This is a genomic window from Arhodomonas sp. AD133, from assembly GCF_051195215.1.
Classification (GTDB): domain Bacteria; phylum Pseudomonadota; class Gammaproteobacteria; order Nitrococcales; family Nitrococcaceae; genus Arhodomonas.
On the sequence record NZ_JBNAZM010000034.1, the window covers coordinates 1 to 54386 of the forward strand.

At 67.1% G+C, this 54386-nt stretch carries 58 protein-coding genes and 1 other RNA gene; 38 read left to right on the forward strand and 21 right to left on the reverse strand.

All coding sequences use genetic code 11. The features are described from left to right. Positions 1 to 89 precede the first annotated feature (89 nt). From ACPEES_RS16370 to ACPEES_RS16430, 13 genes are all read right to left on the reverse strand, one after another. On the reverse strand, positions 90 to 383 hold the full coding sequence (locus ACPEES_RS16370) for an HPr family phosphocarrier protein (protein ID WP_435104640.1): 294 nt from the start codon (positions 381 to 383) through the stop codon (positions 90 to 92). Then, entirely contained in the window at positions 367 to 795 is a 429-nt protein-coding gene (locus ACPEES_RS16375) for a PTS sugar transporter subunit IIA (protein ID WP_435104642.1), read from the reverse strand. Before ACPEES_RS16375 ends, ACPEES_RS16370 begins: the two co-directional genes overlap by 17 nt. Next, entirely contained in the window at positions 792 to 1649 is an 858-nt protein-coding gene (gene rapZ, locus ACPEES_RS16380; protein ID WP_435104644.1) for an RNase adapter RapZ, read from the reverse strand. Before rapZ ends, ACPEES_RS16375 begins: the two co-directional genes overlap by 4 nt. Continuing rightward, positions 1640 to 2428 (reverse strand): hypothetical protein, encoded by a 789-nt coding sequence (locus tag ACPEES_RS16385; RefSeq protein WP_435104646.1) that lies wholly within the window; start codon positions 2426 to 2428, stop codon positions 1640 to 1642. Before ACPEES_RS16385 ends, rapZ begins: the two co-directional genes overlap by 10 nt. Continuing rightward, positions 2425 to 2895 (reverse strand): PTS IIA-like nitrogen regulatory protein PtsN, encoded by a 471-nt coding sequence (gene ptsN / locus ACPEES_RS16390; protein WP_435104648.1) that lies wholly within the window; start codon positions 2893 to 2895, stop codon positions 2425 to 2427. Before ptsN ends, ACPEES_RS16385 begins: the two co-directional genes overlap by 4 nt. A gap of 169 nt (positions 2896 to 3064) precedes the next feature. Continuing rightward, positions 3065 to 3391 (reverse strand): ribosome hibernation-promoting factor, HPF/YfiA family, encoded by a 327-nt coding sequence (gene hpf / locus ACPEES_RS16395; RefSeq protein WP_435104649.1) that lies wholly within the window; start codon positions 3389 to 3391, stop codon positions 3065 to 3067. A 17-nt stretch (positions 3392 to 3408) separates the two neighbouring features. Continuing rightward, the gene (locus tag ACPEES_RS16400) at positions 3409 to 4884 is read right to left on the reverse strand and encodes an RNA polymerase factor sigma-54 (RefSeq protein WP_435104651.1); all 1476 of its coding nucleotides are present in this window, start codon (positions 4882 to 4884) and stop codon (positions 3409 to 3411) included. A gap of 350 nt (positions 4885 to 5234) precedes the next feature. Continuing rightward, on the reverse strand, positions 5235 to 5972 hold the full coding sequence (gene lptB / locus ACPEES_RS16405; RefSeq protein ID WP_435104652.1) for an LPS export ABC transporter ATP-binding protein: 738 nt from the start codon (positions 5970 to 5972) through the stop codon (positions 5235 to 5237). After that, complete coding sequence (gene lptA / locus ACPEES_RS16410) at positions 5969 to 6487, reverse strand: lipopolysaccharide transport periplasmic protein LptA (RefSeq protein ID WP_435104653.1); 519 nt, start codon at positions 6485 to 6487, stop codon at positions 5969 to 5971. The genes lptB and lptA overlap by 4 nt, the downstream gene beginning before the upstream one ends. Continuing rightward, the gene (gene lptC / locus ACPEES_RS16415; protein ID WP_435104654.1) at positions 6474 to 7040 is read right to left on the reverse strand and encodes an LPS export ABC transporter periplasmic protein LptC; all 567 of its coding nucleotides are present in this window, start codon (positions 7038 to 7040) and stop codon (positions 6474 to 6476) included. Before lptC ends, lptA begins: the two co-directional genes overlap by 14 nt. Beyond that, positions 7033 to 7590: a KdsC family phosphatase gene (locus tag ACPEES_RS16420; protein ID WP_435104655.1), complete on the reverse strand. Its 558-nt coding sequence runs from the start codon at positions 7588 to 7590 to the stop codon at positions 7033 to 7035. The genes lptC and ACPEES_RS16420 overlap by 8 nt, the downstream gene beginning before the upstream one ends. Then, a complete protein-coding gene (locus ACPEES_RS16425; RefSeq protein WP_435104656.1) occupies positions 7590 to 8564 on the reverse strand; it encodes a KpsF/GutQ family sugar-phosphate isomerase in 975 nt (324 codons plus the stop codon). The genes ACPEES_RS16420 and ACPEES_RS16425 overlap by 1 nt, the downstream gene beginning before the upstream one ends. Before the next feature lie 223 nt (positions 8565 to 8787). Beyond that, the gene (locus tag ACPEES_RS16430; protein WP_435104657.1) at positions 8788 to 9744 is read right to left on the reverse strand and encodes a calcium/sodium antiporter; all 957 of its coding nucleotides are present in this window, start codon (positions 9742 to 9744) and stop codon (positions 8788 to 8790) included. A gap of 228 nt (positions 9745 to 9972) precedes the next feature. Here ACPEES_RS16430 and ACPEES_RS16435 point away from each other — a divergent pair, with 228 nt between their 5' ends. The 9 genes from ACPEES_RS16435 (at position 9973) to hisD (ending at position 16611) form a co-directional block, all read left to right on the forward strand. Further along, positions 9973 to 10800: an ABC transporter ATP-binding protein gene (locus tag ACPEES_RS16435; RefSeq protein ID WP_435104658.1), complete on the forward strand. Its 828-nt coding sequence runs from the start codon at positions 9973 to 9975 to the stop codon at positions 10798 to 10800. Then, positions 10797 to 11573, forward strand: coding sequence for a lipid asymmetry maintenance ABC transporter permease subunit MlaE (gene mlaE / locus ACPEES_RS16440; RefSeq protein ID WP_435104659.1), 777 nt, complete (start codon positions 10797 to 10799; stop codon positions 11571 to 11573). The genes ACPEES_RS16435 and mlaE overlap by 4 nt, the downstream gene beginning before the upstream one ends. Before the next feature lie 24 nt (positions 11574 to 11597). Then, positions 11598 to 12062 carry an outer membrane lipid asymmetry maintenance protein MlaD gene (gene mlaD, locus ACPEES_RS16445; protein WP_435104660.1) on the forward strand — a complete coding sequence of 155 codons (465 nt, stop codon included), beginning with the start codon at positions 11598 to 11600 and terminating at the stop codon, positions 12060 to 12062. Between the two features lie 80 nt (positions 12063 to 12142). Next, entirely contained in the window at positions 12143 to 12772 is a 630-nt protein-coding gene (locus ACPEES_RS16450; protein ID WP_435104661.1) for an MlaC/ttg2D family ABC transporter substrate-binding protein, read from the forward strand. After that, positions 12762 to 13064, forward strand: coding sequence for an STAS domain-containing protein (locus tag ACPEES_RS16455; protein ID WP_435104662.1), 303 nt, complete (start codon positions 12762 to 12764; stop codon positions 13062 to 13064). The genes ACPEES_RS16450 and ACPEES_RS16455 overlap by 11 nt, the downstream gene beginning before the upstream one ends. Positions 13065 to 13121: 57 nt before the next feature. Next, positions 13122 to 13361 (forward strand): BolA family protein, encoded by a 240-nt coding sequence (locus ACPEES_RS16460; protein WP_435104663.1) that lies wholly within the window; start codon positions 13122 to 13124, stop codon positions 13359 to 13361. Further along, positions 13361 to 14620 carry a UDP-N-acetylglucosamine 1-carboxyvinyltransferase gene (gene murA, locus ACPEES_RS16465; RefSeq protein WP_435104664.1) on the forward strand — a complete coding sequence of 420 codons (1260 nt, stop codon included), beginning with the start codon at positions 13361 to 13363 and terminating at the stop codon, positions 14618 to 14620. Before ACPEES_RS16460 ends, murA begins: the two co-directional genes overlap by 1 nt. A 28-nt stretch (positions 14621 to 14648) precedes the next feature. Further along, the gene (gene hisG, locus ACPEES_RS16470; RefSeq protein ID WP_435104665.1) at positions 14649 to 15287 is read left to right on the forward strand and encodes an ATP phosphoribosyltransferase; all 639 of its coding nucleotides are present in this window, start codon (positions 14649 to 14651) and stop codon (positions 15285 to 15287) included. 19 nt (positions 15288 to 15306) lie between these two features. Further along, a complete protein-coding gene (gene hisD, locus ACPEES_RS16475; RefSeq protein ID WP_435104666.1) occupies positions 15307 to 16611 on the forward strand; it encodes a histidinol dehydrogenase in 1305 nt (434 codons plus the stop codon). A gap of 19 nt (positions 16612 to 16630) precedes the next feature. Here hisD and ACPEES_RS16480 read toward each other — a convergent pair whose 3' ends face one another. Then, positions 16631 to 17791 (reverse strand): trypsin-like peptidase domain-containing protein, encoded by a 1161-nt coding sequence (locus ACPEES_RS16480; RefSeq protein WP_435104667.1) that lies wholly within the window; start codon positions 17789 to 17791, stop codon positions 16631 to 16633. Between the two features lie 187 nt (positions 17792 to 17978). Here ACPEES_RS16480 and ACPEES_RS16485 point away from each other — a divergent pair, with 187 nt between their 5' ends. The 7 genes from ACPEES_RS16485 (at position 17979) to ACPEES_RS16515 (ending at position 23304) form a co-directional block, all read left to right on the forward strand. Further along, positions 17979 to 18737, forward strand: a complete 759-nt coding sequence (locus ACPEES_RS16485; RefSeq protein ID WP_435104668.1) for a Nif3-like dinuclear metal center hexameric protein — start codon at positions 17979 to 17981, stop codon at positions 18735 to 18737. Between the two features lie 262 nt (positions 18738 to 18999). Then, positions 19000 to 19596 carry a ubiquinol-cytochrome c reductase iron-sulfur subunit gene (gene petA, locus ACPEES_RS16490; RefSeq protein WP_435104669.1) on the forward strand — a complete coding sequence of 199 codons (597 nt, stop codon included), beginning with the start codon at positions 19000 to 19002 and terminating at the stop codon, positions 19594 to 19596. Then, the gene (locus ACPEES_RS16495) at positions 19596 to 20846 is read left to right on the forward strand and encodes a cytochrome b (RefSeq protein WP_435104670.1); all 1251 of its coding nucleotides are present in this window, start codon (positions 19596 to 19598) and stop codon (positions 20844 to 20846) included. The genes petA and ACPEES_RS16495 overlap by 1 nt, the downstream gene beginning before the upstream one ends. Then, the gene (locus ACPEES_RS16500; protein ID WP_435104671.1) at positions 20846 to 21577 is read left to right on the forward strand and encodes a cytochrome c1; all 732 of its coding nucleotides are present in this window, start codon (positions 20846 to 20848) and stop codon (positions 21575 to 21577) included. Before ACPEES_RS16495 ends, ACPEES_RS16500 begins: the two co-directional genes overlap by 1 nt. 62 nt (positions 21578 to 21639) lie before the next feature. Then, positions 21640 to 22245, forward strand: coding sequence for a glutathione S-transferase N-terminal domain-containing protein (locus ACPEES_RS16505; protein ID WP_435104672.1), 606 nt, complete (start codon positions 21640 to 21642; stop codon positions 22243 to 22245). Between the two features lie 58 nt (positions 22246 to 22303). Next, entirely contained in the window at positions 22304 to 22708 is a 405-nt protein-coding gene (locus ACPEES_RS16510; protein ID WP_435104673.1) for a ClpXP protease specificity-enhancing factor, read from the forward strand. A 98-nt stretch (positions 22709 to 22806) separates the two neighbouring features. Then, positions 22807 to 23304 (forward strand): O-acetyl-ADP-ribose deacetylase, encoded by a 498-nt coding sequence (locus ACPEES_RS16515; protein WP_435104674.1) that lies wholly within the window; start codon positions 22807 to 22809, stop codon positions 23302 to 23304. A gap of 33 nt (positions 23305 to 23337) precedes the next feature. Here ACPEES_RS16515 and ACPEES_RS16520 read toward each other — a convergent pair whose 3' ends face one another. Genes ACPEES_RS16520 through ACPEES_RS16530 form a run of 3 tightly spaced genes read right to left on the reverse strand, consistent with a single transcriptional unit; the run spans position 23338 to position 26257 of the window. Continuing rightward, positions 23338 to 23928 (reverse strand): phosphoheptose isomerase, encoded by a 591-nt coding sequence (locus tag ACPEES_RS16520; RefSeq protein WP_435104675.1) that lies wholly within the window; start codon positions 23926 to 23928, stop codon positions 23338 to 23340. 26 nt (positions 23929 to 23954) lie between these two features. Continuing rightward, a complete protein-coding gene (locus ACPEES_RS16525; protein WP_435104676.1) occupies positions 23955 to 24317 on the reverse strand; it encodes a YraN family protein in 363 nt (120 codons plus the stop codon). Beyond that, positions 24314 to 26257, reverse strand: a complete 1944-nt coding sequence (locus ACPEES_RS16530; protein WP_435104677.1) for a penicillin-binding protein activator — start codon at positions 26255 to 26257, stop codon at positions 24314 to 24316. Before ACPEES_RS16530 ends, ACPEES_RS16525 begins: the two co-directional genes overlap by 4 nt. Positions 26258 to 26418: 161 nt before the next feature. Here ACPEES_RS16530 and rsmI point away from each other — a divergent pair, with 161 nt between their 5' ends. The 21 genes from rsmI to pdxH all read left to right on the forward strand — a co-directional run bounded on the left by rsmI (position 26419) and on the right by pdxH (position 49073). After that, positions 26419 to 27255 carry a 16S rRNA (cytidine(1402)-2'-O)-methyltransferase gene (gene rsmI / locus ACPEES_RS16535; RefSeq protein WP_435104678.1) on the forward strand — a complete coding sequence of 279 codons (837 nt, stop codon included), beginning with the start codon at positions 26419 to 26421 and terminating at the stop codon, positions 27253 to 27255. A gap of 64 nt (positions 27256 to 27319) precedes the next feature. Further along, positions 27320 to 27677: RNase P RNA component class A (gene rnpB / locus ACPEES_RS16540), an RNA gene on the forward strand. 349 nt (positions 27678 to 28026) lie between these two features. Beyond that, positions 28027 to 28479 carry a division/cell wall cluster transcriptional repressor MraZ gene (gene mraZ, locus ACPEES_RS16545; protein WP_435104679.1) on the forward strand — a complete coding sequence of 151 codons (453 nt, stop codon included), beginning with the start codon at positions 28027 to 28029 and terminating at the stop codon, positions 28477 to 28479. Beyond that, positions 28476 to 29426, forward strand: coding sequence for a 16S rRNA (cytosine(1402)-N(4))-methyltransferase RsmH (rsmH, locus tag ACPEES_RS16550; RefSeq protein ID WP_435104680.1), 951 nt, complete (start codon positions 28476 to 28478; stop codon positions 29424 to 29426). Before mraZ ends, rsmH begins: the two co-directional genes overlap by 4 nt. Further along, positions 29423 to 29719: a cell division protein FtsL gene (gene ftsL, locus ACPEES_RS16555; protein WP_435104681.1), complete on the forward strand. Its 297-nt coding sequence runs from the start codon at positions 29423 to 29425 to the stop codon at positions 29717 to 29719. Before rsmH ends, ftsL begins: the two co-directional genes overlap by 4 nt. Beyond that, positions 29716 to 31443, forward strand: coding sequence for a peptidoglycan D,D-transpeptidase FtsI family protein (locus ACPEES_RS16560; protein WP_435104682.1), 1728 nt, complete (start codon positions 29716 to 29718; stop codon positions 31441 to 31443). Before ftsL ends, ACPEES_RS16560 begins: the two co-directional genes overlap by 4 nt. After that, the gene (locus tag ACPEES_RS16565) at positions 31440 to 32939 is read left to right on the forward strand and encodes a UDP-N-acetylmuramoyl-L-alanyl-D-glutamate--2,6-diaminopimelate ligase (RefSeq protein WP_435104683.1); all 1500 of its coding nucleotides are present in this window, start codon (positions 31440 to 31442) and stop codon (positions 32937 to 32939) included. The genes ACPEES_RS16560 and ACPEES_RS16565 overlap by 4 nt, the downstream gene beginning before the upstream one ends. Next, entirely contained in the window at positions 32939 to 34297 is a 1359-nt protein-coding gene (locus ACPEES_RS16570) for a UDP-N-acetylmuramoyl-tripeptide--D-alanyl-D-alanine ligase (RefSeq protein WP_435104684.1), read from the forward strand. The genes ACPEES_RS16565 and ACPEES_RS16570 overlap by 1 nt, the downstream gene beginning before the upstream one ends. 3 nt (positions 34298 to 34300) lie before the next feature. Beyond that, positions 34301 to 35383, forward strand: a complete 1083-nt coding sequence (gene mraY / locus ACPEES_RS16575) for a phospho-N-acetylmuramoyl-pentapeptide-transferase (RefSeq protein WP_435104685.1) — start codon at positions 34301 to 34303, stop codon at positions 35381 to 35383. Between the two features lie 17 nt (positions 35384 to 35400). After that, positions 35401 to 36732 carry a UDP-N-acetylmuramoyl-L-alanine--D-glutamate ligase gene (gene murD, locus ACPEES_RS16580; RefSeq protein ID WP_435104686.1) on the forward strand — a complete coding sequence of 444 codons (1332 nt, stop codon included), beginning with the start codon at positions 35401 to 35403 and terminating at the stop codon, positions 36730 to 36732. 67 nt (positions 36733 to 36799) lie between these two features. Then, complete coding sequence (gene ftsW, locus ACPEES_RS16585) at positions 36800 to 37924, forward strand: putative lipid II flippase FtsW (protein WP_435104701.1); 1125 nt, start codon at positions 36800 to 36802, stop codon at positions 37922 to 37924. Then, on the forward strand, positions 37921 to 39003 hold the full coding sequence (gene murG / locus ACPEES_RS16590; protein ID WP_435104687.1) for an undecaprenyldiphospho-muramoylpentapeptide beta-N-acetylglucosaminyltransferase: 1083 nt from the start codon (positions 37921 to 37923) through the stop codon (positions 39001 to 39003). Before ftsW ends, murG begins: the two co-directional genes overlap by 4 nt. After that, positions 39000 to 40445, forward strand: coding sequence for a UDP-N-acetylmuramate--L-alanine ligase (murC, locus tag ACPEES_RS16595; RefSeq protein ID WP_435104688.1), 1446 nt, complete (start codon positions 39000 to 39002; stop codon positions 40443 to 40445). The genes murG and murC overlap by 4 nt, the downstream gene beginning before the upstream one ends. Positions 40446 to 40480: 35 nt before the next feature. Next, positions 40481 to 41335 (forward strand): UDP-N-acetylmuramate dehydrogenase, encoded by an 855-nt coding sequence (gene murB / locus ACPEES_RS16600; protein WP_435104702.1) that lies wholly within the window; start codon positions 40481 to 40483, stop codon positions 41333 to 41335. After that, a complete protein-coding gene (locus ACPEES_RS16605; protein ID WP_435104689.1) occupies positions 41328 to 42269 on the forward strand; it encodes a D-alanine--D-alanine ligase in 942 nt (313 codons plus the stop codon). Before murB ends, ACPEES_RS16605 begins: the two co-directional genes overlap by 8 nt. Next, on the forward strand, positions 42266 to 43054 hold the full coding sequence (locus ACPEES_RS16610) for a cell division protein FtsQ/DivIB (protein WP_435104690.1): 789 nt from the start codon (positions 42266 to 42268) through the stop codon (positions 43052 to 43054). The genes ACPEES_RS16605 and ACPEES_RS16610 overlap by 4 nt, the downstream gene beginning before the upstream one ends. Beyond that, positions 43051 to 44298, forward strand: a complete 1248-nt coding sequence (gene ftsA, locus ACPEES_RS16615) for a cell division protein FtsA (protein ID WP_435104691.1) — start codon at positions 43051 to 43053, stop codon at positions 44296 to 44298. The genes ACPEES_RS16610 and ftsA overlap by 4 nt, the downstream gene beginning before the upstream one ends. A 94-nt stretch (positions 44299 to 44392) precedes the next feature. Further along, entirely contained in the window at positions 44393 to 45544 is a 1152-nt protein-coding gene (ftsZ, locus tag ACPEES_RS16620) for a cell division protein FtsZ (RefSeq protein WP_435104692.1), read from the forward strand. Between the two features lie 229 nt (positions 45545 to 45773). Further along, positions 45774 to 46685, forward strand: a complete 912-nt coding sequence (gene lpxC / locus ACPEES_RS16625; RefSeq protein WP_435104693.1) for a UDP-3-O-acyl-N-acetylglucosamine deacetylase — start codon at positions 45774 to 45776, stop codon at positions 46683 to 46685. A 397-nt stretch (positions 46686 to 47082) separates the two neighbouring features. Further along, positions 47083 to 48480 (forward strand): NfeD family protein, encoded by a 1398-nt coding sequence (locus ACPEES_RS16630; RefSeq protein WP_435104694.1) that lies wholly within the window; start codon positions 47083 to 47085, stop codon positions 48478 to 48480. Next, entirely contained in the window at positions 48480 to 49073 is a 594-nt protein-coding gene (gene pdxH, locus ACPEES_RS16635; RefSeq protein ID WP_435104695.1) for a pyridoxamine 5'-phosphate oxidase, read from the forward strand. The genes ACPEES_RS16630 and pdxH overlap by 1 nt, the downstream gene beginning before the upstream one ends. Positions 49074 to 49117: 44 nt before the next feature. On the opposite strand, the gene ACPEES_RS16640 is transcribed toward pdxH, so the two are convergent. After that, positions 49118 to 50344, reverse strand: coding sequence for a hypothetical protein (locus ACPEES_RS16640; protein ID WP_435104696.1), 1227 nt, complete (start codon positions 50342 to 50344; stop codon positions 49118 to 49120). Positions 50345 to 50644: 300 nt separating this feature from the next. Here ACPEES_RS16640 and ACPEES_RS16645 point away from each other — a divergent pair, with 300 nt between their 5' ends. Further along, on the forward strand, positions 50645 to 50965 hold the full coding sequence (locus ACPEES_RS16645) for an H-NS family nucleoid-associated regulatory protein (protein WP_435104697.1): 321 nt from the start codon (positions 50645 to 50647) through the stop codon (positions 50963 to 50965). 76 nt (positions 50966 to 51041) lie between these two features. Here ACPEES_RS16645 and ACPEES_RS16650 read toward each other — a convergent pair whose 3' ends face one another. The 3 genes from ACPEES_RS16650 to ACPEES_RS16660 form a co-directional block, all read right to left on the reverse strand. Next, a complete protein-coding gene (locus ACPEES_RS16650) occupies positions 51042 to 52370 on the reverse strand; it encodes a nicotinate phosphoribosyltransferase (protein WP_435104698.1) in 1329 nt (442 codons plus the stop codon). Positions 52371 to 52480: 110 nt separating this feature from the next. After that, positions 52481 to 53263 carry an ABC transporter permease gene (locus ACPEES_RS16655; RefSeq protein ID WP_435104699.1) on the reverse strand — a complete coding sequence of 261 codons (783 nt, stop codon included), beginning with the start codon at positions 53261 to 53263 and terminating at the stop codon, positions 52481 to 52483. A gap of 10 nt (positions 53264 to 53273) precedes the next feature. Beyond that, entirely contained in the window at positions 53274 to 54224 is a 951-nt protein-coding gene (locus tag ACPEES_RS16660) for an ABC transporter ATP-binding protein (RefSeq protein WP_435104700.1), read from the reverse strand. Between the last annotated feature and the right edge of the window lie 162 nt (positions 54225 to 54386).

A 54386-nucleotide genomic window follows, 5' to 3' on the forward strand; every position in this document is an offset into this window, starting at 1 on the left:
CTTGCCGCTTGCCGCTTGCCGCTTGCCGCTTGCCGCTTGCCGCTTGCCGCTTGCCGCTTGCCGCTTGCCGCTTGCCGCTTGCCGGCTTCTTATTCCGGCTCGCCGAATCGCTCGGCGATCAGCGTTTCGAGGGCCTCCAGTGCCGCATCCGCGTCCTCGCCCTCGGTCTCAATGATGATCGAGGAGCCTTTCCCCGCGGCGAGCATCATCACACCCATGATGCTCTTGCCGTTGACGGTCTGGCTGTCGCGGATCACCCGCACTTCGCACTGATACTCCGCTGCGGTGCTCACGAACCGCGCCGCGGCGCGCGCGTGCAGGCCCAGGCGGTTTACGATCTCCACTTCGCGGCGCGCGGTCTGCACGTTACTGGCGTCGCTCATGTCGTTGTGATTGCTCGTTGGGGGTGGGTTCGACCAGCAGCACGCCGTCCCGTCCGCCGCTGTAGGCCTTGTCGCGCAGCGCTTCCAGGGGCAGGTTCGGATAGTTCATCACGCGCAGCAGCATCGGCAGGTTCACGCCCGAGACCACCGCCGTGCCGGCGCGACTGCCAAGGCGTACGGCGACGTTGCTCGGCGTGGCACCGAAGGCGTCGGTGAGGATGAGCACGCCATCACCCTCGTCCAGCGTACTGAGCAGTTTGTGGGCCCGGTCGGTCATGTCCGGGGTGTCACTGTCCTGGGGTACGTCCAGGTGCGCCGTGGGCAGCGGGCAACCGCCCAGGATAGTGCGTGTCGTGGATAGGAGCTCTTCGCCGATGCGGTTGTGGGTGATGAGCAGTACGCCGACACTCATACCAGCTCCCGGTGGCGGATGCTGATCGGGCCACGCTCGGCGCGGAAATGCTCGCCAAGGCGCTCGGCGAGATAGACCGAGCGGTGCTGACCGCCGGTGCAACCGATCGCGACGGTGAGGTAGCTGCGGTTTTCGCGCTGGAAGCTGGGAATCCAGTTAGCGAGGAACGTGCGCACCTGCTCGAAGTATTCCGCTATGGCGGGCTGCTGATCGAGGTATGCCTGAACGGGTTCGTCGCGCCCGGTGAGCTGGCGCAGCTCGGGCTCCCAGTGGGGGTTGGGCAGACAGCGCGCGTCGAACACGAAATCCGCGTCCGGCGGCAGGCCGTGCTTGTAGCCGAACGACTCGAATGACAGCGACAGCTCGAACGGCGCACGCACCATGCGTTCGCGAACCAGGTCACGTAGCTGATGGACGGTGGTTCGGGTGGTATCGACGGTGAGATCGGCACGTTCGTGCAGTGGCTCGAGCAGCAGGCGCTCGCGCTGGATGGCCTCCGAGAGGGAGGTGTCACGGTCACTCAGCGGGTGCCGTCGCCGGGTCTCGCTGAAACGCGTCAGCAGTGTCTGGTCGTCGGCATCGAGAAATACGATCTCACAGTGGATGCCCAGCTCGCGCAGCCCGTCGAGGATACTGGGAAAGCGCGCCAGCGCCTCCGGCTGGTTGCGCGCATCAATGCCCACGGCATAGCGCTGGTTGGCGGCGTCCTCGCCCAGCTCCGTGATATGCCTGCCAAAGGCACCGAGCAGATCCACCGGCAGGTTGTCGATACAGTCGAACCCGGTGTCTTCGAGGGTATTGAGCGCCACGCTCTTACCCGACCCCGACAAACCACTGATAATGATCAGTCGCATCGAATAGCCTCCTGCTGCTCGCGGATCCATGCCGGGGCACCTCCCCGGCCACCGCGGCGCAGTATGCTCTCCTGGAGTGCCACTTCAATGACCGTGGCAATCATCGGTCCTGGTGACAAGCGCAACCGGGGCAGGGGGCGTCCGAGCAGGCCGCTTTCTTCCCAGCCCCCGTCGAGGCCGTCGGCATCGGCGTTCGCGTCGAGCTCGACGATTAACGCCGGCTCCGCGCTTCGCGACACCGCGCCATCGCCGAAATGGGCCGTGACGTCGATGATCCCGAGTTGTCGCACGGCGAGCCGGCCTCGTCCCTGTTCGGGTGCACGCCCCGTCAGGCGGTTCCCGGCCGTTTCCAGACGGATGAGATCGTCGCTGACCAGCGCGTGACCGCGGTGCAGCAGCTCCAGGGCGGCGTGACTCTTGCCGCTGCCGGCTGAGCCAGTGAGCACGACACCGTGATTGCCGATGCGAACCAGCGTGCCGGGCATGCCGGTTCCGTCGGCAAGCCGGTCCAGGGCCCGTTGCAATCGCCAGGTGAGGGCGGCTTCGTCGAGGGTCACCGCCAGCCAGGGGGCGGTGATGGGTGGCTCCGGCGGCCCTTGTGTGATCCAGGCGCACGGCATGTCGGGTGTCTGCTCAGAGGCGGCCGCGTATCGGCGCAGGGGCGCAGCGGCGCCGAACCAACGCGGGGCGTCGACGGGCAGTTCGATCGTCTCGGCGCCGCCGAAGTCACGCGCCCCGAGCGCCGCGGCGAGCGCGTCGAGGCGCACGGACACACTCATACCGTTGCGCCGTCGGCGAGACGTTGACAGACCTGTTCGTAGAGCGCCTGGTCGGAGCCGGCGGTGCGGAGGTGCTGGCAGAAGTCCGGGTCGCTGAACATCTCCGCGAGCGCGGCCAGGATGCGCAGGTGCTCGTCAGTGGAGTGCTCAGGGACCAGCAACGCGAACAGAAGGTCCACCGGCTGACGGTCGATGGCGTCGAAGTTCACGCCCTCGTGGAGATTCACCAGCGCAGCGACCGGCGATTCCAGGCCCGCGAGTCGGGCGTGGGGCAGGGCGACCCCGCGGCCGAGGCCGGTACTGCCGAGGCGTTCGCGGCCGATGAGGCTCTCGAAGACGCTGCGCGTGCCCCGCTCGCCATCGGTGTCTCCAAGCAGTTCGGCGAGCAGCTCCAGGCTGCGCTTCTTGCTGGTGGCATGCGCCTGATAGCGCACGCGTTCGGGCGTTAGCATTGCTGCGATGTTCATGATGCCCCGGGCCCCGGATTGCCGTTACCAGTCTTCGTATTCGTAAAAGACCAGGTAACCAAAGCATAGGCGACACGCTGGGGCAGCGGGAGCATCCGTGCGCCGGGGCGCTTGCCCGCGTGTCGTCGGTTATTCGCCGGCGCGGGCTTCCTGTCCGCGCCGCGTCAGCTCATTCCTCGAGCGCCTGACTCACCGGACCTTCGGTACGACGATGATCGCTGCGCTTTTCCTTGTGTTTGACCACCTGGCGGTCGAGCTTATCCGTCAGCGCGTCGATCGCCGCGTACATGTCTTCGTCGGTCGCGTCGGCGAACAGCCGCGCGCCGCTGACCACGATCGTCGCCTCAGCCTTCTGGGTCAGCTTCTCCACGGTCAGGATCACGTGCGCGTCAACGACGTTGTCGAAGTGGCGCTCGAGTTTGTCGAACTTGTCATTGACGTAGTCGCGCAGCGAATTGGTGACCTCGACATGATGTCCGGTGATGTCGATCTGCATGCTACCTCCTTAGGCTCTCAGGCGAGCCTCTTTCGCTCCGTGGACGAGGCGATGGACATGGCCTCGCGGTATTTCGCCACCGTTCGGCGGGCGACGTTGATGCCTTCTTCGCGGAGGATGCTGGCGATGCGGCTGTCACTGAGAGGCCGTGTGGCGTCCTCCGCGGCGATGAGGCGTCGGATGCGCGCGCGGATGGCAGTCGCCGAGCATTCACCGCCGTCGGCGGTCTGCACATGGGAAGAGAAGAAATACTTGAATTCGAACGTCCCGCGCGGCGTGTGCATGTATTTCTGGTTGGTGATGCGCGAGATGGTCGACTCGTGCATCTCCACGGCCTCCGCGACCTCGCGCAGGACAAGGGGCTGCATCGCCTCGTCGCCGCGTTCCAGAAAACCGTGCTGATGGTCGACGATGAATCGGGCGACCCGCAGGAGCGTGTCGTTGCGCGAATGCAGACTCTTGATCAGCCAGCGCGCTTCCTGGAGGTGCTCGCGCATCATGCTGTTCTCGCGGCTGCGGTCGGCACGGCGCACGAGCGCGGCGTACTCGGGATTGACGCGAATGCGTGGAAAGGCGTCCGGGTTGATCTCCACGTGCCAGCGTCCGTCGAGTCGGCGCACGAACACGTCCGGGATCACGTACTCCGTGTTCTGGGGACCGTAACGCAGGCCCGGATGCGGGTCGAGCGTCTGAATGAGGTTGATGATCGCCTGCAACGCCTCGCCGTTGATACGCATGCGGCGCTTGAGTTGCGCATACTGCCGGCCGACGAGCAGGTCGAGATAGCGGTCGATGAGGGTGCGTGCCTCTTCGAGCCACGGTGTGTCCGCCGGTAGCTGCGCGAGTTGCAGCAGCAGACATTCCCCCGGGTCCCGGGCGGCAACACCCACCGGGTCGAAATGCTGTACGCGGGTAAGCACTGTCGTCAGCTCCTCGGGGGCGACTTCCCAGTCCGCCGGCATGGCGGCGAGCAGGTCGTCCACGGTGCTGTCCAGGTACCCGTCGTCGCGCACGGCGTCGATAACGGTCTCGGCGATGGCCAGATCGCGGCTGCTCAGGCCGGCCAGTTGCGCCTGCCAGGTGAGATAGTTGCGCAGGGTCTCGGCGCCGTCCGCCTGTCGGGCAATCGGATCGTTGTCCTCGCGCTCGGGGTCGCCGCGGCTCCAGGTGGTGGTGCCGTCATAGATGTCGTCCCAGCCGCTGTCCACGGGGAGCTCGTCGTTGAGGCGCTCACTGCCGTCATCGCCGGTGGTCTCGGCGGGTTCGGAGGATTCGTGAGCGGCATCCTCGTCGGTGTAGCTGTCGTTCAGCGCCTCTTCCGTCGTGGACGTGTCATGCTCGTCGGCGGTCTCGAGCATGAGGTTGGAATCGAGCGCCTGCTGGATCTCGGCACGCAACTCCAGAGTGGGCAGCTGGAGCAGGCGAATCGCCTGCTGGAGCTGCGGTGTCATGGTCAGTTGCTGGCCGAGCCGGAGCTGGAGAGATTGTTTCATGTCAGTTCCGTCGGATTCCCCACGGGCGAGGGCCCGTCGACGTGTCGCGGACACGCCGCGCCGGCCCTTCGGGTTGGGTCGGACATCCGCCCAGGCCGCGTTGCCCGTTGTTCATTTGGGACCAACCAAACTTCACTCCCCGCGCCCCTGATCCCCGATACGAGCGATTCGGGGCTGCGTAAGCTTGTTGTATCCGCATTCACACTGCGGCCCATCCAAGCGCTGAACGAATGTCCGCCCCGGCGCGCCGCGCTCGGGACACATCGACAGGTCCTGGCGTGCGGCGCTCGTACAACGCCATCGTAATGCAATAGCCGCGCCGGGTGCATCCGTTTCGGAGCTACCGCAGTTCAGAGCCGGAAGTCTTCACCCAGATAGACTCGTTTCACCCGCGAGTCGGCGAGCACCTGCCCGGCATCACCCTCGGCGATCACCGTTCCCGCGTGGAGGATGTAGGCGCGATCCACCACGCTGAGGGTTTCGCGCACGTTGTGGTCGGTGATCAGCACGCCGATGCCGCGTGCGGCGAGATGGCGGATGACCTCGCGGATGTCGCCGACCGAGATAGGATCCACGCCGGCGAACGGCTCGTCGAGCAGGATCACCCGCGGTGCCGCGGCGAGCGCCCGGGCGATCTCCACCCGTCGGCGCTCGCCGCCCGACAGGCTGATGCCCGACTGATCGCGCAGATGCTCGACGTGGAACTCCTCCAGCAGTGCTTCCATCTCCCGATGCCGCGCTGCACGGTCGAGCTCCGGGCGCAGCTCCAGAATCGCGAGCAGATTGTCCGCCACGGAGAGCTTGCGGAAGACCGACGGCTCCTGGGGCAGATAGCCCAGGCCAAGGCGGGCGCGCCGATGCATGGGCAGGCTGCCGATCTCCCGCCCGTCCAGCCGGATGCTGCCGGCGTCCGGCGGCACCAGGCCCACGATCATGTAGAAGCTGGTGGTCTTGCCCGCGCCGTTTGGGCCGAGCAGGCCCACGATTTCACCCGGGTCGACGCTGAGGCTGGCCTCCTGGACCACATGGCGTCCGCGGTAGACCTTGGTCAGCCCTTCGGCCTCGAGACGGCCGCCGTCGGCGCTCACTGTCCGCCGCCTCCATCGCCGTTCTCCGGATAGAGCTTGATTTCCACCCGCTGGCCGTCGTCACCCCGGTCGGCTTCGATGCGGTCGCCCGCGATGTGATAGAGCAGGGTCTCGCCACGGAACTCGTCGCGGCCGCGTTGCAGCTGTGCGCCACCTTCCAGGTGCAGACGCTCCGGCGCGCTCGCGTGGTAGGTCATGCGCGGGGCCTGCGCGTCCACGGCGCCGCTGGCACTGGCCTCGTCGCGATAGGTGGCGGGGTCGCCCTCGACTTCGATCCGGGCGACGCCACCGTCGTCGCCGCGATAGACCCGCAGCTCGTCGCCGGTGATGCGCATGCTTCCGCGTGTGACCACGACGTTGCCGGTATACGTGCTCACGCCCTCGGCATTGTCGAGCTCGCCGTGATCGGCGCTCAACTGAAGCGGTTCCGTTGCGCCTGTCTCGGCGGCATGAAGTGCCGGCGCACTGACCATACCCAGTGCCAGCGCCACGACGCAGGTTCTAATCGCTCGCATAGCGGCCTCTCACATTGGCGAGGAGTTCCACGCGTTCGTCATCGAGCCACGCCCGAGCACCCTGGCCCCGCAGCTCACTGTGGGGGCCGCGCAGGGTCACGGCAGCATCGGTCTCGGCGTAGTGCCGTGCCGGTTCGAGCGTGAGTCTGGGGGTTTCCAGGGTGAGGGGATGGGGGCTGGTACGTTGCAGGCGTACATCGCCACGCAGCACCACGCTTTGCGTGCCGTCGGCCAGGTCGGCGACGACGGCGTTCTCCGCGTCGCCCTGCCAGTCGGCGCGGGCGCCCAGGCTGTGCCAGCGCGGCGCCTCGATGCGCCACCGGGCCTCGTTCGGGAAATAGGCGGCGCGCGGCGCCGTCAGCTCGTAGTAGGGGCGGCCGGTGTCATCGGTCGCGCTGAGGGTGACGTCGGTTGCATAGTAGCGCGCTTGCGGTTCCCGCACGGGCGGCCCGCTGTCGGCGCGCTCGCGCTCACCGCCGAAGGACAGCCATACCAGGGCGACCATCAGCGCCAGGGCGACCAGCGGGAAGGCTGCGCGGTTGCTTTCACGCATGGCGTTGGAGCTGTGCCGCCAGGCGGCCCTGGGAAGCGAGTATCAGCTCGCTGACCTCGCGTACGGCACCGTGCCCGCCGCTGCGCGCGGTCACCCAGTGCGCCCGGCGGCGCACCCGTGGGTGAGCGTTCGCCACAGCGACGGCCAGGCCGGCGCGCGAGAAGGCCCCGAGATCCACCACGTCGTCGCCGACGTAGGCGACGCTCTCCAACTCGAGGGCGAGCTCCTCGGTGAGACATCGCAAACGCTCCGCCTTGTCGCCGACGCCCTGGTAGACGTAGTGAATGCCGAGCTCCTGCGCGCGTCGGGTCACGGCCTCCGAGCGGCGCGCGGTGATGATTGCCACGGCGACATCCTCGGCGCGTAGCATCGCCAGGCCCTTGCCGTCGTGGATGTGGAATCGCTTGAAGCTCTCGCCGGTATCGCCCATGTAGACGCCACCGTCGGTGAGCACGCCGTCCACGTCCAGGGCGAGAAGGCGGATGTGCCCGGCGCGCTCGCGAATCGCGGCGTCGGGGCGTTCGCAGTAAGCGTCGGCGAACGCGTCCATCACACCACCCCCGCGCGCAACAGGTCGTGCATGTTGAGCGCGCCGACCAGGTGGCGATCCGATTCGACCACCAGCAGAGCGGAAATGCCGTGGGCCTCCATGAGCGCGAGGGCCTCGGCGGCGAGCTTGTCCCGGCCGATGGTCCGTCCGCCCTCGGTCATGACGGCGTGCATGCTCGTATGGTGCACGTCGACCTCGCGATCCAGGGCGCGGCGGAGGTCGCCGTCAGTGAACACACCGAGCACGCGGTCGGCGTCGTCGACGACCGCGGTCATGCCCAGTCCCTTGTTGGTCATCTCCACCAGCGCCTCGGCGAGCGGGGTCTGCATGCCCACCCGCGGGATGCGCTCGCCGGTGTGCATCAGGTCCTCGATGCGGAGCAGCAACCGACGGCCAAGCCTGCCGCCGGGGTGGGAACGGGCGAAGTCCTCCTTGGTGAAGCCGCGGGCATCGAGCATGGCGACGGCGAGGGCATCGCCCATGACCAGCGCCGCGGTGGTGCTCGCGGTGGGCGCGAGCCCCAGGGGGCAGGCCTCCTCGGCCACTCCCACGTCGATGTGAACGCTCGCCTGGCGGGCCAGCGTGGAGTCGGCGTTGCCGGTAAGCGCGATCAGCGGCACGGCCAGGCGCTTGATCAGCGGCAGGATCGTGTTGATCTCGTCGGTCTCGCCCGAGTTGGACAACGCGAGGACCACGTCCCGCGGGGTGATCATTCCCAGGTCGCCGTGGCTCGCCTCGCCGGGATGCACGAAGAACGCCGGTGTGCCGGTGCTCGCCAGTGTCGCCGCAATCTTGCCGCCGATGTGTCCGGATTTACCCATGCCCAGCACGATGACCCGCCCCTCGCAGGCGAGCATGTATCGGCAGGCGCGGGCGAAGTCGCCGTCTATGCGGTCGCGCAGTGCGTCCACGGCGGCGGACTCCACATCGATAACGGCGCGCCCCAGGCGGCAGAGGTTGGTGTCCTGATTCACGGGTGCGCACTCACTCTGAGGATCACAGCGGCGCCAGAGCGAGGCGCCGCGCCGCAGGCGTATCCAGTGCGTCGAGGGGCGGCAACGCGGCGCTGGCATCGCTCGACGTGGTCCCACCACGCCGTCGCGCCGCCGCCTTGCGAGCCCGGCGCCATGGCACGCAGAGTGGATACGTGCTCGTTGATCAGCACACTGGTGCTGGCTTCGCGATTGGGCATGTCGATCATGACGTCACATAGAGTAGCGCCTGAAAGGCGATGTAGCCGAGCAGCAACACGGCGCCCTCGACACGGTTGATAAGGCCGTGGCCACGGCGACTCAATGCCATCACCGCGAATGCCAGGGTGATCGCGGCCATGGCGGGAAAGTCGCGGTATACCACCGCCGGCTCGGTCTGCAGCGGGGCGATGGCGCCGGCTACGCCGATGACCCCGAGCAGGTTGAACATATTCGAGCCGATCACGTTGCCGATGGCAATGTCGTGTTCGCCCTTGCGGGCGCTCGCCAGGCTCGCGGCGAACTCCGGCAGGCTGGTGCCGAGGGCGACGACGGTCAGGCCGATGACGAGATCGCTCACGCCCAGGCTCTGCGCGATGTTCACTGCCGCCCAGACCAGCGCCCGCGAGGAGGCGAGCAACAGGAGCAGGCCGACGGCGAGCCACACCAGGCTGCGGCCGAGCGGCGCTTCGGCCGGGATTTTGTCCTCGAACTCCATGCCCAGGGCGTCGCTCGCGTCGCGGCCCTGCAGGCCCATCCACGCGAGCAGCGAGGCCATGCCGAGCACGAGCGCGATCCCTTCCCAGCGGGCCAGCTCGCCATCGACAATCAGCAGGTACGTAACGGCCATGATCGCGAACAGCAGCGGTATTTCACGCTTGAGCAGCCGCGAGCGCACCTGTAGCGGAATGATGAGCGCCGTGCAGCCGAGGATCAGCCCGGTGTTGGCGATGTTCGAGCCCACGCCGTTGCCGACGGCGAGACCGGCGCTGCCTTCCCAGGCGGCGATGGCCGAGACCAGCAGCTCCGGCGCGGACGTGCCGATACCGACGATGGTCAGGCCGATGATCAGCGTTGGAATGCCCAGATGGCGCGCTGTTCCTGCCGCGCCGACAACGAACCGGTCCGCGCTCCAGGTCAACACGATGAAACCGACCACGATGGTGGCGAGATGAATCAGCATGAAGGCCGTGCCCGTCGTGTTATTCGAGGGCGCACATGATACGGGCGCATACCATCTTCCGACCACAGCCGGCGGTTGCCGTACGCCACCGGCGTGCAATCGAGCCGATACCTGCGCAACTGGCGGATCGTGCAGTTGACTGAGCGGTCAGCAGTGGCGGATACTGCGCCTCGCTTACCGCTTCAGTGCGGCGCAATGGCGCGAGTCGCACCGTCCGGATGCTTCCCCATGAATGACAGTGAACAGTCGTCGGCCGAGCACCTGATCGACATTCGCGGCCTGTACTTCGAACGCGACGGGCGGCCGATTTTCCGCGGCGTGGACATCCCCGTGCGGCGTGGCGAGGTCACCGCCATCATGGGGCCCAGCGGCACGGGCAAGACCACGTTGCTGCGTCTGATCGGCGGCCAGCTGCGTCCCTCGCGCGGCAGCGTGCGTGTTGCCGGCGAGCAGGTGCCGCACCTGAGTCGCGGTGCGCTCTACCGGCTGCGCCGGCGAATCGGCATGCTTTTCCAGAGCGGCGCGTTGTTCACCGATCTCACCTGCTTCGATAACGTCGCGTTTCCGCTGCGCGAGCACACGCGTCTGTCCGAACGGCTGATCCGCCAGCTCGTGTTTCTGAAGCTGGAGGCCGTGGGGCTGCGTGGGGCGCGACATCTCTATCCCGCCGAGCTCTCCGGCGGCATGGCCCGGCGCGTGGCGCTCGCTCGCGCCATCGCCCTGGATCCGACGCTGGTGCTCTACGATGAGCCGTTCTCCGGCCAGGATCCGATATCCATGGGGGTCCTGGTGAAGCTCATCCGCGAGCTCAATGACGCGCTGGGGCTGACGAGCGTGGTGGTCTCCCACGACGTCGACGAGACCGCCGCCATAGCCGATCGCATCCACGTGCTCGCCGACGGCGAGGTGGTGGCCTCGGGGACGCCGGCCGAGCTGCGCGAGTCGTCCTCCCAGTGGGTGCGGCAGTTCATGGACGGCCGTCCGGACGGCCCCGTGCCGTTTCACTATCCGGGGCCGTCGCTGGAGAGCGACGCCCTCGGCGGGGGGCAGCGGTGACGGGCTTGCTTGAGAGTATCGGCGCCTGGACGCTGGGCCGGCTCGCCCGCCTGGGGCGGGGCAGCCTGTTCCTGGTGCGCGTGCTCGCCGGGCTGCCCGGCCTGGCGATGCGCTTTCGCCTGCTGGTCTACGAGACTTACTCCGTGGGCGTGCTATCGCTCATCATCATCGTGGTCTCGGGCGTATTCGTCGGCATGGTGCTGGGGCTTCAGGGGTACAACACGCTGGTGGACTTCGGTGCCGAGGACTCCCTGGGGACGCTCGTGGCGCTGTCGCTCACCCGTGAGCTCGGGCCGGTGGTTACCGCGCTGCTGTTCGCTGGCCGGGCCGGCTCGGCGCTCACCGCCGAGATAGGGCTGATGAAAGCGACCGAGCAGCTATCGAGCATGGAAATGATGGCGGTGGACCCGGAGCGGCGAGTGGTCGCCCCGCGCCTGGCAGCGGGCATCGTCGCGATGCCGTTGCTCGCCGCCATATTCACCCTGCTCGGCATCCTCGCCGCTTTCGTCGTCGGCACCGAGCTGCTGGGCGTGGACGCCGGGGCGTACTGGTCGCAGATGCAGGCGCAGGTATCGTTTCGCGAGGACATCGCCAGCGGCCTGATCAAGAGCGTCGTATTCGGTGTGGTGGCGAGCTGGATAGCGGTGTTCGAGGGTTACGACTGCGCGCCCACGTCCGAGGGCGTCAGCCGCGCCACCACTCGCACGGTGGTCAATACCTCCCTGGCAGTGCTGGGGCTCGATTTCATCCTCACCGCCCTCATGTTCGAGTGAGGGCGCGCGACTCGGGGCAGGGACATGGATAGAACACGCGCCATCGAAATCGCCGTGGGAGCGTTCGTCGTCGTTGGCCTGGTGGCCGTGGCGGTGCTCGCGCTACGGGTGAGTAACATCGCCGTATTCCAGTCCACCGAGGGTTACACCGTCGTGGGCGATTTCCAGAACATCGGCGGGCTGCGCGAGCGCGCGCCGGTCAAGCTCGGCGGCGTGCAGGTCGGGCGGGTCACCGGGATCAAGCTCAACCCCGACACGTTCGAGGCGCGCGTGGAGATGACGATCGAGGCGCGCTATGACAATCTGCCGGCCGATACCAGTGCCAGCGTGCTGACCTCGGGGCTGCTCGGAGAACAGTACATAGGGCTCGAGCCCGGTGGCATGCCCGCACCGCTCAAGGATGGTGACGAGCTCATGCTCACCCAGTCGGCGCTGGTGCTCGAGAAGATCATCGGCCAGTTCCTCTTCGACAAGGCGGCCGGCGAGTGACGGGCATCGCTCCACCGCATTGCACGGCAGGGTTCGCCTGGGGGTTCAGGGATAGACGTTCGGTTTGGAGGATTACGACTATGCGACGCTGGATTCTGACACTGCTGCTCGGCTGCGGCCTGGCGATGTCCGCGGGGGCCCAGGACGCCGACAGCGATCCCCAGGCAGTGGTGCGCGAGACCACCCGGGAAGTACTCGCAGCGCTGGAGACGCACCGTGAAGAAATTCAGGGCGACCCGCGTGCGGTCTACCGCTACGTCGCCGACCTGGTGCTGCCGCGTTTCGATTTCGAGCTGATGAGCCGGTTCGTGCTGGGGCGGCACTGGCAGGACGCGAGCGCCGACCAGCAACAGCGTTTCGTCGAGGAGTTCCGCCGGCTGCTGGTGCGCACGTACGGAACGTCGCTGTCCGAATACAGCGGCCAGGAGGTGGAGTTCCCCGCGGCGCGTACCGAGGGCCAGGGCAAGCGAGTGAGCGTGCCCACGGAGGTGGTTCAGGACAAAGGGCCCAATATTCCCGTGGATTACAAGCTCTACCGTAACGAATCCGGCGCCTGGAAGGTCTTCGATGTGGTCATCGATGGCGTCAGCCTGGTCCAGAACTATCGCAGCAGTTTCGGCACGGACGTCTCCCGTAACGGCCTGGATGCGCTGATCGAGCGTCTCGCCAAGCGTAACGCCGAACGCGGGGTGCCCGGCAGTGACGACTGAGGCCGCCGAGGTCCGTCTCGACGCTGCCAACGGTGACTGTTTCGTTACCGGCGCCCTCGACTTCGCCAATGTGCCGTCGCTGCCGCTGGCCGTTCCGGGTGACGGCGAGGTCACCGTGGATCTCTCCGGCGTCGGCCGCGTCGACAGCGCCGGTGTCGCACTCCTGCTGGAGTGGGTGCGCGAGGCCCGCGCCCACGGTCGCGCGCTGGTCTTTCGGGGAATGCCCGCCCAGCTCCTCGCCATCGCGCGCGTCAGCGGAGTTGATACCATATTGCCACTGGACGACCGCTGATCGACCGCACCTGCCGCGCTGCGGTGTCACACACAGAATTCGAGGAAGCGCCACACCATGATGCAACCGGAACGCATTCGCGAGCTCATCGAGACCGGGCTGACCGACGCGCGCGTCGAGGTCAATGGCGACGGCCGCCATTTCCAGGCGCTCATCGTGACCCCGGACTTCGAGGGCAAGCCGCTGATCAAGCGCCACCGCATGGTCTACGACCTGCTGCAGGAACACATCGACGGCGACGTGCTGCACGCCATTTCCATGCGCACGCTCACGCCCGAGCAGTGGGCGAATAGCTGATGGAGCGGCTTCTCATTCGCGGCGGTGAGCCCCTGGACGGCGAGATCCGCATCTCCGGGGCCAAGAACGCGGCCTTGCCGATCCTGGCCGCCACCATGCTCGCCGATGGCCCGACGACGGTGGGCAACATCCCCCATCTGCATGACATCACCACCACCATGGAGCTGCTCGGGCGTATGGGCGTGCGCCTGACCGTGGACGAGCGCATGCACATCGAGGTGGATCCCACCGAGATTCGCGAGTGCTACGCGCCGTACGAGCTGGTGAAGACGATGCGTGCCTCGATCCTGGTGCTCGGGCCGTTGCTCGCCCGATACGGCGAGGCGGACGTGTCCCTGCCCGGGGGGTGTGCCATCGGCTCGCGCCCGGTCAACCTTCACGTGGAAGGGCTGCGTCACATGGGCGCGGACATCGCCGTGGAGAATGGCTACATCCGCGCGCGCTGCAAGCGCCTGCGCGGTGCCCGCCTGGTGATGGACCTGGTCACCGTTACCGGAACGGAGAATCTCATGATGGCGGCGACCCTCGCGGAGGGTGTGACCGTCATCGAGAACGCGGCGCGTGAGCCCGAGGTAGTCGATCTCGCGAACTGCCTCAACGCCATGGGGGCGAAGGTCGAGGGCGCGGGCACGGACACTATCGTGATAGAGGGCGTGGAGCGCCTGGAGGGGACGCATTACGACGTTCTCCCCGACCGCATCGAGACCGGCACTTACCTGGTGGCTGCGGCGATGACCGGTGGGCGCGTGCGTGTGAAGGACACCGCGCCGGAGCTGCTCGAGGCAGTGCTGGTCAAGCTCGCCGAGGCTGGCGCCGATGTGCATACCGAGGGCCGGATCATCGACCTGTCGATGCCCGGTGGCCGGCCACGCGCGGTCAATGTGAGAACCGCCCCGTACCCTGCCTTTCCCACCGACATGCAGGCACAGTTCTGTGCTCTCAACGCGGTGGCAGAGGGGGTGGGGATGGTCACCGAGACCGTGTTCGAGAACCGGTTCATGCACGTGCTGGAGATGCAGCGCATGGGCGCGGATGTGCGCCTCGAGGGGCATACGGCCATCAGCACCGGCGTGCCGCACCTCACGGGCGCCCCGGTGATGGCCACCGACCTGCGCGCCTCGGCGAGCCTGGTGCTCGCCGGCCTGGTGGCCCACGGCGAAACCTGCGTGGATCGGATCTACCACATCGATCGCGGCTACGAGTGCATCGAAGAGAAGCTCGCCCAGCTGGGTGCCAACATTCGCCGCGTGCCCGCCTGACGGCCGCGGCCCGACGACCGCAACGGCTATGCAAGACAAGCTCACCATCGCCCTGTCGAAGGGGCGTATTCTCGACGAAACGCTGCCGCTGCTCGCCGCTGCCGGCATTGAGCCGGGAGAGGATCCCGAGGCGAGTCGCAAGCTGGTTCTGCCCACCAATGATGCCAGCGTGCGCCTGGTCATCGTGCGGGCCACCGACGTCCCCACCTACGTCGAGCACGGCGGAGCGGACATGGGCGTGGCGGGCAAGGACGTGCTCCTCGAGTATGGCGGGCAGGGTCTGTACGAGCCGCTCGATCTCGGTATCGCCCGCTGCCGGCTGATGGTGGCCGGCGAGCCGGGTTCGGAGACGTTGCGCCGCCCGCGTGTCGCCACCAAGTTCGTCAACATCGCCCGCCGGCATTTCGCCGGTCAGGGGAGGCAGGCGGATCTCATCAAGCTCTACGGCTCCATGGAGCTCGCGCCGCTGGTGGGGCTCGCCGATCTGATCGTGGACCTGGTGGATACCGGCAACACGTTACGTGCCAATGGTCTGGAGCCGCTGGAGTCGATCGCCGATATCAGCTCGCGGCTGGTGGTGAACAAGGCGTCGATGAAGGTCAAGCACCGCAGCATCAATCCCTTCATCGGCAAGCTTCGCGAGGCGGTTCGCGCGACTGCGGCCTGAGGCGGAAGGAGACACGGCCATGTTGGAAATCACCCGGCTCAGCACGACCCAGCCCGATTTCTGGGCGAGCCTCGAGCGACTCACCGACTGGGACGACGGTGCCACCTCGCGGGTCGAGGAGGCCGTCGCGGAGATCATCGCGCGCGTGCGCGGTGAGGGCGATGCGGCGCTGCTCGAGTACAGCGCGCGCTTCGATCGGCTGGATGCGGACAGCGTCGCTGACCTGGAAGTCCCTGCCGAGGCGCTGGACGCCGCGCTCGCCGGGCTCGACGACGCCGAGCGCAAAGCGCTGGAAGCGGCGGCGGAACGGGTTCGGGGCTATCACGAGCACCAGCTCGGCCAATCCTGGCGGTACACCGACGAGTACGGCAACGTGCTCGGCCAGCAGATCACGCCCCTGGCGCGGGTGGGTGTGTACGTCCCCGGCGGCAAGGCCGCCTACCCGTCTTCCGTTTTGATGAACGTGATTCCGGCCCGGGTCGCCGGCGTCGACGAGATCATCATGGTGGTGCCCGCGCCGGACGGGGAGGTCAGCCCGCTGGTGCTCGCCGCCGCCCGTATCGCCGGTGTGCATCGCGTCTTCCGCCTGGGGGGCGCTCATGCGGTCGCCGCCCTGGCCTACGGTACGGAGACGGTGCCGCCTGTGGACAAGATCGTCGGCCCCGGCAACGCCTATGTTGCCGAGGCGAAGCGACGGGTATTCGGGCGTGTGGGTATCGACATGGTGGCCGGGCCGTCGGAGATTCTCGTCGTCTGCGATGGCCAGACCGATCCCGACTGGATCGCCATGGACCTGTTTTCCCAGGCCGAGCACGACGAGGACGCGCGTGCCGTGCTGGTCTGCCCCGATCCGATCTTCCTCGACCAGGTGCAGGCCGCGATGGAGCGGCTGTTGCCGGAGATGGAGCGCTCGGAGATCATCCGCACATCGCTGCGCGAGCGGGGCGCGCTCATCTATGTCCGTGATCTCGCCGAGGCGGCGGAGGTGGCCAATGCGATCGCGCCGGAGCATCTCGAGCTCTCCGTGGTGGAGCCCGAGCGCATGGCCGCGAGCATCCGTCACGCTGGCGCGATCTTCCTCGGCCGGCACACGCCGGAGGCGTTGGGGGATTACTGCGCCGGTCCGAACCATGTGCTGCCGACTTCGCGCACCGCGCGGTTCGCATCGCCGCTGGGTGTGTATGACTTCCAGAAGCGTACCAGCCTTGTGCACTGCTCAGCGTCGGGGGCGGCCTCGCTGGGCCGTGTCGCGAGCGCGCTGGCGCGTGGTGAGGGCCTCACCGCCCACGCTCGCTCCGCCGAAATGCGTGGCGAGGAGTCGTAGGTGCTTCCGCGTGCGCTGTTCAGCCGTCGGTGGGACGCTCGCCGACGGTGACTCGCCGCTGGAACGATCCGGTGCTGCCGATCCCCGACAGCTGAACCTTGGAGCCGGGGGCTTTGCGGCTGATGCGTTGCAGCAGCTCGTTAGGCGTGTCCACGGCGGCGCCGTCCACGGCGAGAACGACGTCCCCGGGGCGCAGGCCGGCGCGGTCGGCGGGTGCGCCGCGAAGCACCCCGGCGACGAGCACGCCGCCGGGTTGTGGTAACGCGAGGGTGTCGGCAAGGGGCTCCGTCACCGCCTGAATGTGAACACCAATCCACCCGCGCACCACGTGCCCTTTTTCGATAATCTCGCGCATGACCCCGCGAGCCAGCGTGACCGGGATGGCGAAGCCAATCCCCAGCGACCCACCGGAGCGGCTGTAGATCGCCGTGTTGATGCCGATCAGGTCACCGCGCGCGTTGACCAGTGCACCGCCGGAATTGCCGGGGTTGATCGCCGCGTCGGTCTGGATGAAGTCCTCGAAGGTCGCCAGGCCGAGTTGCTGTCGCCCGGTGGCGCTGACGATGCCCTGGGTCACCGTCTGCCCGACCCCGAAGGGGTTACCGATCGCCAGCACCACGTCGCCTACGCGCAGCGCTTCGGCATCGCCGAAGGTCGCGTGAGGCAGGTTCCCGAGGTCGGTGCGGAGAACGGCGAGATCGGTCTCCGGATCGCTGCCGACCACCGTTGCGCTGGCGGTACGGCCATCGGCAAGCAGCAGTTCGATGGCTTGGGCGTCGCGAATGACGTGCTCGTTGGTGAGCACATAGCCATCGGGGCTGACGATCACTCCGGAACCCAGCGAGCGCTCCAGCCGGCGTTCCCGTGGCTGCGGTCCGCCGAAGAAGCGGCGAAGCTCCGGGTCGTCGAAGAAGGGGTGGCGGGGGCGTTCCGGCTCGCGGGTGGTGTAGACGTTGACCACCGCCGGAGCGGCGCGCTTGACCGCGTTCGCATATGAGCGGGGGCTGCCCGCTGCCGTCTGCGCCGGCGCGGGCGCGGGCGTCGAGGGTGCTTCGGAGACCGCCACCACGGGGCGTTGCTGCGTGAGCAGCTCCGGTCCGAGCCACAGTGCCGCACCGGCGGCGAGTACGCCCACCAGTACGTAACGCAGGATGAAACGGCTCAAGCGCCTCGCAGTCATCTCTCCGGCTCACGATCTGCATTCGCCACACATGCTGCGGCATGGCGATGGGAGTTGCCCCTGGCGTGTGTTCCGCCCGGCCGACGCGCTACCATGCCGCGATGTCGCGCCGCCGGCCTCGTGGCGCCGTGGTCTTCGGCCGGGACGGCGGTGCCTCTATACGGGAACACGGGCACGCGGAGTCAATATGGTACAGATTAACGACCTCGTCCGTTACTGCGATGAGCTCTTGTGCGCCGGCGATTATCGCGACTACGCGCCCAATGGGCTACAGGTGGCGGGGACCCGTGGGGTCCGGCGCGTGGCCACGGCCGTCACGGCATCCAGGGACGTGCTGGAGCAGGCCGAGCGGGCCGATGTCGATGCGATCCTCGTGCATCACGGCTACTTCTGGAAAGGCGAGGATCCGCGGGTCGTGGGGATGAAGGCCGAGCGGCTGCGGCGGCTGCTCACCAGCGGTATTTCTCTGGTCGCCTACCATCTGCCGCTCGATGCCCACCGGGAGCTCGGCAACAATGCCTGTCTGGGGCGCCGGCTCGAGTTGCGGGTGATGGCGACGCATGATGCCGGCGGTGTTCCGGGTCTATTGTGGTTCGGAGAGCTCGAGACGCCCGAATCCGCCGACGCGTTCGTCGACCGCGTGGGCGCCGCGCTCCAACGACGGCCCTTGAGGGTGGGGGATGGGCCGGCAGTGGTCCAGCGCGTGGCCTGGTGCACCGGTGCCGCTCAGGGTTTTCTGGGCGATGCGGTCGCGCTCGGTGCGGACGTCTACATCAGTGGCGAGGTCTCCGAGCGCACCACCCACGAGGCCCGCGAGCAGGGCGTTCACTATCTGGCCGCCGGCCACCATGCCACCGAGCGTTACGGCGTGCAGGCGCTGGGCAGTCATCTCGCGGAGGTGTTTGCGGTTGATCATTTACATCTCGAAGACGACAACCCGGTGTAGGGTGCTTGTCGCTGCCTCGCGACGAATACGGTAAGCTTCGGTTTGATAAGTCAAAAGCCGCTGTGCGCTTGACGCTTCACGGTCGATATTGGATCCTTATGCGCCTTCGATGGGGCGATTATGACCGGGGCCCGTTGACTGTTCCCGGCGCGCATGCCCGGGAGCAGTCAACGGGCCCTGACGGCCGGCCGTGTGCCCCGGTCCTATCCCCGGGCCGTTGCGCGGCGGCATCCCAGCCTAAACCCAAGCCAGGGGGACGTGGATGAATCAGGAAGGCGCGGACAGGAGCAGACGCCGCTTCCTCACCGGCGCCGTGACCGTCGTGGGCGGCGCGGGCGCAGTGGTGACGGCGATCCCCTTTCTGTCCTATTGGCAACCGAGTGCCCGAACCCAGGCCGCAGGTGCGCCCGTGGAGGCGGACATCAGCCAGCTGCGGCCGGGGCAGCGGATCAACGTGGAGTGGCGTGGCAAGCCCGTCTGGATCTTCCGCCGAAGTGAGGAAGACGTGGAGCAGCTGCCCGAGCTGAACGATCGGCTGAGTGATCCGGAGTCCAAGGTGGCGAGCCAACAGCCGCCGTACGCGCAGAACACCGCCCGCGCGATCAAGCCCGAAATCGGCGTGCTGGTGGGGATCTGCACACACCTGGGGTGCTCGCCGCTGTTCCGGCCGGAAGCGGGCTCGGTCGATGCCGGGTGGCCCGGGGGCTTCTTCTGCCCCTGTCACGGATCCAAGTTCGACCTCGCCGGACGTGTGTTCCAGGGAGTGCCGGCGCCCACTAACCTCGAGGTACCGCCGTACTGGTACCCGAGTGACGGGCGCGTGATCGTGGGCGAGCATCAGGACGGGGAGGCCGCGTAATGAGCGACGGTGTCAAGACCAACGGGCTCGCCGGCTGGATCGATGCCCGCTTCCCCATGACCAAGATGTGGGAAGAGCACGTCTCGAAGTACTACGCGCCGCGCAACTTCAACGTGTGGTACTACTTCGGGTCGCTCGCCATGCTGGTGCTGGTCAACCAGATCCTCACCGGCATCTGGCTGACCATGAACTACAACCCGAGTGCCGAGGGCGCGTTCTCGTCGGTGCTCTACATCATGCGCGATGTGGAGTGGGGGTGGTTGATCCGCTACATGCACTCCACCGGCGCATCGGCGTTCTTCATCGTCATCTATCTGCACATGTTCCGGGCCCTGCTCTACGGCTCCTACAAGAAACCCCGGGAGCTCATCTGGCTGTTCGGCATGCTGATCTATCTGGTGCTCATGGCCGAGGCGTTCATGGGCTATCTCCTGCCGTGGGGGCAGATGTCGTACTGGGGTGCCCAGGTGATCACCTCGCTGTTCGGCGCGATCCCGGGCTTCGGTGACGCGCTCGCCACCTGGATCCGGGGCGACTACAACATCTCCGGGGTGACCCTGAACCGCTTCTTCGCACTGCATGTGATCGCATTGCCGCTGGTGCTGGTCTTCCTGGTGATTGCGCACATCCTCGCGCTTCACGAGGTGGGTTCCAACAACCCGGATGGCATCGACATCAAGAAGAACAAGGACAGCAACGGCGTGCCCAAGGACGGTATTCCGTTCCACCCGTATTACACGGTCAAGGACACCTTCGGTGTGGGTGTCTTCCTGTTCTTCTTCGCGGCCGTGATCTTCTTCGCGCCGGAGTTCGGGGGGTTGTTCCTCGAGAAGCCGAACTTCGAGCCGGCTGACCCCCTGGCTACGCCGGATCACATCGCGCCGGTGTGGTACTTCACCGCGTTCTATTCCATTCTTCGCGCGGTGCCGGACAAGTTCCTCGGCGTCGTGGCGATGGGTGCCGCCATCTTTCTGCTCTTCCTCCTGCCGTGGATCGATCGCGGGCGGGTGCGTTCCATCCGCTATCGCGGTCTCGGCTACAAGATTGCGTTGGCACTGTTCGCCATCGCTTTCGTCTTCCTGAGCTATCTCGGACTGCAGGCACCGTCGATGGAAATCCTCGGGTGGACCGTGACCACCTGGGCGCGAATCTGCTCGGCGGTCTACTTCGCGTTCTTCGCGTTCCTGCTCATCTACACGTTGTTCGGGTTGGAGAAGACGAAGCCGGTGCCGGAAAGGGTGAAACACTAATGAGAAAGATGGCCGTCGCACTGCTGCTGGCGTTGTTGCCCGGGCTTGCCCTGGGCGCCGGTGGCGGGCAGAAGCTCATGGACGCGCACGTCGACGTGACCGATACCGCGTCGCTGCAGCGGGGAGCGAAATATTTCGCCAACTACTGCATGGGGTGTCATTCGCTGAAGTACCTCCGCTATAACCGCATGGCCGAGGACCTGGCGATTCCGGAGAATGTGCTCGAGCAGTATCTCCTCTGGGATGGCAGCAAACCCCACGAGCCCATGCACACCGCGATGCGAGGTGCCGATGCCACCGAATGGTTCGGCGCGGCGCCGCCGGATCTCTCGCTGACCGCCCGGCGGCGTGGCGCGGACTGGGTGTTCACGTATCTGAACACCTTCTACCGCGATGACGACACCGCCACCGGCGTGAACAACCTGGTGCTGCCGGGCGCATCCATGCCCCATGTGCTCTGGCGCCTGCAGGGCGTTCCGGAGCCCGTCTACGGCGAGGCGGCCAATGGTGAGCGCCACGTGACCGGCGTCAAGGTGGCGGATGGGGCTGGCGCTCTCAGCGAGGAGGAGTATCATCGCGTCACTCGCGACATCACCAACTTCCTCGCATACGCGGCGGAGCCGATTAGGGCCTATCGCGAACGTCTGGGCGTGTGGGTGTTGCTGTTCATCGCCTTGTTCACCGGTCTCGCCTATATGCTCAAGCGCGAGTTCTGGAAGGACGTGCACTGACATGTGCACGTCCTGTGCCTGGTTGGGAGTGATTAATGGCCTCGGTTAACAGACGCTCGGTTATGACCCTGTATTCCAGTCCTGCCTGCGTGCACAGCCACCGCGTGCGGCTCGTGCTTGCCGAAAAGGGCATTGCCGTCGAGATCGTGGACGTCGAGCCGGGCGGCCGGGTGCCGGAAGACCTCGCGGATCTCAACCCCTATGGCGAGGCGCCGACGCTCGTCGACCGGGATCTGGCGCTTTACGACACGCGTGTCATCAGCGAGTACCTCGACGAGCGTTTCCCTCATCCGCCGCTGATGCCGGTGGATCCGGTCTCCCGGGCCAAGGCGCGGCTGGTGATCTCGCGCATCGAGCGGGACTGGGTGAATATCCTGGATACCCTCGACCGCGTTTCCGGGGACGAGGCCGCGCAACGACGCAAGGCGCTGTCGGAAAGCCTGGCGGCAAGTGACGAGGTGTTCGGTTCCGGCACGCCGTTCTTCCTCAGCGAGGAGCTGTCCATGATGGACTGCGTGCTGGGGCCAATGCTCTGGCGGCTCCATCATTATGGCGTGGAGCTGCCGGACAGTGCCGCTAGCGTGCATGCCTATGCCGAGCGACTGTTCGAGCGCGAAGCTTTCCAGAAGAGCCTGAGCGACGTTGAGCGGGCGATGCGCGCTGTCTGAGCAGAGTGCTCAGGGTTCCAGCGGCGAAGCCATCCACCGGCCGAGACGACGAGATCGCATGACGCCGAGACGACCGTACCTTATCCGCGCGCTCTATGAGTGGATCACCGACAATGGCCTGACGCCGTACCTGCTGGTCGATACCGGTGTGGAGGGCATCGAGGCGCCGCTTGAATACGCTGACAAGGGCAAGCTCGTGCTCAACGTGGCGCCACGGGCGGTGCGGGCGCTGGAGCTCGGTAACGACTGGGTCAGCTTCAACGCGCGCTTCGGCGGGGCGCCGAGGGATGTGTTCCTGCCCGTCGCTGCGATCATCGCCATCTACGCGCGCGAGAACGGCCAGGGAATGCTCTTCGGCAGTGAGGACGGCGGGGACGAGCCGCCGCCCTCCGGCCCGGATGATGGCGGCGACGGCGATTCCGGCGGTGGCGACAAGAAGCCGCGGCTGCGCGTCGTCAAATAGCGCGCCCCCACGAACGCCGGCGTCCCAGCCGGCGTTCGTGCATCACGGCACTTGCTATTGTGATGGAAGGCCGCGAACGTCGAGGCATGGAGGAGGCCATGATCGAGGTCCATCACGGCGATATCACCCGCCTGGAAGTCGATGCCATCGTCAATGCTGCCAACCGCCGTCTTGCCGGCGGTGGCGGTGTGGACGGGGCGATTCATCGCGCCGCCGGCCCGGAGCTGCACGAGGCCTGCCGTGAGCTCGGCGGCTGCGAGACCGGCGACGCCAAGATTACCCCCGGATTTCGCCTGCCGGCGCATTACATCATCCACACGGTGGGGCCGGTGTGGTCCGGGGGGGATCACGGCGAGGATGAGCTGCTCCGTAGCTGCTATCGCCGCAGCCTGGAGGTGGCGCACGAGCATGGGGTCAAGAGCGTCGCCTTTCCCGCCATCAGTACCGGGGTCTATGGGTTTCCCCCGGAGCGGGCCGTCGACATTGCGGTTGACGAAATGCGGCGCAGGGAAGGCGACTTCGACCGGCTTGTCGCGTGCTGTTTTTCCGAGGCGGATGCGCAGCTCTACCGCCAGCGTCTCGGCAGCGACGGGTGAGTGCCGGGGCGCGTCGCCGCGCCCCGGACAAGGTCACTTCGGCGCGAACAGGTATTGGTCGATGAGGTCGCAGAGGCAGTGGATCGTCAGCAGGTGTACCTCCTGGATGCGGGCGGTGACCGTTGCCGGCACGCGGATCTCCAGGTCGTCGCTGCCCAGTGTGCGCGCGATTTCCCCGCCGTCGCGGCCTGTGAGGGCGACGCTGCGTACCCCGCGTTCCCGCGCTGCCTGGATCGCGGCGACCACGTTATCGCTGTTGCCGCTGGTACTGATCGCCAGAAGCACGTCGTCGGGTTGTCCGAGGGCGCGGACCTGGCGCGCGAAGATTTCCCGGTAGCTGTAATCGTTGGCCACCGACGTCAGCGTGGAGCTGTCCGTGGTCAGTGCAATCGCCGGCAGTCCCGGGCGCTCCATCTCGAAACGATTGAGCAGCTCGGAGGAGAAGTGCTGAGCGTCAGCGGCCGACCCGCCATTGCCACAGGAGAGCACCTTGTGCTCGGCCTGCAGGGCGCGGGCCATCAGCTCGGCAGCCTGCAGAATGACCGGGGTCAGACGGTCCATCGCCATCTGCTTGGTCTGGATGCTCTCGTGGAAGTGTCGGGTTATACGCTCGTGGGGATCCATCAGGGTTCGTACTCCAGGGGCGTTGGTCACTCGTCGGCCCGGAAGGCGTCGCGCAGCCACGCGATATCGCCACGGCCATCAATGGTAACGACATCGAAGCGGCAGGGGCGTTCGTGTGCCCCGTGCCGGTGCAGGTAGTAGCGGGCGGCGCGTACCAGCCGCCGGCGCTTGCTTGCGGTAACGCTTTCGGCAGCGGCGCCATAGTCGTCGCGGCTGCGCTTGCGGACTTCCACGAAGACCAGGCAATCCGCATCCGTCATGATCAGGTCCAGCTCACCGCCACGGCAGTGAATATTGCGGTCCAGGCACCGCAGGCCGGCAGCCTCGAGGTGGCGTTGTGCGAGATCCTCGGCGCGGGCGCCGAGCAGGCGGGCGCGGCGCTGCCTCATGGTTGCCGGGGTGGCGTCGTTTCCGGCGTCTGCGGGGAGGCCTCATCGTTCATGGCCGGTTGACGTTCGCTGACTTGTAGCGGCTTCAGGCCGTCACCCGTGACGGTCACGACCATGGGCGTTCGGTGCACCACACCGTCACTGCCGAGGGTCAGTCGGCCCGTTGCACCGCGAATCGCACGGCCTGGCGCCAGTGCCAGGGTGCCCACTCGCTGGATCAGACGTCCGGCGTCCACGCCCAATGCCACGAGCTCGGGCATGTTGCGCGCGCTCTCCGGCCACCGGGCCATGGCGGTCTGCTGAAGCTCGGCGAGAGCCGTGTCATCCACTGCCGAGTCCATGAGCCACGGCAGCTCCACGAGGCGAAGTGCCTCCAGGTCCTGCCGCGCGGCGTCGTCCGCCGGCTTCGGGTAAGCGTGGGAGGTCGCGTAGACGGGCAGGTCGAGTCCGTGGTGGAAGCGCACCTGCGGCACGATCAGGCGGGCCTCGCGCGGAAAGGCAGCGATGAATAGCGCCTGCATGTCCGCTCGTCGGCTTGGTTCGAATTGCAGATCGCGGTTGAGTACCCGCCGCAGCTCACGGTAGCGGCGTTCGCTGACGTCCAGGTTGAACAGCCGCCGCAGGGTGTCGCTGTAATCGGCGCCGTCGCCGTCGTAGCGCGCCGTCTCCAGGATGCCGCCACCGACCGCGGAGAATGCCTGCTGGTAGGCATTGGCGACACGGTCGCCCCATGCGCCTTGCGGGGCGAGAAGCACGGCACGCTCTATGCCGGCATTCCAGGCCGCTTCCGCCGCGGTGCGTGCGTCGTCTTCCGGCGAAAGGCCGAATTGATAGGCATTCGCCGTCGTGCCTTGCGTGGCCACCGTGTTGAGTGCCAACAGCAAGCGCTCGCCCGCGTGTTGTGCCAGCACGGCGCGCACGGCGTCCTTCGTCAGCGGCCCGACGACCGCGCTACCCGATGGTGCCCGTCGGTACGCGGCCGTCGCGCCGGCTGCCGTGCCCTGGGTGTCCAGGATTTCCAGCGCCGGTCGTTTATTGGCGGGCAATGCGTAAAGACTGGTGAGAAAGCCATCGCGTATGGCGCGGCCGACATCGCCGAGATCGCCCGAGAGAGGCAGTAGCAGGGTGACGTTCTCGGGGGCGCTGAGGCGTTCACCGAGTTTTGCCATCAGCTCGTCGATGAACGCGTGGGCCGGGTGATCTGGGTAGCGCCTGCGCCACGCCGCGACCGCGGATTCCACGGCGTTGCGGTCGGCGCTGTTTCCGCGTACTGCCCACGCGAGCTCGAGCCATGCGCCGAAGCGATCCGGGCGGACGGCGGGCACCTGTCCGCGCAATGTCTCCTGGGGAACGCGCTGCAATGCCGCCCACACGCCCTCCGATACCGCTGTGTCGCGGCCCCGCCTGCCAATGAGCGTGCTGCGCTGCACGCGATGGCGTGCCGCCTGCAAGGCTTGCCCCGCGTCCAGCTCCGCTGCGGCGAGTGTCTCGAGCCATGCTGCGGCGACCGGCGCCGGCAGCGCTTCGGGAACCGGGCTCAGCGTCTCGATGATCTTCGGCGGTGGCAGGCTCTCGTCGAGTCGCACCTCCAGCAGTGTCGCCATCGCCTGAGTGTCACGCGCCTGCGAGAGTCCCTCGCTGCGGCGGGCCGCTGCCAGCAGACCCCGGGATCGGCTCCCGCGGCCAGCGTCGAGGTAGAGCAGAGCGGCACGGAGGCGATAGCGATCCGCAGTGGCACTGTCGTCCGCCGTGCGTGCAGCGCGCTCGAAGCGCTGCGCCGCCGCTTCACTGCGGCCGGCGGCGGCGAGTTCCTCCGCTTCCTGCGCCGGTGTGGACTGAGCGGGCGACGGCGCTGGAGAAGGCGTAGTGGCGCATCCGCCTAGAGTGAGAACGAACAGGATCAATGGAAGGCAAAGCCTGCTCGGCTGGATCGGGGCCATCGGCGGTCGTCCTAGGGTTTTTCAAAGTCCCGGGCGTGCCGCGCCCGGGGCCATGGTCGTGAAAGCAAGGGCGGTGCTCGCACAGTCGAGCCCCCAATCGGTAGACTGCCCGGGCGGCGCAGCCGCAGTCGGTCAACGAGTATCCGTACGGTGGAAACAGCGTGTCAAATTCCCGTGGAACCCTTTATGTGGTGGCGACGCCCATCGGGCATCTGGACGATCTCAGCCGCCGTGCTGCCGAGACGCTGGCGCAGGTGGCGTGGGTCGCCGCGGAGGATACCCGTCACAGTGGCCGGCTGCTTGCCCATCTGGGCGTGCGTACGCCCATGATCAGCCTCCACGAGCACAACGAGGCCGAGCGCGTGGCGCGGGTGGCGGCGGTGCTCGACGCCGGTGAGGATGTGGCGCTGATCAGCGACGCCGGTACGCCGCTGATCAGCGATCCCGGCTACGTCCTGGTGCGCTCGTTGCGGGAGCGGGGCGTCACCGTTAGCCCGGTTCCCGGCCCCAGCAGTATTGTCGCGGCGTTGTCGGTCGCCGGGCTACCCACCGATCGGTTCGTCTACGAGGGATTCCTGCCGGCGAAGGCGGCGCAGCGGCGCCGACGGCTGGAGGCGCTGGCCGGCGAGCCGCGTACCCTCGTGGTGCTGGAGTCGTCACACCGTATCGAGGCCGCGCTGCGGGACATGGTCACGGTGTGGGGCGCGCAGCGCGAGGTCTGTCTGGCGCGCGAGCTCACCAAGCGCTTCGAGACGGTGCGCCTGGCGTCCGTGGGCGAGCTGGCGGAATGGCTCGCCGGTGATCCCGACCAGCGTCGCGGCGAGTTCGTGCTCATCGTCCACGGGGCACCGGCGAAACCGCCTGAGCCCGTGGTCGATGCCGACGCGCTGCTCGCGGCACTCGCCGCCGAAATGCCGCCGCGTCGGGCGGCGAAGCTCGTGGCGAGACTTACCGGAGTGGGTGCGAACGAGCTCTACGACCGGATTACCCGCGACTGAGCGGTTGTTGCGACCCGGACGCGGCGGGCGCTGTCGGCGTGGCTTTGTTATCATGTGCGTTCGGGAAGTCGGCCGGACGGTCGCGGCACCCACGCGGGTGCGGAGGAAAGTCCGGGCTCCACAGGGCAGGGTGCCAGGTAACGCCTGGGCGGCGTGAGCCGACGGAAAGTGCCACAGAGAACAGACCGCCGATGGCCTCTGCATGCAGGGGCACAGGTAAGGGTGAAAAGGTGCGGTAAGAGCGCACCGCGCGGGTGGCAACACTCCGCGGCACGGTAAACCCCACCCGGAGCAAGACCAAATAGGGGAGCGTTCGTGTTGCCCGCGCGGCTCCCGGGTAGGTCGCTAGAGGTGTGCGGTGACGCGCATCCCAGAGGAATGGCCGTCCTCGACAGAACCCGGCTTACAGGCCGGCTTCCCGTTCTTCCCTCCTTGATCCGCGATACCCGCCCTCCATTCGAGTCGGGCCTGCTGCCTGCTCCAGGTGCGAGGTGCCCGGTGCCCGGGAATAGGCAACGGGTTTCAGCATCTTCGCCACGGCAGTTCGCGTTCCGTTGCGGAAAACCGCCATAGCGCCATGTTTCCGGTGGAGTTTTTGCCGGCCGTCGGAAACTTAGTCCGCTACCTTCGTTCGGTCCACCTAAGTTCCTGAGTGAGAGGGAAAAACTGCGCTCGCTTCGCTTGACGCCATGTGGGGCCCCTCCTATAGTGTGTAGCGAAGTGGGGGAAAGTGGTGGGAAATGGAGTTCCAAAGCCGAAATGGGGTAGTGAGTGTTCCGCGGTGTCACGCACATCAATCTCGACTCGAAAGGCCGGATCGCCTTTCCCAGTCGCTATCGGGACCGACTGCAGTCCCTGTGCGAAGGGCACCTTGTGGTGACGGTGGACCGCGATCACTGCCTGCTGGTCTATCCGCTTCCGGAATGGGAAGCGATCGAACAGAAACTCGTTAAGCTGCCCAGCCTCAATCGCACGGCCCGGCGCCTGCAGCGGTTGCTGATCGGGCACGCTACCGAGTGTCAGCTCGACGGCAACGGCAGAATCCTCGTGCCGCCACCGTTACGCGAATTCGCCGGCTTGGAGAAAAAGACCGTGCTCATCGGTCAGGGCAACAAATTCGAGTTGTGGGATGAGGCGGCGTGGTTCGAACGTCGCGATGAATGGCTTGCCGAGGCCTCCGAAGAGGAGGAGCTGCCCGAAGAGCTCGAGGCACTGTCGCTATGACGGCGGCACAGCACAATTCCGGCGACCATCGGCCGGTACTGCTGGATGCCGCCGTGGAAGCGCTGGCGGTGCGTGCCGACGGCCGTTACGTGGATGCCACCTATGGCCGCGGCGGGCACAGTGCGGCGATCGTCGAGCGTCTGGGGGCCGATGGCGGTCTCTGGGCGATCGACCGCGATCCCGAGGCCATCGCCACGGCGCGCGCGCGTCTCGGCGAAGATCCGCGCTGCCGTATCCGTCACGCGTCGTTCGGCCATCTGGAAGCGCTCGCGCGCGCGGAAGGCCTGGTCGGTCGTGTGGACGGGCTGTTGATGGATCTCGGCGTGTCCTCGCCGCAACTCGATGATCCCGAGCGAGGCTTTAGCTTCATGCGCGATGGCCCGCTGGACATGCGCATGGATACGACCTCGGGGCCCACGGCACGCGAGTGGCTGGAGCGCACGACACCCGAGACGATTGCCCGGGTGCTGCGTGACTACGGCGAGGAGCGCTTTGCCCGCCGTATCGCCGGCGCCATCGCCGAAGCCCGGGCGGCCGGCCGTCTGCCGCGCCGTACCGGTGAGTTCGCTGAGCTCGTGGCCAATGCCGTGCCCCGCCGGGAGCGCCACAAGCACCCGGCCACACGCACGTTCCAGGCGCTGCGTATTGCCGTGAACGGCGAGCTCGAGGCATTGGAGGCCGCCCTCGCAGCGGTGCGGGCGCTCCTCGCGCCACACGGGCGACTGGTGGTGATCAGCTTCCACTCCCTGGAGGACAGGCTGGTCAAGCGTTTCATTCGTGATGCCAGTCGTGTCGGCACATTGCCACCAGGCGTACCGGAGCCGCCGCCGGAGCGTCGGCCCTGGTTGCGCCAGATAGGCAAGGCCGTGCGGGCCGAAGACACCGAAGTCAGCGACAACCGGCGTTCGCGCAGCGCCGTCATGCGGTGCGCGGAGCGGCTGGAGTGAGTGTGCAGCACTGGCTCGTGGCGGCGCTGACGGTGGCAGTGACCGCGAGTGCGGTGGCGGTGGTGACCACCAAGCATTACAGCCGCCGGGCGTTCGTCGAGCTGCAGCAACTGCAGCGCGAACGTGATCGATTGGATGTCGAGTGGGGGCGCCTGCGCATCGAGCAGGGAGCCGTTGCCACCCACGGACGCGTCGAGACCATCGCTCGACGGGAGCTGGAAATGCGCATGCCCGGACGTGACGACGTGATCATCGTACGCCGCGGCGGCGACAGTGGGGGAAGCACCAGGTGAATAGCCAACGCCCGGACAACGCGGAGACTTCAGCGCCGCGCTGGCGACGCCTGTTCGTGCTCGGTGCATTCGCTGTGCTGGCGTTCACGCTGGCGGCGCGGGCCGTGGAGATTCAGCTGGTCGAGCGCGACTTCCTGGAAGGGCAGGGCCAGGCGCGCCATCTGCGGGTCAATGCCATTCCCGCGCACCGGGGCATGATCACCGACCGCTTCGGTGAGCCGCTCGCCATCAGCTCGCCGGTGGACTCGGTGTGGGCGGACCCCGGCGAGTTGCTCGGCGCGGCCGGACGGGTTCCCGAGCTCACCGAGCTGCTGGGGCTCGACGCCGAGCGCGTGCGGGCGATGCTGGAATCGCGTCGCGACAAGGAATTCGTCTACATCAAGCGCCATGTCACCCCCGCCACCGGTGACCGGGTCATGGCGTTGCGCCTGCCCGGCGTCTCGCTGAAGCGTGAGTATCGCCGCTTCTATCCCACCGGCGAGGTCGCCGGCCACGTCCTCGGCTTTACCGATATCGACGACCGCGGCCAGGAAGGTCTGGAACGGGCGTACAACGGCTGGCTTAGCGGCAACCCGGGCGCCAAGCGGGTGGTGCGTGATCGCCTCGGTCGCGTGATCGAGGACGTGGAGTTGTTGCGTGAGCCGGAGCCGGGGCGCGATCTGACGCTCAGCCTGGACCGACGCCTGCAGTACATCGCCTACCGCGAGCTCAAGGCCGCGGTGGCTCGCCACGACGCCGTCAACGGTGCCGCCGTCGTGCTGGATGCGCGCAATGGTGAGGTGCTCGCCATGGCCAACCAGCCCGGTTTCAATCCCAACGATCGCAGTCAGCTCGACAGCCGGCGCTACCGCAACCGCGCGGTGGCCGATGTCATCGAGCCCGGGTCGACGATCAAGCCGTTCACGATCGCCGCGGCGCTGGAGTCGGGTCGTTTCGAGCCCACAACGCCGGTGAATGCCGGTCCCGGCTGGATGATGGTGGGCGGCAACACGGTTCAGGACGTGCACAACTACGGCGATATCGATGTCGCCACGGTGCTGCAGAAATCGAGCAACGTCGGTATTACGCGGATCGCGCTGTCACTCGAGCGCGGCGATGTCTGGAGGATGGTGGACGCCGCCGGATTCGGCCAGTCCACCGGCAGCGGTTTTCAGGGCGAAGAGGCGGGTATGCTTGCGGTGACGCCGCCACGCAGCCGTTTCCAGCGCGCGACGCTGGCGTTCGGCTACGGTCTCGCCGCCACGCCGTTGCAGGTTGCGCATGCCTATACCGCGCTCGGCAACGGCGGCGTGCTGCCGCCGGTGACTTTCCTTCGCGGCGGCGACAAGGGCGAGGGGCGGCGTATCATGAGTACGAAGACGGCCGGGGACGTTCTCCGGATGATGGAGCGGGTCGTCTCCGACGAGGGTACCGCGGAGCGTGCGGCCATCGCCGGCTACCGCGTGGCCGGCAAGACCGGCACCTCGAAAAAGGCCGTGGCCGGCGGCTATGCGGATGACCGCTATGTGGCCCTGTTCGCGGGCATCGTACCCGCGAGTGACCCGCGTTTCGTGTGCGTGGTGATGATCAATGAGCCCCGTCGCGACGACTACTACGGTGGCCAGGTGGCCGCGCCGGTCTTCCGTGAAGTCATGAGCCAGGCGTTGCGGCTTTATAATGTGCCCCCCGACGGGCAGACGAGCCCGGCAGCGCCGTTGATGATGGCGGATCGGGGGCGGCCATGACGGTGGTGGCACGCCCACGCCTGGATGACCTGCTGCGGCCCTGGGGCGTGTCCGCACCGGCCGTCGAAGTGGCGGCGCTCGCGCTGGACAGCCGGCAGGTGAGCCCTGGCGGACTTTTCCTCGCCGTCGCCGGCACGTGCGGCCATGGGCTGGAATATCTGGACGATGCCCTGGCGCGGGGTGCGGCAGCAGTGGTGTGGGAACCGGCCGAGGCCACACCGGCAGTGGATGTCGAAGCGCGCTGCCGTGCCACCGGTGCCGTGGCCGTCGCAATGCCTCGCCTCGCCCGGTGTGTTGGTGAGGTTGCCGCCCGGTTCTTCGGTGAGCCGGGCGAAAGGTTGCGGCTGGTCGGGGTCACCGGTACTGACGGCAAGACATCGACCACCCAGTTCATCGCCCGTGCCCTCGATACCGACGTCAGTCCCTGGGCCGTGGTGGGCACCATTGGTTGGGGCCGACCGGGTGCGCTGGCACCGGCTACCCATACGACGCCGGATGCGGTGAGCCTGCAGCGTCAGCTTGCTGCGCTGGTGGACGCAGGCGTCTCGGGGGCCGTGCTGGAGGTGTCGTCCCATGCCCTCGATCAGCAGCGAACCGGCGGGCTCGGATTCGACGTCGCCGTGCTTACCAATCTCAGCCGCGATCATCTCGATTATCACGGCACCGACGAAGCCTACGCGGCGGCCAAGGCGAAGCTGTTCCGGGAGCCTCCACCGGCGGTGGCGGTGCTCAATATGGACGACCCATTCGGCCGCCGCTTGGCGGCCGAGCCGCAATCGCCGGTGGTCGGCTATTCCGTGGCGGGTGATCGTCGGGCCCGGGTATGCGCGAGCGCAATAGAGACCACCCCTGCGGGGCTGACGCTTTCGTTCACCGTGGACGAGCAGGCACTGACACTGGCGCTGCCGTTGTTCGGCCGTTTCAATGCGGCGAACGTGCTCGCGACTGCCGCAACGTTGCTCGCATTCGGCTTCACCGCAACGGAGATGGAGACGGCGTTGCGGCGCCTGCATCCGGTGCCGGGGCGTATGGAGGCCCTCGGGGGCGGTGCGCGTCCCACGGTCGTGGTGGATTACGCGCATACGCCGGCGGCACTCGCCGCCGCGCTGGAGGCCGTGCGCGAGCACTTTCCCGGGCGGTTGTGGTGTGTCTGTGGCTGCGGCGGTGATCGGGATCGCGGCAAGCGTCCGCTGATGGCGGAGGCGGCCGCGCGCCTAGCCGATGAAGTGGTTTTCACCAGCGACAATCCCCGCAGCGAATCGCCCGGGGCCATTCTCGAGGACATGCGCGCCGGTTTGCCGGCCGGACGGTCGGCAACGCTCCTTGTCGATCGCGCCGAGGCCATTGCACATGCTGTCGGCGGCGCCGGTGCCGGAGACGCGGTGCTGATCGCCGGTAAGGGCCATGAGGACTATCAGATCGTCGGCGATCGCCGACTCGCGTTCAGTGATCGCGCAGTGGTCGAGACGGCCCTCGAGGCCGGGGAGGCGGGCTGATGGACCCGGTGACACTGACAGACCTGGCGCGCGCGCTCGACGAGGGGCGAATCCGCGGCGATGGTGTGACCGTTACCGGGGCGGCAATCGATTCCCGGCGTGTCCGCTCGGGTGAGCTCTTCGTCGCACTTGCCGGCGAGCGTGTCGACGGTCACGACTTCGTGGCCGCGGCACGGACGGCGGGCGCCTCGGCCGCGCTCGTGGCCCGTGAGGTCGCCGATGCGTTGCCCCAATGGGTCGTCCCGGACCCGGCGACGACACTAGCCCGGCTCGGCGCCTGGGTGCGCGCTGGCGTTCCGGCGACCGTCATCGGCGTGACCGGTTCCAATGGCAAAACCACGGTGAAGGAAATGCTGGCGGCCATTCTCGGCACGGGTGCCGAGACGCTGGCTACCGAGGGCAACCTGAACAATTTCCTCGGCGTGCCGCTCACGTTGTGCCGGCTGCACCGGGGGCAGCGTTTCGCCGTGATCGAGATGGGCGCCAATGCCCCGGGGGAGATCGCCGGTCTGGCAGAGCTGGCCGGCCCGACTATCGGCATCGTGACCAACGCCGGACCCGCACATCTGTCGGGGTTCGGCAACATCGAGGGTGTGGCGCGCGCAAAAGGCGAAATGTTCCGCGGTTTGCCCCCTGACGGGGTTGCGGTGATCAACGCCGACGACGATCATGCGCCGCTTTGGCGGGAACTCGCGGGAACGCGCCGCATCGTGACTTTTGGCACCGCCGAGTCGGCGGATGTCCGGGTCCTTCCGGATCATGGCGAACGCATGCGTCTTGCACTGCCTGGCGGAGACGAAGTCTCCGCCGAGCTGGCGCTGCCCGGGGCGCACAACCGTATGAACGCTGCAGCGGCTGCCGCGGCATCGCTCGCCGCCGGCGCCCCGCCGGCCTGGATTGAACGCGGGCTGGAGACTGTGGGCGGCGTCGCCGGGCGCCTCGCGCGCCGGCGTCTTGCCGGTGGCATCGAGCTGATCGATGACAGCTACAACGCCAATCCGGCGTCCGTGCGCGCGGCGGTGGATCTGCTGGCCGCCGGTGGCGGCGAGTGCTGGCTCGTGCTTGGGGACATGGGCGAGCTGGGCGAGGCCGCGGCATCGCTGCACGCGCAGACCGGCACTTACGCGCACAAGGCCGGCATCGCACGGCTTTTCACCTGCGGTGAGATGGCACGGACGGCGGCCGAGGCGTTCGGTGAAGGCGCCACCCATTGCCCCGGGTTGGAGGCGCTCGTGGCCGCCCTTCGCCGGGATCTCCGGCCGGGGGTTCGTGTGCTGGTCAAGGGTTCCCGCTCCGCGGCGATGGACCGAGTGGTCGCCGCGCTCACCGAAGGCGACGACCAAGGGGTAGGGGGCTGAACGATGCTACTGGCGCTGGCGAGCTGGCTCGAATCATTCTACAGCGGATTCAATGTCTTCCAGTACCTGACATTCCGCGCGATTCTGGGCACGCTCACCGCTTTGGGGATCGCCTTGCTGGTCGGGCCGGGCCTGATTCGGCGTCTGGTTCGCTATCAGATCGGTCAGTACGTCCGCGACGACGGTCCGCAAACACATCTCTCCAAGGCGGGCACGCCGACCATGGGCGGTGCGCTGATTCTGGTAGGCGTGGCCGTCGCCACCGTGCTCTGGAGCGATCTTACCAACCGTTTCGTCTGGACAGTGCTGCTCGTGACTCTGGCCTTCGGTGTCATCGGTGGCATCGATGACTGGCTCAAGCTCACGCGGGCCAACAGCAAGGGCCTGTCGGCGCGAGCGAAGTACCTGTCACAGTCCGTCGTGGGCTTCGTGGCCGCGATCGTGCTGTTCGCCAGCGCCCAACTGCCCATCGAGACCTCGCTCATAGTGCCGTTCTTCAAGACCGTTGCGGTGCCTCTGGGCTGGGTGTTCGTGCCGCTGACCTACTGTGTGATCGTCGGTGCCTCCAATGCCGTGAATCTCACCGACGGTCTCGACGGTCTCGCCATCATGCCCACCGTGCTCGTGGGGGGCGCGCTCGGGGTGTTCGCATACGCGACCGGGCATAGCAACTTCGCCGACTACCTGGGCATCCCCTACGTGCCCGGTGTCGGCGAGATCGTCGTATTCTGCGGCGCGCTGGTCGGCGCCGGCCTCGGCTTCCTGTGGTTCAACACTTACCCGGCTCAGGTGTTCATGGGCGATGTCGGGGCCCTGGCGCTGGGTGCGGCGCTCGGCGTGATCGCCGTGGTCGTCCGCCAGGAGTTGGTGCTTTTCATCATGGGCGGTGTCTTCGTCGTGGAGACGGTGTCGGTCATGCTCCAGGTCGCCTCGTTCAAGCTCACTGGCCGGCGCATTTTCCGCATGGCACCGCTGCATCACCACTTCGAGCTCAAAGGGTGGCCGGAGCCGCGCGTGATCGTGCGGTTCTGGATCATCACGGTGGTCCTCGTGCTCGTGGGTTTGGCGACGTTGAAGCTGCGTTGATGGTGGATATGGACGACATGGGGCCAGATCGGCGCGCCTATACCGCCATCGTCGGACTCGGCGAGAGCGGTTACGCTTGCGCCCGCCACCTGGTCGATCGGGGGCAGAGCGTGGCGGTCACCGACAGCCGCGAGGCGCCGCCACGTGCCGCCGCGTTGACCGCCTCCGCCCCTGGCGTTGCCCAACACCTCGGCGCTATCGATGGCGCGTTGCTCGCCGGCGCCGCGGAAGTGGTGCTCAGTCCCGGGGTCGACCCGCGGCATCCGGCCATCGAGGCGGCATGCACCGCGGGCGTGCCCGTGATTGGTGAGATCGAGCTCTTCGCGCGGGCCGTGGATGCGCCGGTTGTGGCGATTACCGGCTCGAACGGCAAGAGCACGGTTACCACCCTGGTCGGGGAGATGGCGCAGGCGGCGGGCGTCGAGGCAGCGGTCGGCGGCAACCTCGGTCCGGCAGCTGTGTCGTTGCTCGCACGCAAGCCCCGGGCGCAGCTCTATGTGCTCGAGCTCTCGAGCTTCCAGCTGGAGACGGTGTCCACCCTGGCGCCGGCAGCGTCGGTGGTATTGAACGTCAGTGCCGATCACCTGGATCGTTATCCCGACCTGGCGGGCTACGCGGCGGCCAAGGCGAAGGTCTACGACCGCTCGGCAGTGGCGGTGGTCAACCGCGACGACCCGGCCGTGGCGGCGATGGCGCGGGCATCGGAGCGAGTCATCGGTTTCACCCTCGCCGCGCCGAATTCCGGCGAATGGGGGGTGCGTGACGGTGCTTTCGTCCGTGGTGGCGAGCGCCTCTGTGACCTGAACACCTGGCGCATGCCGGGAACGCACAACCGTGCCAACGCGCTGGCAGCGCTGGCGCTCGGCGATGCAGTGGGCCTGCCCTGGTCGGCCATGATTGCGGCCCTTGGGGCCTTCCGGGGGTTGCCACACCGAATGGAGCTGGTCGGTGAGGTCGCCGGACGGTGGTTCTACAACGACTCCAAGGGCACGAACGTTGGCGCGGCGGAAGCCGCTGTCGCCGGACTGGCTGCGCCGGTGGTACTGATTGCCGGCGGTCAGGCCAAGGGCCAGGATTTCGCCCCGCTCGCCGCGGCGCTCGCCGGCCGCGCGCGCGGCGTAGTGCTTCTGGGCGAAGACGCCCACGCGATCGCTGCTGCGCTCACCGGTGTGTGTCCCCTTGAGCAGGTACCGGACATGGCCACTGCGGTGCGTGCAGCATTCGCCATGAGTCGGTCGGGGGATGCCGTGCTCTTGAGCCCGGCGTGCGCCAGCTTCGACATGTTCCCGGGGTATGCGGCGCGTGGCGATGCGTTCCGTGAGTGCGTGGAGGGACTCGGCCATGACTGAGGCAGTCGCTCCGCAGCCGGTCCTTCCGGCCGCGCATCAGGCGCAGGCGCCCCTGCTCGACTGGGTCATGCTGGCCCTTGTCGCCGCGATCCTGCTCATGGGGCTCGTGATGGTCGCGTCGGCGTCCGTGGCGATGGCCGAGCGTCAGACCGGTGAGGCGCTCTACCTTTTCTGGCGCCAGCTCGCCTATGCGGGGCTCGGTGTGACGCTTGCCACAGCCGTCGTAGCGCTGATCCCCGTGCGGACGGTACAGCTTGCCGGACCGTCGCTGCTTGCCTGTGGCCTGCTGCTGTTGGTGCTCGTGCTGTTGCCCGGAGTGGGGCACGAGGTCAATGGCAGCGTCCGCTGGTTGCCGCTGGTGGTGTTCAATCTGCAGGTCTCCGAGGCGGCGAAGCTGTGCGTGTTCATTTATCTCGCCGGTTATCTCGTGCGCCGTCACCAGGCGTTGCAGACCACGGCCAAGGGCTTCCTGCTGCCGGTGGGCGTACTCGCACTCACGGCGGCCCTGCTGCTCGCCGAGCCCGATTTCGGCGCCGCCGCCGTGATCATCGCCACCGGCATGACCATGCTTTTCCTCGCCGGGGCACCGCTCGGCTGGTTGCTCGCCTGCTTGACCTGCGGCGCGGGCACGGCGGCGGCTCTGGTGGTGACATCGCCGTACCGCTGGGAACGCCTCACCGCTTTCCTCAACCCCTGGGCAGACCCGTTCGACAGCGGCTTCCAGCTCACCCAGGCATTGATCGCCGTGGGGCGCGGCGGCTGGTTCGGCGTTGGCCTGGGCAATAGCGTGCAGAAGCTCTTTTACCTGCCGGAAGCGCACACCGATTTCCTGTTCTCGGTACTGGCCGAAGAGCTCGGCGTCGCCGGAGTGCTGGCCGTGCTTTCACTCTATGGCCTGCTCGTATGGCGGATCTTCCGCGCCGGCATGGCGAGCCACGCGGCGGGGCGCAGGTTCGGTGCGTACTTGTGCTGGGGAGTCGGCTTCTGGCTGGGCCTGCAGGCGTTCATCAACATGGGCGTGAATCTGGGGTTGCTGCCCACCAAGGGGCTCACGCTGCCGTTGATGAGCTATGGCGGGAGCTCGCTGGTGATGTCGCTGATCGCGTTGGCGCTGGTGCTGCGGGTCGATCGGGAGCGTCGCCTGATCGCCGCCGCCACACGGCGGGAGCGCGCCGAGGAGGAGGCAGCATGAGTCAGGCACCCGTGCTGATTCTCGCCGGCGGAACCGGCGGCCACGTTTTCCCGGCCCTGGCGGTCGCCGAACGTCTGCGCGAGGTGGGTGTTCCGGTGTTGTGGATGGGGACCGCCCGCGGCCTCGAGGCGCGAGTGGTCCCGGCCGCCGGCATCGAGCTGCGTGCCTTGCAGGTGCGGGGGCTCCGCGGCAAGGGGCGGCTCGGCTGGCTGCTGGCGCCGTGGATGCTTGCCCGTGCGCTCGCACAGGCGCTCGCCGTGGTGCACCGCTGCCGGCCTCGGGTAGTGCTCGGCATGGGCGGCTACGTTAGCGGTCCCGGTGGTCTTGCCGCATGGCTGCTTCGCCGGCCGCTGGTGATCCATGAGCAGAACGCTGTGCCCGGCATGACCAACCGTTGGCTCGCCCGCCTGGCCCGGCGGGTGCTGACGGGGTTCGACAGGCCGTTCCCCGGCGCGCCGGCGGCGCGTTTCGTCGGCAACCCGGTGCGTCGCGCGGTCTGCGATCTGTCGCCGCCGGAGCAGCGTATGACCGGGCGTGACGATGGTCCGCTGCGGGTGCTGGTGCTCGGGGGCAGTCTTGGCGCGAAAACCCTCAACCGGGCGGTACCGGCGGCGCTCGCCGAGCTGCCCGAGACGCAGCGGCCGCTCGTGCGGCATCAGGCTGGTGAGCGCACGCTGGCGCTGGCGCGTCAGGGTTATGCCGATGCAGGCGTCGAGGCAGAGGTCGGCGCCTTCATCGATGACATGGCCGAAGCCTACGGCTGGGCGGATCTCGTCATCTGCCGCGCCGGTGCGCTCACCGTCGCCGAAATCGCGGCGGCCGGTGTTGCGGCGGTGTTCGTTCCTTTCCCCTATGCAGTCGACGATCACCAGGCCGCGAACGCGCGTTTTCTGGTGGAAGCCGGTGCGGCGCGGATGATTCGCGAGTCGGAGCTCGATGGCGGCGCCCTCGGGCGCACGTTGGCGGAGCTGGTCGCCGAGCGTGGCCGGTTGGTGGACATGGCGCGGCGGGCGCGGCAGCGCGGCCGGCCGCAGGCGGCAGCCTCCGTGATGGAAAGCTGCCTGGAGGTGGCACGATGAACGATACGCCGGGCATGCACTGGGATCACAGCACTCCGGGGGCCATGGGCCGCGTGCGGCGGCTGCATTTCGTCGGTGTCGGCGGTTCCGGCATGGGCGGTATCGCCGAGGTTCTGCTCAATCTCGGTTATACGGTTACCGGGTCGGACTTGCGCGACAACGCCGTTACGCGGCGGCTGCGGGAGCTCGGCGCGACCATCGAGCTCGGCCACGACGAAGCCCACGTGAGCCACGCCGATGCGGTGGTTACCAGCAGCGCTGTGGGCGAGGACAATCCGGAGGTGCAGGCTGCGCGCAAGCGTCGTCTGCCGGTCGTCCCCCGCGCAGAGATGCTCGCCGAGCTCATGCGGTTCCGCTACGGCGTGGCGGTAGCGGGTACCCATGGCAAGACCACGACCACGAGCCTGGTGGCGAGCGTGCTCGCCGAGGGCGGGCTCGACCCGACGTTCGTCATCGGTGGCCGCCTCAACAGCGCGGCGAGCCATGCGCGTCTGGGGGCCGGCCGTTACCTCGTCGCCGAGGCCGACGAGAGCGATGCCTCGTTTCTCTACCTGAAGCCGATGATCGCGGCGGTCACCAATATCGACGCCGATCACCTCGGCACCTACGAGGGCGATTTCCAGCGACTGCGGGGCACGTTCCTGGAGTTTCTCCACCATTTGCCGTTCTATGGTCTCGCGGTGCTCTGCGTCGACGATCCCGAGGTCCGGGCGCTGGTCCCGGAGGTCACCCGGCCCGTGCGGACCTATGGTTTCTCGGCGGGCGCGGACGTGCGCGGCACGCAGGTGGAGCAGGACGGGCACCGCACGCGTTTCCAGGTCGTCATAGACGATGCGCCGGCGTTCCCCGTGGAGGTCAACCTGCCCGGGCGTCACAACGCCCAGAACGCGCTCGCCGCCATCACCATCGCCCACGAGCTCGGTATCCCGCGGGACGACATCGCGGCGGCGCTCGGACAGTTCCAGGGCATCGGCCGCCGCTTCCAGGTCTACGGCGAGCTGACGCTGCCCCGCGGTCCGGTGCTGCTGGTCGATGACTATGCCCACCATCCACGGGAGATCGCGGCGGTGATGCAGGCCGTGCGCGAGGGGTGGCCGGATCGCCGTCTGGTGGTGGCGTTCCAGCCTCACCGTTTCAGTCGCACACGCGATCTTTTCGACGATTTCGCGCGCACGCTCTCCGAGGCCGATGCGCTGCTGGTCACGGAGGTGTATGGCGCCGGCGAGTCGCCGATCTCCGGTGCGGACGGCCGAAGCCTCTGTCGCGCGATTCGCGCGCGTGGTCAGGTGAATCCCGTGTTCGCGGCGAGCCTGGACGAGCTTGCGGAATTGCTCCCCGACATCGCCGAGCCGGGGGACCTGGTCATTACATTGGGTGCAGGCAGCATCGGCAATGCCGCGCCCGCGCTGGTCGCGAATCACGGCCGGGAGGGCGGGGAGTGAGCGGATTGCGTGGCCGTGAACGTCACAACGAGCTCATGGCCCGGCACACGAGCTGGCGGGTGGGCGGTCCGGCGGACCGATTCTATAGGCCCGCGGACGCCGATGACCTGGCCGCTTACCTGCGCGCGTTGCCCGAGGCGGTCGCTGTGACCTGGGTGGGGCTCGGCAGCAACCTGCTAGTCCGCGACGGTGGCCTTCGCGGCGCAGTCGTTCAACCGCAGCGGGGGCTCGCGGCTGTCGATGTGTCGCCGTCGGGGGAGGTGACCGCCGGTGTCGGCCTGCCCTGCGCGAAGCTCGCACGGGTGTGCGGCCGGGCGGGGCTCGTGGGGGCTGAGTTCTTCGCCGGCATCCCCGGCACCCTGGGCGGGGCGCTGGCGATGAATGCCGGCGCCTGGGGGGGTGAGACCTGGCCCCATGTGCTGGCGGTGGAGACGGTGGATCGTCGTGGCGAACGCCGCTGGCGCCCCCGCGATGACTACCGGGTCGGTTACCGCGAGGTGAGTGGGCCTCCGGGAGAGTGGTTCCTGCGAGCGCGGCTGGGTTTCGCCGGCGGCGGTGACCCGGATGCGCTGGCCGCACGCGTGCGCGAGCTCGTCGCCGAGCGTGCAGAGCGCCAGCCCATGGGGGAAGCGAGCTGCGGCTCGGTATTCCGCAACCCTCCGGGCGATCACGCCGCGCGCCTGATCGAGGCCGCGGGTCTCAAGGGCACGCGCATTGGCGGCGCCCGCGTGAGTGACAAGCACGCGAATTTCATCATCAACGACGGCGAGGCGACGGCCGCGGATATCGAGGCGCTCATCGCCCATGTGCGCGGGGTGGTCGCCGAGCATCACGGTGTCCGCCTGCAGCACGAGGTGCGCATCGTCGGTGAGGAGGTGGCTGATGGGTGAGCCGGGTTGGCAGCGCCCCGAACAGGCCGGCCGCGTGGCCGTGCTGCTGGGTGGCTGGTCGGCGGAGCGGGAGATTTCCCTGAAGAGCGGGCATGCCATGCTTGCCGCACTCGAGCGCCGCGGCGTGGACGCCCACGCATTCGATCCCCGTGAGCAACCGCTGACCCGGCTGGCGGATTTCGATCGCGCCCTGATCGCCCTGCATGGGCGCGGTGGCGAGGACGGTGTCATCCAGGGGGTTCTCGATGCCCTGGGCGTGCCTTATTCAGGTAGCGGTGTGCTCGGTTCCGCCATCGCCATGGACAAGCTGCGCACCAAGCTCATCTGGCGCGGACTGGGGCTCGCGACGCCGGCGTTCGCGCGTCTGGACGCGGCGTCGGATTGGCAGGCCGTCGTCGGCGAGCTCGGGCTGCCGTTGATGGTCAAACCGGCGCACGAAGGCTCGAGCCTCGGCATGGCGCGCGTCGACGCGGCCGAGGATCTGGAACGCGCCTGGCGGGCGGCCGCGGCGTACGACGCGGAAGTGTTCGCCGAGCGCTGGGTCAGTGGCGAGGAGTACACCGTGGCCCTGCTGGACGGCGAGATCCTGCCGCCGATCCGCATCGAGCCCACCCACGGTTTCTACGACTTCGATGCCAAGTACGTCGCCGAGGATACCCGCATGCACTGCCCCTGCGGATTGCCCGAAGCGGCCGAGCACGAGCTCGGCGAGCTCGCGCGGGCGGCCTTCGAGGTGGTGGGGGCCAGCGGCTGGGGCCGGGTGGATGTAATGCGTGACGCTGCCGGAGGCTTCTGGCTGCTGGAGGTCAATACCGTCCCCGGCATGACCGATCACTCCCTGGTGCCAGCCGCCGCCCGTGTGGCGGGCGTGGATATGGACGAGCTGGTGTGGCGAATCCTCGCGACGAGCCAGCGGCGGGAAGCGGTGAGATGACCACGATGACCATGAACGACGAGCCAGGCCTGAGCGCCGGTGCGGACGCGCCGGCGCCGCGGCGCGGTGTTGCCCGCTGGGTCACCGGTGTGGCCGTCGTCGTGGTCGTCGTCGCGGCGGCCTCGCTCGCCCTGGAACGTTGGCGACCGGCATCGGTATTTCCGGTGCGCACGGTGCGTTTCGAAGGCGATCTGGCGCACGTGCCGGAGTCCGACCTGCGCTCGGCGGTGGCGGACCACCTCGGCGGCGGCCTGCTGCTGGTCGACCTGGGCAGTGTGCGTCGGGCCGTGAAGGCTTTGCCCTGGGTAGAGGATGCCGCGGTCTGGCGAGTCTGGCCGCAGGGCTTGCGCATCAGCGTGAGCGAGCGTGAGCCGGTGGCGGTCTGGGGCGATGACGCCCTGGTGACCGCCACGGGGCACGTTTTCCGTCCCGACGCCCGGCCCGACGGTCTGCCGCGCCTGGGCGGCCCCGACGGCAGCCAGAAGGAGGTGCTGCAGCGCTTTCGAAGCTGGCGAGAACGTCTCGGCGCCATCGGTCTCGCGTTGCGGGCGCTGCGCCAGGACGAGCGCCGGGCCTGGCACGGCCGTCTCGCCGACGGCACGTCGCTGGCGCTCGGGCGCAACGATGTCGATACGCGTATCGCGCGTCTGATCAACGCCTGGCCGCGCGTTCGGCGCGCGGCCGGGGACCGCGGCATCGCCGCACTCGATCTGCGTTACCCCAATGGCTTTGCCGTGCGCTGGGCGCCGGAGAGTGAACAGGCCGGAAAGGATACACATCCATGACCCGCAAACAGGATCGCAATCTGCTCGTCGGACTGGACATCGGTACCTCGAAGGTGGTCGCCATCGTCGGCGCCGTTAAGGAAGGCGGCGAGCTCGAGGTCGTGGGAATCGGTTCCCATCCCTCGCGCGGGATGAAGAAGGGCGTCGTCGTCAACATCGAGTCGACGGTGCAGTCGATCCAGCGCGCCGTGGAGGAAGCCGAGCTGATGGCCGGCTGCGATATCCACTCCGTTTACGCGGGGATTGCCGGCAGCCACGTGCGCTCGCTGAACTCCCACGGCATCGTCGCAATCCGCGACCGCGAGGTCTCCGGCGGTGATGTGGAGCGGGTGATCGATGCCGCCCGGGCGGTGGCCATTCCCGCGGATCAGAAGATCCTGCACATCCTGCCCCAGGAATACATCATCGACAGCCAGGAGGGCATCCGCGAGCCCGTCGGCATGTCCGGTGTCCGCCTGGAGGCGAAAGTCCACATGGTCACCGGCGCCGTGAGCGCAGCGCAGAACATCGTCAAGTGCGTGCGCCGCTGCGGGCTCGACGTGGATGACGTCATTCTCGAGCAGCTTGCCTCTGCGCAGGCGGTGCTCACCGAGGACGAGAAGGAGCTCGGTGTCTGCCTGGTCGACATCGGTGGCGGTACCACCGATATCGCCGTGTTCACCGAAGGCGCGATTCGCCACAGCGCAGTCATTCCCATCGCCGGCGACCAGGTCACCAACGATATCGCCGTGGCGCTGCGCACCCCCACGCAGCACGCCGAGGACATCAAGGTGAAGTACGCCTGCGCGCTGTCGCAGCTCGCCAGCCCCGAGGAAACCATCGAAGTGCCGTCGGTGGGCGACCGCGCTGCCCGGCGCCTGTCCCGCCAGACGCTAGCGGAGGTCATCGAGCCCCGCTACGAGGAGCTGATGACGCTGGTGCAGAGCGAGCTGCGCCGCAGCGGCTTCGAGGACCTGATGGCGGCGGGCATCGTGCTCACCGGTGGCAGCGCCAAGATGGAGGGCGCCATCGAGCTTGCCGAGGAAGTGTTTCATATGCCGGTGCGCCTGGGGCTCCCGCAAGGGGTTACCGGGCTGACGGACGTGGTGCGTAATCCCATCTACGCCACCGGCACGGGCCTGCTGCTGTTCGGCGGCTCCAAGCGTCACGCCGAACCCGGCGTCACCGCCGAGGACGACAGCGGGCATACGGGCTTCAGCGCGCTATGGACGCGCATGAAGGGATGGTTCCAGGGGAACCTCTAAGAGAGCCTGTTGACCAGTTGACAGGCCCCAATAAAGCACGGGTCGAGTGACTATAGACAGCCGGTACGAAGAGACCGGATTCAGGAGGCGCGACATGAAGTTCGAACTCATGGACTCGTTTAGCCAAAACGCAGTGATAAAGGTCATCGGTGTCGGTGGCGGCGGCGGCAACGCCGTGCAGCACATGGTTGCCGCGGACGTCGAGGGCGTGGATTTCATCTGTGCCAACACGGACGCCCAGGCGTTGAAGAACACCTCGGCGAAAACCGCCCTGCAGCTGGGGGCGAGCATCACCAAGGGCCTGGGGGCCGGCGCCGACCCGGGCATCGGTCGCGAGGCGGCGATGGAGGACCGCGAGCGCATCGCCGAGGTTCTCGAAGGGGCGGACATGGTGTTCATCACCGCGGGTATGGGGGGTGGTACCGGCACCGGTGCCGCGCCTGTCGTCGCCGAGGTGGCCAAGGAGATGAGCATTCTCACCGTCGCCGTGGTGACCAAGCCGTTCCCGTTCGAGGGTGGCAAGCGCATGAACGTGGCGATGGAGGGCATGAAGGAGCTTGGCCGCCACGTGGACTCGCTGATCACCATCCCCAACGAGAAGCTATTGTCGGTGCTGGGCAAGGAGCTGACCCTGCTCAATGCCTTCAAGTCCGCCAACGACGTGCTCCTCGGGGCGGTGAAGGGTATCGCCGAGCTGATTACCCGGCCGGGGCTCATCAACGTGGACTTCGCTGACGTGCGTACGATCATGTCCGAGATGGGCATGGCCGTGATGGGATCCGGGTACGCCTCGGGCGAAGGGCGCGCCCGCGAGGCTGCCGAGCGGGCCATCGCTTCGCCGTTGCTGGAGGACACCAACATCTCGGGTGCACGCGGCATTCTCGTCAACGTGACCGCCGGCATGGATCTGTCCATCGGCGAGTTCGAGGAAGTCGGCAACACCGTCAAGGAGTTCGCTTCCGATGACGCCACCGTGGTCGTGGGTACCGTCATCGATCCGGAGCTGGAGAACGAGTTGCGCGTGACGGTTGTCGCTACCGGGCTTGGTGGGGCGCAGAGCGCAGTGGCCGAGCCGGCGGTGGCACAACGCACCGTCGCGCGCAAGGCAAGCGGCGAGGTCGACTACAATCAGCTCGACCGGCCCACGGTGATCCGCAAGAAGGCGGCCAATGACCGGCAGCCGCAGCAGGACGACGACATGGACTATCTCGACATTCCCGCGTTTCTCCGCCGTCAGGCGGACTGACGGGCATCGGGCCGAGGCCCGATGACGTCGTGTCTCCGACCCGTTTGCCGGGCCCCTTCGGGCCCGGCCCGTCTGGAGGCGCGTGCCTGCTGAACGCAATGTACAATCGTCCACATTTGTATTACATTAGCTTGATTATGTGTCGGACCGCCGTGTCGGTTTGCAGACTTGTTCACGCCGGCATTGGGCGTGTTGCATGCCACGGCCTCATTGGGGGAAGCTCAAGCGCATGATCCGCCAGCGAACGCTCAAAAACAGTATCCGCGCCACTGGCGTCGGTCTTCATACGGGTGAGAAGGTCTACCTGACACTGCGGCCCGCTGCCCCCAATACCGGCATCATCTTCCGGCGTATCGATCTGGACGAGCCGGTCGAGATTCGCGCTCATCCGGAGAATGTCGGCGATACGAAGCTCTCCACCAGCCTCGTCCAGGATGGCGTCCGCGTCTCCACCGTCGAGCATGTTCTCTCGGCAATGGCCGGCCTGGGCATCGACAATGCCTATGTGGATCTCTCGGCGCCCGAAGTGCCGATCATGGACGGCAGCGCCGGCCCCTTCGTATTCCTGATCCGGTCCGCGGGGATTCAGGAGCAGGAGGCCCGCAAGACGTTCATCCGCATCAAGCGCCCCGTGCGCGTGGAAGAAGAAGACAAGTGGGTGGCCTTCGAGCCTTTCGACGGGTTCAAGGTGGGGTTCACGCTGGAGTTCGACCATCCCGTTTTCCAGGATGGGTTTCAGCGTGCCGAGCTCGATTTTTCCACAACCTCGTTCGTCAAGGAAGTCAGCCGTGCGCGCACCTTCGGGTTCATGCGCGACGTTGAGTTCATGCAGCAGAACAACCTGGCGCTCGGTGCCAGCCTCGACAATGCCATCGTCGTGGATGACTACCGGGTGCTCAATGAGGACGGCTTGCGCTACGCCGACGAGTTCGTCAAGCACAAAGTCCTCGATGCCATCGGCGATCTCTACCTGCTCGGGCACAGCCTGATCGGCTCGTTTACGGGCTACAAGTCCGGGCACGCCCTCAATAACCGTCTTCTGCGCCGCGTCCTCGCGGAGACCGACGCGTGGGAGGAGGTGACCTTCGACGAAGTGGCGGATGCACCGATAACGTTCGATCAGCCGGTACCGGTGACTTGACCGCCACCAGCCTCTGAGCAACAGTCAGTCGCTCCTGCAGAACCCCCGCCACGCGCGGGGGTTTTTGCATCCACGATGGCAGTTTTCCAATCGTTTCAGAGGTATTGTCATGCGTCAGCCGGTCTGTGCGCCGATGGGGCAAGTCGCGAGGCGCGCGGTGTAGCCGGGCGAGCAACGCAGCCCCATCGGCGCACAGACCGGCCCAACGGGAGCGCCGCAGCGCCCCGGTGGCGGCGTTGCGCCCGCTTGACGTGACCCGGCCACGCCGGCGCGAGCGCGCCTTGCCCCCGAACCGCTGTGGCGCTCTGACACATGACAATACCTCTGAGAAGATTAGTAAGACCGGCGACGGAAATCGATCAATTGATCGAAGGGGCGCTTGTGCCATTATCGGGACATGGACGTACGATTCATTCAGATCATCGCTCTCGCCTGCGGGCTGATGCTGTCGCTCGCTGCCGGCACGGCGTCCGGGGCCACGGTCTGGCAGCTCGACATCAAAGGGCCGATCGGACCGGTCACGGCGACCTACGTGCGCGACGGCATCGAGGCGGCCGATCGCGAAGGCGTGGCCGCGGTCATCCTCCGGGTCGATACGCCGGGCGGTCTCGACAACGCCATGCGCACCATTGTGCGTGCGGTGCTGGCGGCTCGCACGCCCGTGGTGGTCTGGGTCGCGCCATCCGGTGCCAGGGCCGCCAGTGCGGGCACGTATATCCTGTACGCGAGCCACGTTGCGGCCATGGCGCCCGCGACCAATCTCGGCGCGGCCACGCCGGTGCAGATCGGCGGTGGTGGATTTCCGGGACCCGGCGGCGGTGATGGCGGTGGTGATGGTGACGGTGAGGCCGACGGCAAGGGTGAGGACCAGCCCGCGAGCAACGAAGAGGCCATGCGCCGCAAGGTCGTCAACGATGCGGTGGCCTACATCCGCGGACTGGCGGAGCTGCGCGGCCGCGACGCGGAGTGGGCGGAGCAGGCCGTGCGTGGCGGCGAGAGCCTGTCAGCGCAGGCAGCCCTGGAGCGGGGTGTCGTGGAGATCGTTGCCGCCGACGCGCAGGAGCTGCTATCGGCCCTGCACGGGCGGGAGGTGGAGACGGCGTCGGGCGAGCGTACGCTGGATACCGAGAATGCGCAGGTCGTCAGCCGGGCGCCGGACTGGCGGACGCGGTTGCTGTCGGTCATCGCCCACCCCAACGTCGCCTACATCCTCATGCTGGTCGGCATTTACGGGCTGATCTTCGAGCTCGCGAACCCCGGTGCCATCGTGCCTGGCGTGATCGGCGGCATCGCGTTGCTGCTGGCCTTGTTCGCGCTGCAGGTGTTGCCGGTGAACTATGCCGGTATCGGGCTCATCCTTTTCGGTGTGGCATTGATGCTCGCGGAGGCGTTCGCGCCGTCATTCGGTATCCTCGGTCTCGGGGGGATGGTCGCCTTCGTGGTGGGCTCGTTGCTGCTCTTCGATACCGATGTGCCCGGCTTTCAGCTCTCGATACTGCTCGTCGCCGGTGTCAGTCTCGCGAGTGTGGCGCTGCTCTTCGGTGCCGGAACAATGGCGGCGCGTGCTTACCGCCGGCCGGTGGTCTCCGGGCGCCAGCAGCTCATCGGCGCTTCGGCCAGCGTCGTCTCCGGTTTCCCGGGGCACGGACGCGTTCGTGTCAGGGGTGAGTTGTGGCAGGCGGAGTCGTCCGATGCGCTTGCGCCCCAGGAGGTTGTGGAAGTGGTTGATATGCGTGGCCTGCGTTTGGTGGTCGCGCGCCTTGATCGGTCGAATGACAGGAGGAATCAGGTTTAATGAGCGCGAGTCATCTCGAAGCCGCACTGTCCCGTTTCAATGCATGGTTCGAACAGGCGGAGGCGCACGAGGCGATTGCCGAGCCCACGGCGATGACGCTGGCGACGGCGCGCGCCGATGGCCGTCCGTCCGCGCGCATCGTGCTGCTCAAGGGTGTCGACGAGCGTGGTTTCGTCTTCTACACGAATACTGACTCCCGCAAAGGGCATCAGCTCGGGGAGAATCCGCATGCGGCGCTGGTGTTTTTCTGGCAGCCGCTGCAGGCCCAGGTGCTCGTGGAGGGCGAAGTCGCCGCGGTGAGCGATGCCGAAGCCGATGCGTATTTCGCCTCGCGACCGCGACTCAGTCAGATTGGTGCCTGGGCGTCGGAGCAATCGCGGCCGCTGGCGAGTCGCGAGGCCCTGGAGGCCCGGGTGGCCGAAGCGGAGGAGCGCTTTGCCGGTCAGGTCATTCCACGGCCCTCGAACTGGGGCGGATATCGTGTCGTTCCCGACATGATCGAATTCTGGTCGGGGCGAGATGGCCGTCTGCACGAGCGTGACCGCTTCTGGTTCGAAGACGGTCACTGGCATTACACCCTGCTCAATCCCTGAGCTGAGCCCCTTCCGCTCCCGCGCATGGTTACGGTGGACGCGCCTCAGGCGCGCCCGCCGTAATCCAGCCACGGCATCAGCTGCAACGGTGCTTCGCTGCAGGTGAGCCCTCCGGGGCGTTCGAGCTGAAAACTCGCACCTATGCGCTCGGCGTGTGCCTGCCATCGCTGCTGGATGCTCTGAATCGCCGTCGGCTGCAACGGGTAGTCGTGACCGAGGTAGACGATCTCGCCGTCGGTGTTCTGCGCGAGCACGGTGTAGGCGATCGGTCCCACCGCCGGGAGTATCTGCTCGGTCAGGGTGATCGCGCTGGCGCTGTCGAAATCGGGCGACCCGTCGACACTCTCGCGGCGACATGCATCGTCGGCGAGGGATGCCCCCGCCGCGGTCCCGACCGCTGTCTCTGCGTCGCCGGCGTATATGCCCTCATCCGGTGCCGTAGGAATCACGCGAATACCGTGCGCGCCCAGGCCCGCCATATACTGCCGCTGCACACGACACCACTGAGCGTAGCCTTCCGGGGCCTCGGCGCCTGTGCGCTCCGCCCACTCGTCCAGCGTCAGGTAGGGGGTCCAGGCCCGTCCCTGCACGGCGACGAAGCGGTTGCCGGCGTCCGTGGTCACCGCTACGGGCGTGTCCGGTCGATACAGGGCCCCTTCGATCACCTGCCAGAGCGCGTGGAATCCCGCGTGCTCGAGTTGCACCTTCAGCAGCGCGCTGAGGTCGTGGAACGTGGCGTAGGCAAGATGTACCGGGGCGATGCCGAACTGCTGGCGTATGGCCTGGTCCGTGGCGAGAGAGGGGGCGCCGCGCTCGAGCAGCCGCTCCTCGAGCAGGCGGCGGACGTCGTCCAGCGTCGGACCCGGTGCCACCAACGCGAACGGCACCGCGAGCAGGGGGCCGGCGCCCGCCGAGCGTCTCGGAGCGAGCTCCGGGAGCGGAAAGCGCCCGCCGGCATTGCCGAGGGTCAGCCGGTGAGGCGTAAAGGCGCCGCCACGCAGGCTGCCCCGGTAGACCTCCAGCAAGGCTTCGGCTATGGGCAACCCGGGCTGCAGCAGTTCGGTGAGATCGTACAGCGCGCCGGTGAGAATCAGGCCCGCCGTACGGACTTCGTCGCCGAGAATGCGGTGAAGGTCGGCCGCCATTGTCTGGCCCAGAATCTCGGCGGCATCGCGGCTCAGCGGCTCCGGTGGCAGCTGGCCGCTACCGATCGTTTCCTGAGGCAATTCGACGGTGAGAACGGCCGGGGTGGCGGACAACGCGGCAGACATGGTTGCTTTCTCCAGGGGTTCGAAGCGGGGCAAAGGTCCGTACCCGCGCATGCAGCAAAGTGGATTGCTATTATGCCCTGCGATCTGCCCCGAAGGGAAAGCCGCGCCGCCTGAAAAGTTTATCGTCGGTACTGGTTAGAAGGCGGTGAAACACCGTGAAGGCATTCCGGAATTGTCAATTCCGCTCATGTACGATTTAATATTATAGTGGAAACGGAAAAACCCATTGCGTGCGAGCGTCACGCTTCCGTTTCGACTGGCGCGAATTCGAACAAGGCAAAGATGTCGAGGAACGATTCAATGGTTGATCTATCCAAGTACAGCTCCGAAGAACTGCGTGCGCTGAAGAAGGACATTGATAAGGCGCTGGAGTCGCGTCGCAAGGACGATGCGAAAAAGGCCCAGCAGGAAATGAAGGCCATTGCCGAGCGCTACGGATTCTCGGTCAACGAGCTCGTTCAGGGGCAGGCGGTGCGGTCGACGCGGCGCGGTAAGGCGCCTGCACGCTTCCGCCACCCCGACGACGCCTCCAAGACCTGGTCGGGCCGTGGCCGCAAGCCGGTCTGGGTCAAGGAGTGGGAGGCGGCTGGCCGGTCGCTGGAAGAGCTGCGCATCAAGTAATCGTGCGCGAGCCTGCATGGTCCGCTGTCGGGTGTGCAGGACCCGGGGAGCGTCGCCAGGCGCTCCCCGGGCAAGCTCAGGTGGCGCGTTGCAGCGTCCCCAGGGCGTCGCTCAGCCGCACCGGGACCGTCTCCGGTGCGGTGAGTCGGCGGCACGCCGCCGGCAGGCGGTTCAGCTCGTCCGCTGCGCGCGTGCGTGCCCCGCCGAGGTCGGTGGCCACGCTTGCCGATTCCAACCGTTGCCCGTCACGCATTACGGTCTCGAGCAGTGCGTGCCCAGGCTCATCGTCACCGTCGAGGCCGATGGTGTCGAGCGCAAGGATGCCGTGGGCGTCGTGTTGCCGGAATATCTGTTTCACCCCCGGCAGGTCGCTTTTGCCCCGAGCGTGCTTGGCGCGGGCGCGTCCGCTGAAGTGGTGGAGCTTGTAGGCGGAGTCGAGAAAGGGCTCGTCGGCGGAGGTGTTGACCTTCGAGCCGACACCGAATCCGTCCGCCGGCGCGCCGGTGCCCACGATGTCGGCGATGCGGAATTCATCGAGGCCGCCGCTTAACAGCACCAGGGTGTCCGTTAACCCGCCGGCGTCGAGGACATCCCGAACCGCCCGGGCGTTGGCGGCGAGATCGCCGCTGTCGATACGCACACCCTTCACCCGGATGTTGTCACGGGCGAGACGTGCCGCCAGGTCCACCACTTTGCGCGCGCCCTCGATCACGTCGAATGTATCGATAAGCAGCACGACATTGTCCGGGTGGCTGCGTGCGAATCGCTCGAAGGCTTCGGTTTCGTCGTCGTGGGCGAGTATGAACGAGTGCGCCATCGTTCCCGTCACGGGGATGTCGTAGCGGGCACCGGCGAGGGTGGTCGCGGTGGCGCCGAAGCCTGCGAGGTAGCAGGCGCGGGCCGCCCAAAGGCCTGCCTCTCCACCGTGGGCGCGACGCAGGCCGAAGTCGACGACGAGCCGCCCTTCGGCGGCATGCACGCAGCGCGCTGCTTTGGTGGCAATCAGGGTCTGGAAGTGGAGGATGTTCATCAGCCGCGATTCCACCAGTTGTGCCTCGGGCAGCGGCGCGAACACCTGCAGCAGCGGCTCTTCGGGAAAGAACACCGTGCCTTCCGGCAGGGCGCGGACTTCGCCCGTGAAACGCCATCCCCGCAGGCGCTCGACGAACGCGTCGCTGAAATGGCCACTGGCGGCCAGCCATTCGAGCTCTTCAGCGCCGAAACGCGCATGCTCCAGCCAGTCCAGGGCCTGGGCCAGGCCGGCGGCGATGAAGAACGAACGCGACTGCGAGGGGCGGATGAAGAACTCGAACACCGCTTGCTGCTCCATGCCGTATTCGTAGTAGCTCTGGAGCATGGTGAGCTCGTACAGATCGGTGAGCAGCGGTGATCGTTCCAGGTCCATGTATGCCTCCGTTGACCCCTTCGGGTGATATCGGTCTTATCCGCGTCGGGATCAACCGTCGCCTGGGAAACTTGTCGCGTCGGCCGGTGCGGTAGGCGTCCGGCGGCGGCTCAGGTGCGCAGTCCGACACCGCGGTGGAGCAGGAACAGGCTTATCGCGGCGAGAGCGGCGATGAACAGCAGGATGATCCCGTAGGCGGTACCGATGGGGATGTCGGAAGTGCCCAGAATGCCATAGCGGAACGCGTTGACCATGTAGAGAATCGGGTTGACCAGTGACACGTTCTGCCAGAAGTCGGGCAGGAGTTTGATCGAATAGAACACACCGCCGAGATAGGTCAGCGGTGTGAGCACGAACGTCGGCACGATGGAGATGTCGTCGAACTTCTTGGCGAAGATGGCGTTAATGAACCCGCCGAGGGAGAACAGCACGGCGGTGAGGAATACCACCGAGGCAGTGATCCAGGCGTTGTGTACGCTCAGGTCGGCGAAGCCGGTGGCGATGAATGTCACGATAAGGCCGGTGAGCAGCCCGCGTCCGACGCCGCCGGCGAGATACCCGAGGAGGATGGTGTAGTTCGGCGTTGGCGAGACCAGGATCTCTTCGATGTGCTTCTGGAACTTGGCCCCGAAGAACGATGAGACCACATTGGAATAGCTATTGGTGATCACCGCCATCATGATGATGCCCGGTGCGATGAACTCCATGTACGAATAGCCATCCATGGGCCCCACGCGGGAGCCGATGAGGTTGCCGAAGATCACGAAATACAGCGACATCGTGATCGCCGGCGGAACCAGTGTCTGGATCCAGATGCGCAGGTACCGGTGGGTTTCCTTGCGGGCGATGGTGGCGAGTGCCACCGTGGTCTGGCGCAAATACTCGGCTTGCACGCGAAACTCCTCAGGTGGCTGTCCGGGCGGCGGCTTCGGTTTCGTGCGTTTCGTTTTTCTCCAGCATGCGCACGAAAAGCTCCTCGAGCCGGTTGGCCTTGTTCTTGAGGCTGAGGACTTCGACGCCGGCCTCGTCCAGCGTCCGGAAAAGGCGATTGAGTCCCTGGTCGCTACGGACTTCGACCTCCAGACTGCCGTCTTCGAGCGGAATCACGTGGTAATCCGGTAGCGGCGGCACATCGCTGATACGGCACTGGATGTCGAGAATGTAGCTTTGCGTGCCGAGCCGGCGTAGCAGGGCGCGGACGTTGGTGTGCTCGATGATGCGCCCCTCGTCGATGATCGCGATATTGCGGCACAGCGATTCGGCTTCCTCCAGGTAGTGTGTCGTGAGGATGATCGTGGTGCCTTCTTCGTTGATCTTGCGCAGGAATGTCCACATCGAGCGGCGCAGCTCGATGTCCACCCCCGCGGTGGGCTCGTCGAGGACGAGTACACGTGGCTCGTGAACGAGCGCGCGGGCGATCATCAGGCGTCGCTTCATGCCGCCGGAGAGGTTGCGGGAGACGGCGCGGCGCTTGCCCCAGAGGCCGAGCTCCTTGAGATAGCGCTCGGCGCGTTTCCGTGCCAGCTCGCGGTCGATTCCGTAGTAACCGGCCTGGTTGAGCACGATCTGACCGACGGTCTCGAAGTGGTTGAAGTTGAATTCCTGGGGGACGAGTCCGATGTTGGTCTTCGCCTCCCACGGGTCGCGATCGATGGCGTGGCCGAAGATCTCGACATCCCCGCTGGACTTGCGCACGAGCGAGCTGATGATGCCGATGATGGTGGATTTGCCGGCGCCGTTGGGGCCCAGAAGCCCGAAGAAGTCCCCGGGCTCGACCTCCAGGTTCACGTCACGCAGGGCCGTGACCCCGCCGGCATAGGTCTTGTTGAGGTGACGCAGCGATAGCGCGTTCATGCAGGATCCGCAGGTGTGGGTTGGCAGGCCGAAAAGCCCGCCGATAGTAATGGGCGCGGGTCACGACTGACAAGGTCGCCCAGGAAGTCCTTTCCAATCCAGAGATGAGCCTGAACGGGCGATGGTGAGAGCGCCATCAGGCGGCCGGAGTTTGGGCCTGAT

Excerpts from the sequence above, each read along its gene's own strand:
- ACPEES_RS16570 (WP_435104684.1), top strand. The coding sequence starts at position 32,939 with ATGGACCCGGTGACACTGACAGACCTGGCGCGCGCGCTCGACGAGGGG.
- ACPEES_RS16630 (WP_435104694.1), top strand. The coding sequence starts at position 47,083 with ATGGACGTACGATTCATTCAGATCATCGCTCTCGCCTGCGGGCTGATG.
- ACPEES_RS16530 (WP_435104677.1), bottom strand. The coding sequence starts at position 26,257 with ATGGCCCCGATCCAGCCGAGCAGGCTTTGCCTTCCATTGATCCTGTTC.
- ftsW (WP_435104701.1), top strand. The coding sequence starts at position 36,800 with ATGCTGGCCCTTGTCGCCGCGATCCTGCTCATGGGGCTCGTGATGGTC.
- petA (WP_435104669.1), top strand. The coding sequence starts at position 19,000 with ATGAATCAGGAAGGCGCGGACAGGAGCAGACGCCGCTTCCTCACCGGC.
- ACPEES_RS16450 (WP_435104661.1), top strand. The coding sequence starts at position 12,143 with ATGCGACGCTGGATTCTGACACTGCTGCTCGGCTGCGGCCTGGCGATG.
- ACPEES_RS16525 (WP_435104676.1), bottom strand. The coding sequence starts at position 24,317 with ATGAGGCAGCGCCGCGCCCGCCTGCTCGGCGCCCGCGCCGAGGATCTC.
- ACPEES_RS16420 (WP_435104655.1), bottom strand. The coding sequence starts at position 7,590 with ATGGACGCGTTCGCCGACGCTTACTGCGAACGCCCCGACGCCGCGATT.
- ACPEES_RS16650 (WP_435104698.1), bottom strand. The coding sequence starts at position 52,370 with ATGGACCTGGAACGATCACCGCTGCTCACCGATCTGTACGAGCTCACC.
- ACPEES_RS16505 (WP_435104672.1), top strand. The coding sequence starts at position 21,640 with ATGACCCTGTATTCCAGTCCTGCCTGCGTGCACAGCCACCGCGTGCGG.
- rsmH (WP_435104680.1), top strand. The coding sequence starts at position 28,476 with ATGACGGCGGCACAGCACAATTCCGGCGACCATCGGCCGGTACTGCTG.
- ACPEES_RS16385 (WP_435104646.1), bottom strand. The coding sequence starts at position 2,428 with ATGAGTGTGTCCGTGCGCCTCGACGCGCTCGCCGCGGCGCTCGGGGCG.
- ACPEES_RS16495 (WP_435104670.1), top strand. The coding sequence starts at position 19,596 with ATGAGCGACGGTGTCAAGACCAACGGGCTCGCCGGCTGGATCGATGCC.
- mlaD (WP_435104660.1), top strand. The coding sequence starts at position 11,598 with ATGGATAGAACACGCGCCATCGAAATCGCCGTGGGAGCGTTCGTCGTC.
- ACPEES_RS16375 (WP_435104642.1), bottom strand. The coding sequence starts at position 795 with ATGAGTGTCGGCGTACTGCTCATCACCCACAACCGCATCGGCGAAGAG.
- murA (WP_435104664.1), top strand. The coding sequence starts at position 13,361 with ATGGAGCGGCTTCTCATTCGCGGCGGTGAGCCCCTGGACGGCGAGATC.
- ACPEES_RS16605 (WP_435104689.1), top strand. The coding sequence starts at position 41,328 with ATGGGTGAGCCGGGTTGGCAGCGCCCCGAACAGGCCGGCCGCGTGGCC.
- ACPEES_RS16370 (WP_435104640.1), bottom strand. The coding sequence starts at position 383 with ATGAGCGACGCCAGTAACGTGCAGACCGCGCGCCGCGAAGTGGAGATC.
- hisD (WP_435104666.1), top strand. The coding sequence starts at position 15,307 with ATGTTGGAAATCACCCGGCTCAGCACGACCCAGCCCGATTTCTGGGCG.
- hpf (WP_435104649.1), bottom strand. The coding sequence starts at position 3,391 with ATGCAGATCGACATCACCGGACATCATGTCGAGGTCACCAATTCGCTG.
- lptC (WP_435104654.1), bottom strand. The coding sequence starts at position 7,040 with ATGCGTGAAAGCAACCGCGCAGCCTTCCCGCTGGTCGCCCTGGCGCTG.
- ACPEES_RS16565 (WP_435104683.1), top strand. The coding sequence starts at position 31,440 with ATGACGGTGGTGGCACGCCCACGCCTGGATGACCTGCTGCGGCCCTGG.
- ACPEES_RS16645 (WP_435104697.1), top strand. The coding sequence starts at position 50,645 with ATGGTTGATCTATCCAAGTACAGCTCCGAAGAACTGCGTGCGCTGAAG.
- ACPEES_RS16640 (WP_435104696.1), bottom strand. The coding sequence starts at position 50,344 with ATGTCTGCCGCGTTGTCCGCCACCCCGGCCGTTCTCACCGTCGAATTG.
- pdxH (WP_435104695.1), top strand. The coding sequence starts at position 48,480 with ATGAGCGCGAGTCATCTCGAAGCCGCACTGTCCCGTTTCAATGCATGG.
- murD (WP_435104686.1), top strand. The coding sequence starts at position 35,401 with ATGGGGCCAGATCGGCGCGCCTATACCGCCATCGTCGGACTCGGCGAG.
- murB (WP_435104702.1), top strand. The coding sequence starts at position 40,481 with ATGGCCCGGCACACGAGCTGGCGGGTGGGCGGTCCGGCGGACCGATTC.
- ACPEES_RS16500 (WP_435104671.1), top strand. The coding sequence starts at position 20,846 with ATGAGAAAGATGGCCGTCGCACTGCTGCTGGCGTTGTTGCCCGGGCTT.
- ACPEES_RS16430 (WP_435104657.1), bottom strand. The coding sequence starts at position 9,744 with ATGCTGATTCATCTCGCCACCATCGTGGTCGGTTTCATCGTGTTGACC.
- ptsN (WP_435104648.1), bottom strand. The coding sequence starts at position 2,895 with ATGAACATCGCAGCAATGCTAACGCCCGAACGCGTGCGCTATCAGGCG.
- ftsA (WP_435104691.1), top strand. The coding sequence starts at position 43,051 with ATGACCCGCAAACAGGATCGCAATCTGCTCGTCGGACTGGACATCGGT.
- ACPEES_RS16660 (WP_435104700.1), bottom strand. The coding sequence starts at position 54,224 with ATGAACGCGCTATCGCTGCGTCACCTCAACAAGACCTATGCCGGCGGG.
- ACPEES_RS16400 (WP_435104651.1), bottom strand. The coding sequence starts at position 4,884 with ATGAAACAATCTCTCCAGCTCCGGCTCGGCCAGCAACTGACCATGACA.
- ACPEES_RS16510 (WP_435104673.1), top strand. The coding sequence starts at position 22,304 with ATGACGCCGAGACGACCGTACCTTATCCGCGCGCTCTATGAGTGGATC.
- ACPEES_RS16460 (WP_435104663.1), top strand. The coding sequence starts at position 13,122 with ATGATGCAACCGGAACGCATTCGCGAGCTCATCGAGACCGGGCTGACC.
- lpxC (WP_435104693.1), top strand. The coding sequence starts at position 45,774 with ATGATCCGCCAGCGAACGCTCAAAAACAGTATCCGCGCCACTGGCGTC.
- ACPEES_RS16480 (WP_435104667.1), bottom strand. The coding sequence starts at position 17,791 with ATGACTGCGAGGCGCTTGAGCCGTTTCATCCTGCGTTACGTACTGGTG.
- rapZ (WP_435104644.1), bottom strand. The coding sequence starts at position 1,649 with ATGCGACTGATCATTATCAGTGGTTTGTCGGGGTCGGGTAAGAGCGTG.
- mraY (WP_435104685.1), top strand. The coding sequence starts at position 34,301 with ATGCTACTGGCGCTGGCGAGCTGGCTCGAATCATTCTACAGCGGATTC.
- ACPEES_RS16485 (WP_435104668.1), top strand. The coding sequence starts at position 17,979 with ATGGTACAGATTAACGACCTCGTCCGTTACTGCGATGAGCTCTTGTGC.
- hisG (WP_435104665.1), top strand. The coding sequence starts at position 14,649 with ATGCAAGACAAGCTCACCATCGCCCTGTCGAAGGGGCGTATTCTCGAC.
- ACPEES_RS16435 (WP_435104658.1), top strand. The coding sequence starts at position 9,973 with ATGAATGACAGTGAACAGTCGTCGGCCGAGCACCTGATCGACATTCGC.
- ftsZ (WP_435104692.1), top strand. The coding sequence starts at position 44,393 with ATGAAGTTCGAACTCATGGACTCGTTTAGCCAAAACGCAGTGATAAAG.
- lptA (WP_435104653.1), bottom strand. The coding sequence starts at position 6,487 with ATGCGAGCGATTAGAACCTGCGTCGTGGCGCTGGCACTGGGTATGGTC.
- murG (WP_435104687.1), top strand. The coding sequence starts at position 37,921 with ATGAGTCAGGCACCCGTGCTGATTCTCGCCGGCGGAACCGGCGGCCAC.
- ACPEES_RS16520 (WP_435104675.1), bottom strand. The coding sequence starts at position 23,928 with ATGGATCCCCACGAGCGTATAACCCGACACTTCCACGAGAGCATCCAG.
- ACPEES_RS16610 (WP_435104690.1), top strand. The coding sequence starts at position 42,266 with ATGACCACGATGACCATGAACGACGAGCCAGGCCTGAGCGCCGGTGCG.
- ACPEES_RS16515 (WP_435104674.1), top strand. The coding sequence starts at position 22,807 with ATGATCGAGGTCCATCACGGCGATATCACCCGCCTGGAAGTCGATGCC.
- murC (WP_435104688.1), top strand. The coding sequence starts at position 39,000 with ATGAACGATACGCCGGGCATGCACTGGGATCACAGCACTCCGGGGGCC.